This is a genomic window from Streptomyces sp. NPDC005423 (assembly GCF_040606415.1).
Classification (GTDB): Bacteria; Actinomycetota; Actinomycetes; order Streptomycetales; family Streptomycetaceae; genus Streptomyces.
This window is the reverse complement of the sequence record NZ_JBEXET010000013.1, coordinates 112,766-168,107: the sequence shown is the minus strand read 5'-3', so window position 1 is coordinate 168,107 and position 55,342 is coordinate 112,766. Positions and strand designations below refer to the sequence as shown.

At 72.3% G+C, this 55,342-nt stretch carries 50 protein-coding genes and 2 pseudogenes (1 of these 52 only partly in view); 24 read left to right on the top strand and 28 right to left on the bottom strand.

Annotated elements, in window-relative coordinates; translation table 11 throughout:
• Positions 1-93 (bottom strand): annotated as a pseudogene (locus ABZT12_RS16975) (hypothetical protein); the annotation flags it as partial.
• A 125-nt stretch (positions 94-218) separates the two neighbouring features.
• On the opposite strand from ABZT12_RS16975, the gene ABZT12_RS16970 reads away from it, so the two are divergent.
• Positions 219-911 carry a glycoside hydrolase family 75 protein gene (locus tag ABZT12_RS16970; RefSeq protein ID WP_356384115.1) on the top strand — a complete coding sequence of 231 codons (693 nt, stop codon included), beginning with the start codon at positions 219-221 and terminating at the stop codon, positions 909-911.
• A gap of 232 nt (positions 912-1,143) precedes the next feature.
• Positions 1,144-1,995 (top strand): phytanoyl-CoA dioxygenase family protein, encoded by an 852-nt coding sequence (locus tag ABZT12_RS16965; RefSeq protein WP_356384112.1) that lies wholly within the window; start codon positions 1,144-1,146, stop codon positions 1,993-1,995.
• On the opposite strand, the gene ABZT12_RS16960 is transcribed toward ABZT12_RS16965, so the two are convergent.
• On the bottom strand, positions 1,980-3,686 hold the full coding sequence (locus ABZT12_RS16960; protein WP_356384109.1) for a glycoside hydrolase family 6 protein: 1,707 nt from the start codon (positions 3,684-3,686) through the stop codon (positions 1,980-1,982). The two genes, ABZT12_RS16965 and ABZT12_RS16960, sit on opposite strands and share 16 nt — an antisense overlap.
• Before the next feature lie 21 nt (positions 3,687-3,707).
• The gene (locus tag ABZT12_RS16955) at positions 3,708-5,186 is read right to left on the bottom strand and encodes a cellulase family glycosylhydrolase (protein ID WP_356384106.1); all 1,479 of its coding nucleotides are present in this window, start codon (positions 5,184-5,186) and stop codon (positions 3,708-3,710) included.
• 267 nt (positions 5,187-5,453) lie between these two features.
• Between ABZT12_RS16955 and ABZT12_RS16950 the strand changes: the two genes are divergently transcribed.
• Together ABZT12_RS16950 and ABZT12_RS16945 are read left to right on the top strand one after the other, a co-directional pair.
• On the top strand, positions 5,454-8,372 hold the full coding sequence (locus ABZT12_RS16950; protein WP_356384103.1) for a glycoside hydrolase family 48 protein: 2,919 nt from the start codon (positions 5,454-5,456) through the stop codon (positions 8,370-8,372).
• A gap of 213 nt (positions 8,373-8,585) precedes the next feature.
• Positions 8,586-11,252: a cellulose binding domain-containing protein gene (locus tag ABZT12_RS16945; RefSeq protein ID WP_356384100.1), complete on the top strand. Its 2,667-nt coding sequence runs from the start codon at positions 8,586-8,588 to the stop codon at positions 11,250-11,252.
• Positions 11,253-11,316: 64 nt separating this feature from the next.
• Here the strand turns inward: ABZT12_RS16945 and ABZT12_RS16940 are convergent, their stop codons facing one another.
• Positions 11,317-12,066 (bottom strand): class I SAM-dependent methyltransferase, encoded by a 750-nt coding sequence (locus ABZT12_RS16940; RefSeq protein ID WP_356384097.1) that lies wholly within the window; start codon positions 12,064-12,066, stop codon positions 11,317-11,319.
• Between the two features lie 283 nt (positions 12,067-12,349).
• The gene (locus ABZT12_RS16935; protein ID WP_356384094.1) at positions 12,350-12,652 is read right to left on the bottom strand and encodes a 4a-hydroxytetrahydrobiopterin dehydratase; all 303 of its coding nucleotides are present in this window, start codon (positions 12,650-12,652) and stop codon (positions 12,350-12,352) included.
• Between the two features lie 83 nt (positions 12,653-12,735).
• Between ABZT12_RS16935 and ABZT12_RS16930 the strand changes: the two genes are divergently transcribed.
• The 4 genes from ABZT12_RS16930 to narJ all read left to right on the top strand — a co-directional run bounded on the left by ABZT12_RS16930 (position 12,736) and on the right by narJ (position 16,046).
• On the top strand, positions 12,736-13,569 hold the full coding sequence (locus tag ABZT12_RS16930; RefSeq protein ID WP_356384091.1) for a helix-turn-helix transcriptional regulator: 834 nt from the start codon (positions 12,736-12,738) through the stop codon (positions 13,567-13,569).
• An 82-nt stretch (positions 13,570-13,651) separates the two neighbouring features.
• The gene (locus tag ABZT12_RS16925; RefSeq protein ID WP_356384088.1) at positions 13,652-14,512 is read left to right on the top strand and encodes a helix-turn-helix transcriptional regulator; all 861 of its coding nucleotides are present in this window, start codon (positions 13,652-13,654) and stop codon (positions 14,510-14,512) included.
• Positions 14,513-14,619: 107 nt separating this feature from the next.
• A complete protein-coding gene (locus ABZT12_RS16920) occupies positions 14,620-15,435 on the top strand; it encodes an SAM-dependent methyltransferase (protein WP_356384085.1) in 816 nt (271 codons plus the stop codon).
• A gap of 116 nt (positions 15,436-15,551) precedes the next feature.
• Positions 15,552-16,046, top strand: a complete 495-nt coding sequence (gene narJ / locus ABZT12_RS16915; RefSeq protein WP_356384082.1) for a nitrate reductase molybdenum cofactor assembly chaperone — start codon at positions 15,552-15,554, stop codon at positions 16,044-16,046.
• Between the two features lie 236 nt (positions 16,047-16,282).
• Here narJ and ABZT12_RS16910 read toward each other — a convergent pair whose 3' ends face one another.
• The 4 genes and pseudogenes from ABZT12_RS16910 to ABZT12_RS16895 all read right to left on the bottom strand — a co-directional run bounded on the left by ABZT12_RS16910 (position 16,283) and on the right by ABZT12_RS16895 (position 20,086).
• A complete protein-coding gene (locus ABZT12_RS16910) occupies positions 16,283-16,708 on the bottom strand; it encodes an OsmC family protein (protein ID WP_356384079.1) in 426 nt (141 codons plus the stop codon).
• Between the two features lie 64 nt (positions 16,709-16,772).
• A pseudogene (locus ABZT12_RS16905) lies at positions 16,773-17,272 on the bottom strand (hypothetical protein); the annotation flags it as partial.
• 215 nt (positions 17,273-17,487) lie between these two features.
• Positions 17,488-19,563 carry a phage holin family protein gene (locus tag ABZT12_RS16900; RefSeq protein WP_356384076.1) on the bottom strand — a complete coding sequence of 692 codons (2,076 nt, stop codon included), beginning with the start codon at positions 19,561-19,563 and terminating at the stop codon, positions 17,488-17,490.
• A gap of 85 nt (positions 19,564-19,648) precedes the next feature.
• Positions 19,649-20,086 (bottom strand): hypothetical protein, encoded by a 438-nt coding sequence (locus ABZT12_RS16895; RefSeq protein WP_356384073.1) that lies wholly within the window; start codon positions 20,084-20,086, stop codon positions 19,649-19,651.
• 83 nt (positions 20,087-20,169) lie between these two features.
• On the opposite strand from ABZT12_RS16895, the gene ABZT12_RS16890 reads away from it, so the two are divergent.
• Together ABZT12_RS16890 and ABZT12_RS16885 are read left to right on the top strand one after the other, a co-directional pair.
• Positions 20,170-20,943, top strand: a complete 774-nt coding sequence (locus ABZT12_RS16890; protein ID WP_356384070.1) for an MBL fold metallo-hydrolase — start codon at positions 20,170-20,172, stop codon at positions 20,941-20,943.
• Positions 20,940-21,584: a VTT domain-containing protein gene (locus tag ABZT12_RS16885; RefSeq protein WP_356384067.1), complete on the top strand. Its 645-nt coding sequence runs from the start codon at positions 20,940-20,942 to the stop codon at positions 21,582-21,584. Before ABZT12_RS16890 ends, ABZT12_RS16885 begins: the two co-directional genes overlap by 4 nt.
• 216 nt (positions 21,585-21,800) lie before the next feature.
• Here the strand turns inward: ABZT12_RS16885 and ABZT12_RS16880 are convergent, their stop codons facing one another.
• From ABZT12_RS16880 to ABZT12_RS16850, 7 genes are all read right to left on the bottom strand, one after another.
• Complete coding sequence (locus tag ABZT12_RS16880; RefSeq protein ID WP_356384065.1) at positions 21,801-23,048, bottom strand: aminotransferase class I/II-fold pyridoxal phosphate-dependent enzyme; 1,248 nt, start codon at positions 23,046-23,048, stop codon at positions 21,801-21,803.
• A gap of 279 nt (positions 23,049-23,327) precedes the next feature.
• Positions 23,328-23,732 carry a hypothetical protein gene (locus ABZT12_RS16875; RefSeq protein ID WP_356384062.1) on the bottom strand — a complete coding sequence of 135 codons (405 nt, stop codon included), beginning with the start codon at positions 23,730-23,732 and terminating at the stop codon, positions 23,328-23,330.
• Complete coding sequence (locus ABZT12_RS16870; RefSeq protein WP_356384059.1) at positions 23,729-24,298, bottom strand: hypothetical protein; 570 nt, start codon at positions 24,296-24,298, stop codon at positions 23,729-23,731. The genes ABZT12_RS16875 and ABZT12_RS16870 overlap by 4 nt, the downstream gene beginning before the upstream one ends.
• 751 nt (positions 24,299-25,049) lie before the next feature.
• Positions 25,050-25,853, bottom strand: a complete 804-nt coding sequence (locus ABZT12_RS16865; protein ID WP_356384153.1) for a SigB/SigF/SigG family RNA polymerase sigma factor — start codon at positions 25,851-25,853, stop codon at positions 25,050-25,052.
• A 124-nt stretch (positions 25,854-25,977) separates the two neighbouring features.
• Positions 25,978-26,199, bottom strand: coding sequence for a DUF6158 family protein (locus ABZT12_RS16860; RefSeq protein ID WP_356384056.1), 222 nt, complete (start codon positions 26,197-26,199; stop codon positions 25,978-25,980).
• Positions 26,200-26,284: 85 nt separating this feature from the next.
• Positions 26,285-27,904, bottom strand: coding sequence for an ATP-binding cassette domain-containing protein (locus ABZT12_RS16855; protein WP_356384053.1), 1,620 nt, complete (start codon positions 27,902-27,904; stop codon positions 26,285-26,287).
• Between the two features lie 41 nt (positions 27,905-27,945).
• Positions 27,946-28,629: a histidine phosphatase family protein gene (locus tag ABZT12_RS16850; protein ID WP_356384050.1), complete on the bottom strand. Its 684-nt coding sequence runs from the start codon at positions 28,627-28,629 to the stop codon at positions 27,946-27,948.
• A gap of 259 nt (positions 28,630-28,888) precedes the next feature.
• Between ABZT12_RS16850 and ABZT12_RS16845 the strand changes: the two genes are divergently transcribed.
• Positions 28,889-29,710, top strand: coding sequence for a methyltransferase domain-containing protein (locus ABZT12_RS16845; protein WP_356384047.1), 822 nt, complete (start codon positions 28,889-28,891; stop codon positions 29,708-29,710).
• 105 nt (positions 29,711-29,815) lie between these two features.
• Positions 29,816-30,163 carry a VOC family protein gene (locus ABZT12_RS16840; RefSeq protein WP_356384044.1) on the top strand — a complete coding sequence of 116 codons (348 nt, stop codon included), beginning with the start codon at positions 29,816-29,818 and terminating at the stop codon, positions 30,161-30,163.
• A gap of 30 nt (positions 30,164-30,193) precedes the next feature.
• Here the strand turns inward: ABZT12_RS16840 and ABZT12_RS16835 are convergent, their stop codons facing one another.
• Positions 30,194-31,396, bottom strand: coding sequence for a M48 family metallopeptidase (locus ABZT12_RS16835; protein ID WP_356384041.1), 1,203 nt, complete (start codon positions 31,394-31,396; stop codon positions 30,194-30,196).
• Positions 31,397-31,749: 353 nt separating this feature from the next.
• Here ABZT12_RS16835 and ABZT12_RS16830 point away from each other — a divergent pair, with 353 nt between their 5' ends.
• Entirely contained in the window at positions 31,750-32,097 is a 348-nt protein-coding gene (locus ABZT12_RS16830; protein ID WP_356384038.1) for a DUF6204 family protein, read from the top strand.
• Here the strand turns inward: ABZT12_RS16830 and ABZT12_RS16825 are convergent.
• The 7 genes from ABZT12_RS16825 to ABZT12_RS16795 form a co-directional block, all read right to left on the bottom strand.
• Positions 32,069-32,620 carry a GNAT family protein gene (locus ABZT12_RS16825; RefSeq protein WP_356384035.1) on the bottom strand — a complete coding sequence of 184 codons (552 nt, stop codon included), beginning with the start codon at positions 32,618-32,620 and terminating at the stop codon, positions 32,069-32,071. The genes ABZT12_RS16830 and ABZT12_RS16825 overlap by 29 nt on opposite strands.
• A 205-nt stretch (positions 32,621-32,825) precedes the next feature.
• Complete coding sequence (locus ABZT12_RS16820; RefSeq protein WP_356384032.1) at positions 32,826-33,758, bottom strand: LD-carboxypeptidase; 933 nt, start codon at positions 33,756-33,758, stop codon at positions 32,826-32,828.
• A complete protein-coding gene (locus ABZT12_RS16815) occupies positions 33,755-35,734 on the bottom strand; it encodes a prolyl oligopeptidase family serine peptidase (protein WP_356384150.1) in 1,980 nt (659 codons plus the stop codon). Before ABZT12_RS16815 ends, ABZT12_RS16820 begins: the two co-directional genes overlap by 4 nt.
• A gap of 17 nt (positions 35,735-35,751) precedes the next feature.
• Positions 35,752-37,056 (bottom strand): M20/M25/M40 family metallo-hydrolase, encoded by a 1,305-nt coding sequence (locus ABZT12_RS16810; RefSeq protein WP_356384029.1) that lies wholly within the window; start codon positions 37,054-37,056, stop codon positions 35,752-35,754.
• Positions 37,049-37,882 (bottom strand): M55 family metallopeptidase, encoded by an 834-nt coding sequence (locus tag ABZT12_RS16805; protein WP_356384026.1) that lies wholly within the window; start codon positions 37,880-37,882, stop codon positions 37,049-37,051. Before ABZT12_RS16805 ends, ABZT12_RS16810 begins: the two co-directional genes overlap by 8 nt.
• A 70-nt stretch (positions 37,883-37,952) precedes the next feature.
• Positions 37,953-39,146 carry an AI-2E family transporter gene (locus tag ABZT12_RS16800; protein WP_356384024.1) on the bottom strand — a complete coding sequence of 398 codons (1,194 nt, stop codon included), beginning with the start codon at positions 39,144-39,146 and terminating at the stop codon, positions 37,953-37,955.
• 786 nt (positions 39,147-39,932) lie between these two features.
• Positions 39,933-40,088 carry a DUF6131 family protein gene (locus tag ABZT12_RS16795; RefSeq protein ID WP_356384021.1) on the bottom strand — a complete coding sequence of 52 codons (156 nt, stop codon included), beginning with the start codon at positions 40,086-40,088 and terminating at the stop codon, positions 39,933-39,935.
• Between the two features lie 380 nt (positions 40,089-40,468).
• Here ABZT12_RS16795 and ABZT12_RS16790 point away from each other — a divergent pair, with 380 nt between their 5' ends.
• The 3 genes from ABZT12_RS16790 (at position 40,469) to ABZT12_RS16780 (ending at position 43,230) form a co-directional block, all read left to right on the top strand.
• Entirely contained in the window at positions 40,469-41,725 is a 1,257-nt protein-coding gene (locus tag ABZT12_RS16790) for a SpoIIE family protein phosphatase (RefSeq protein ID WP_356384018.1), read from the top strand.
• Positions 41,722-42,087 (top strand): STAS domain-containing protein, encoded by a 366-nt coding sequence (locus tag ABZT12_RS16785; protein WP_356384015.1) that lies wholly within the window; start codon positions 41,722-41,724, stop codon positions 42,085-42,087. The genes ABZT12_RS16790 and ABZT12_RS16785 overlap by 4 nt, the downstream gene beginning before the upstream one ends.
• Before the next feature lie 282 nt (positions 42,088-42,369).
• Positions 42,370-43,230 carry an RNA polymerase sigma factor SigF gene (locus ABZT12_RS16780; protein WP_356384148.1) on the top strand — a complete coding sequence of 287 codons (861 nt, stop codon included), beginning with the start codon at positions 42,370-42,372 and terminating at the stop codon, positions 43,228-43,230.
• Between the two features lie 25 nt (positions 43,231-43,255).
• Here ABZT12_RS16780 and ABZT12_RS16775 read toward each other — a convergent pair whose 3' ends face one another.
• Positions 43,256-43,672 (bottom strand): ATP-binding protein, encoded by a 417-nt coding sequence (locus ABZT12_RS16775; RefSeq protein WP_356384145.1) that lies wholly within the window; start codon positions 43,670-43,672, stop codon positions 43,256-43,258.
• A gap of 261 nt (positions 43,673-43,933) precedes the next feature.
• On the opposite strand from ABZT12_RS16775, the gene ABZT12_RS16770 reads away from it, so the two are divergent.
• From ABZT12_RS16770 to ABZT12_RS16745, 6 genes are all read left to right on the top strand, one after another.
• Positions 43,934-44,785, top strand: coding sequence for an STAS domain-containing protein (locus ABZT12_RS16770; protein WP_356384012.1), 852 nt, complete (start codon positions 43,934-43,936; stop codon positions 44,783-44,785).
• A complete protein-coding gene (locus ABZT12_RS16765) occupies positions 44,782-45,153 on the top strand; it encodes an STAS domain-containing protein (RefSeq protein ID WP_356384009.1) in 372 nt (123 codons plus the stop codon). Before ABZT12_RS16770 ends, ABZT12_RS16765 begins: the two co-directional genes overlap by 4 nt.
• Positions 45,150-45,572, top strand: coding sequence for an ATP-binding protein (locus ABZT12_RS16760; protein WP_356384007.1), 423 nt, complete (start codon positions 45,150-45,152; stop codon positions 45,570-45,572). Before ABZT12_RS16765 ends, ABZT12_RS16760 begins: the two co-directional genes overlap by 4 nt.
• A gap of 11 nt (positions 45,573-45,583) precedes the next feature.
• Positions 45,584-46,627, top strand: a complete 1,044-nt coding sequence (locus tag ABZT12_RS16755) for an ATP-binding SpoIIE family protein phosphatase (protein ID WP_356384142.1) — start codon at positions 45,584-45,586, stop codon at positions 46,625-46,627.
• 81 nt (positions 46,628-46,708) lie between these two features.
• Positions 46,709-48,085 (top strand): ATP-binding protein, encoded by a 1,377-nt coding sequence (locus ABZT12_RS16750; RefSeq protein ID WP_356384139.1) that lies wholly within the window; start codon positions 46,709-46,711, stop codon positions 48,083-48,085.
• Complete coding sequence (locus ABZT12_RS16745) at positions 48,075-49,679, top strand: fused response regulator/phosphatase (RefSeq protein WP_356384004.1); 1,605 nt, start codon at positions 48,075-48,077, stop codon at positions 49,677-49,679. The genes ABZT12_RS16750 and ABZT12_RS16745 overlap by 11 nt, the downstream gene beginning before the upstream one ends.
• Here ABZT12_RS16745 and ABZT12_RS16740 read toward each other — a convergent pair.
• From ABZT12_RS16740 to ABZT12_RS16730, 3 genes are all read right to left on the bottom strand, one after another.
• On the bottom strand, positions 49,672-50,418 hold the full coding sequence (locus ABZT12_RS16740) for a class I SAM-dependent methyltransferase (RefSeq protein WP_356384001.1): 747 nt from the start codon (positions 50,416-50,418) through the stop codon (positions 49,672-49,674). The two genes, ABZT12_RS16745 and ABZT12_RS16740, sit on opposite strands and share 8 nt — an antisense overlap.
• Positions 50,419-50,619: 201 nt before the next feature.
• Positions 50,620-53,121, bottom strand: a complete 2,502-nt coding sequence (locus ABZT12_RS16735; protein WP_356383998.1) for a SpoIIE family protein phosphatase — start codon at positions 53,119-53,121, stop codon at positions 50,620-50,622.
• Positions 53,122-53,414: 293 nt separating this feature from the next.
• On the bottom strand, positions 53,415-53,873 hold the full coding sequence (locus tag ABZT12_RS16730) for an SRPBCC family protein (protein ID WP_356383995.1): 459 nt from the start codon (positions 53,871-53,873) through the stop codon (positions 53,415-53,417).
• A 161-nt stretch (positions 53,874-54,034) separates the two neighbouring features.
• Between ABZT12_RS16730 and ABZT12_RS16725 the strand changes: the two genes are divergently transcribed.
• A complete protein-coding gene (locus ABZT12_RS16725) occupies positions 54,035-55,072 on the top strand; it encodes an Rv2578c family radical SAM protein (protein WP_356383992.1) in 1,038 nt (345 codons plus the stop codon).
• A gap of 139 nt (positions 55,073-55,211) precedes the next feature.
• Positions 55,212-55,342 carry the 5' end (the start) of an alpha/beta hydrolase gene (locus tag ABZT12_RS16720; protein WP_356383989.1) on the top strand. It continues 1,444 nt past the right edge of the window, so the window shows 131 of its 1,575 coding nt (coding positions 1-131); its start codon is at positions 55,212-55,214; the stop codon falls past the right edge of the window.

Genomic DNA, 55,342 nt, shown 5'->3' with positions numbered 1-55,342 from the left:
CGTGCGGTGTTCGACCAGAGCGAAGGCGAACATGCCGTGGAAGTGCCGTACGCAGGCGGTCCCCCACTGCTGGTAGGCCTTCAGTACGACTTCGGCGGCCCACCGGGCGGGCGTTCGGCCCGACTTGGTTCATACCAGGGTCTTGACGCGAGCATGCGGAAAGGGCACCTTGTTGCGCACTCGGTAAGGAAACTTTCCTAACAGAAGGGTCCCCCACAGTGCGTATCCGAACACTGACCCTCGCCGCGGCCTCGGGCGCCGCCCTGCTCGCCGCCGGACTGCTCCCCGCCGGCGCCTCCGCGGCCACCCCCGGGCCCGCGCGGGAGGGATCGGTCAGCGCGGCCGACCTGCTCGCCAAGGTGACCTCCTGCTCGCAGATCTCGAACGGCAAGTACCGCACCGACGACGAGACGTCGGCGACCGTACCCGTGTGCGGCAAGAACGGCGCGGTCTTCTGGAAGGCCGACCTGGACATCGACTGCGACGGCCAGCGCACCGCGAACTGCAACGAGAACGCCGACCCCTGGTACCAGGACGACACCGCGTTCCACCAGTCCAACGGCGACCCGCTGAAGGCCGACTCGCTCCCCTACATCGTGGTGCCCAGCTCCAGCAGCATCTGGAAGTACTCCGGCTACGGCATCAAGGGCGGCGGAGTGGTCGCCGTGATCTACAACAACAAGGTCGAGTACGCGGTCGTCGGCGACACCGGCCCCACCAACATCATCGGCGAGGCCTCCTACGCCACCGCCAAGGCCCTCGGCATCGACCCCGACCCGGCGACCGGGGGCGCCGACTCCGGCGTGACGTACATCCTCTTCAAGAACTCGCAGGTCTCCCCCATCGAGAGCCACAGCGCGGCGGTCACGCTCGGCGGCCAGTTGGCCAAGCAGTTCCTGCAGAACAACTGAACCCGGCGGAGGTGAGACGGGCAGGGCCCGCCGGCGCGATCGGCCGCGCCGACGGGCCCTGCCCGCCGCTCGGATGCCCCGCGCCAACGGGCGCTGCGCGTGGTGCAGTCTGGCTGTCCGAACCGGGCCTGTGTGTCGGTGTGACCTCGCCCACCGCGAACCGGCCGGTATGCCGGGCGCGGGCGGCGAAAACCGGATGCGTCGGCGGGCGCCGGGCGCGCAGCATGGCCGTATGGACGACGTGATGGTGGAGCGCTTCCTCGCGGACGGCTTCGTGAAGGTCGAAGGGGCCTTTCCGCCGCGGGTCGCCGAGGACTGCGCACGGCTGCTGTGGCGGGAGACGGGGTACGACCCGGACGACCCCGGCAGCTGGCGGGAGCCCGTGGTGTGGGTGGGCGACATGGCACAGGCGCCGTTCGCCGCCTCGGTCAACTCCCCTGCCCTGCATAAGGCGTTCGACCTGCTGGTGGGCGCCGGCCGGTGGCAGCCCCGGTACTCGCTGGGCAGCTTCCCGCTGCGCTTCCCGCACCCGGTGGAACCGGACGACGCGGGCTGGCACATCGAGGGCAGCTACGTTCCGGAGAACCCTGAGAACCCTGAGAACACTGAGAGCGCCGAGGGCACGGTGAGCGAGTGGCCGTACGCGAATCTGCGCTCCCGGGGCCGGGCGCTGCTGATGCTGATGCTGTACACGGAGGTCACCGCGGAGAACGCGCCGACGCGCGTGCGGGTCGGCTCCCATCTCGACGTGCCCCGGGTCCTGGAGCCCTTCGGCGAGCGGGGTGCCTCCGCTCTCACGCTCGGCCCGCTGGTCGCCGAGGCGTCCGCGGGCCGACCGGTCGGGTACGCCACCGGGCGGCCCGGTGACGTCTATCTCTGCCATCCGTTCCTGGTGCATGCCGCGCAGCCTCATCACGGTGACCGCCCCCGCTTCATGGCGCAGCCGCCGCTGTTCCCGGCGGTGCCCTACGAGTTGGAGCGGTCCGACGGGGAGTACTCGGCGGTGGAGTTCGCGATCCGCCGGGGCCTGTCGCGGGAGGACTGGCCCCGGCGTACCGCTTCGGCGCTCTACAGCGGCGGGTAGGCGTTCGCCATCAGTTGCTGGAACTGGGCCGAGAACCAGTGCCCGGAGAGCGGGGCGTTGGGCAGGGCGCCCGACAGGTTGTTGCCGTTCCGGGCGTTGCCCGTGTACGTCGGGTCGCACATGCGGTCGAAGCCCTTGCCTTCATCGTTGGCGATGGCCGTGCTGGAACCGTCGGACTCACCCGGCGGCTTCATCCACACGTAGGCGTCGATGCCGGTCGCGGGGGCGGCCTGCGGGCGCTCGCCCAGACCGGCTCCGGACTGGTTGCACCAGTTGCCGACCTGGATACGGCGGTCGTAGCGTCCGCCGTCGACGTAGGTGTCCACGCTGGTGGTGGCTCCCGGACCGGTGGGCCGGGCCGAGCCGCCCCAGCCGTTGCGGGAGGTGTCGATCAGCATGCCGATACCGGAGTTGAAGCCCACGGACACCAACTCGTTGCGGAACGCCTGGGCGTACGACTGCTCGTCCACGTAGCGGTTCCAGTCGACCCACTTGGACTGGCGCACGGAGACGCCGTTCACGCTGTCGTTGATGGTGTAGTTGTTCTCCTTCAGGGCGCTGTAGTTGGCCGTGTTGGTGATGAAGCCGGCCACGTCGGCGACGGTCGCGCCCTCGGCGTTGGCGGCCTGGTAGAACAGGTTGGCGGAGGGGACGAAGTTGTCGTCCCAGCCGAGCCAGCCGTGGTGGCCGGCGTCGATGTAGTTGTAGACGTTGGGGATGGCGCCGAGCTTGTTCAGCGCGTAGCCGACGCCTTTCACGTAGTTGCCGTTGGCGAGCATGGTGTCGCACTGAGCGGTGGCGGTGGCCTTGCTGCCCGTGTTGGTCACGAGGTTGGGCAGGGAGTCGATCTCGATCGTGGTGACGATCCGGAGCGAGCTGTACTTGCTGTCCGCGAGGATCGCCGCGATCGGGTCGATGAATTCGGTCTCGTAGCGGCCGATCTCCGTCGGGCCGAGTTCGCCGTTGGAGGCGAGGGCCGCGCAGTCGCGTCCGGGCAGGTCGTAGACGACGAGTTGGACGACTTCCTGGCCGGTGCCCTTCTGGGCGAGCGCCGCGTCGAGGTGGGCGCGCAGGCCCATTCCGCCGTTGACGCCGTTGATGGCGGCGATGCGGTCGAGCCAGACTCCGGTGGGCTGGTTGGAGACGCGGCTGCCGCCGGTCTCGGCCGCGGCCTTGGCGGACCATTCGGGGTTCACGTACACCTTGGCGCCGGCGTAGGGGTTGTCGACGCGGGTGCCGGTGCCGCCCCCGCCGCCTCCGCTGCTGCCGTCGTCGACGTTGCAGGTCACGCCGTCGAGGGTGAAGGTGGTGGGCAGCGCGTTGGTGCCGCTGTAGGAGGCGTTGAAGCCGAAGCTGACCGAACCTCCGGTCGCCAGGCTCCCGTTGTAGGTCTCGTTGGCGGCGGTCACGGCGGTGCCGCTCTGGCTGATCTTCGCGTTCCAGCCGCTGGTGACCTTCTGGTTGCCGGCGTACGACCACTTGGCGGCCCAACTGGACTTCGCCGTGCTGTTGTTGGTGATGGTGACGGCGGCGGTGAAGCCGGTGTCCCACTGGTTCTGCACCTTGTAGTCGACGGTGCAGGGGATCGCGGCGATGCCGGGATCCGAGGAGGGGGTGACGGCGGCCGCCGTTCCCGAGGCCCCGGCGACGAGCACCAAGGCAGCCAACAGCGCTGTTCTGGTACGGCTCATGAGTGCGGGTTTCCTTGTCTGTTACGAGAGTTGACCGTTCAGGGCGCGCAGGTGGTCACGCAGCCCGATGCCGTACGCGGTGGGCGTGCCGGCATAGTCGGAGATCAGTGACGGACCCGAGGAGCAGTCCCAGGTGTTCCAGGTCCAGCCGAGATACGACAGCCCTCGGTCGTCGAACCACTTCATGGCCTGGTCGACGAAGGCGTGTGAGCAGGTGTTCTCGCCGATCTCCCCCGCCACCAGCGGCACTTGGGCCGCCACCGGGGCAAGTGTGGTGTTCCAGCAGCTCTCGCTCGCGCAGGTGTTGAAGTTGTACACGTGGTACGCGGCGACGAGATTGCCGGTCGGGTCGGTGGGCTTGTACGTCAGCCACTGACTCAGGTCGTTGGAGTACGCGAGGCCGCCGGCCAGGATGACGTTCCTGGCGCCGGTCGCCCGTACGGCGTCGACCAGATCCTGCATACCGGCGACTTCGTACCCGATGCCCGGGCAGGTGCCGCCGTCACGCCAGCACGTCCACGCCTGGGTGGCCGTGGAGGTGGCGCGGTCCGGATAGGGCTCGTTGAACAGGTCGAACGCGACGGCCTGGTCGGCCTTGAAGGTGCCGGCGACCGATGACCAGAACGACGGTGTGTACTGCGCGTCCGGCATCGGCTTCTGGCAGGTGGCGTGCACGTCGGAGCAGCCCGCCGAGTTGCCGGTGTACTGGCCGTATGTCCAGTGCAGGTCGAGGACGGGTGTCATGCCGTGTGCCTCGACTTTCGCCACCAAATCCTTGACGGCGGCGATGTAGTTGGCGCCCGCGTACTCCGGTTTGATGTTGGCGAGCCCGAGCCAGCACTCCTCGTTGAGCGGGATGCGGACCGTGTTCGCCTTCCAGTCGGCGATCGCCGCGACGGCCGCGTCGTCCACCGGGCCGTCCCAGATGCCGTAGCCCTGTACGCACATGAACTCGCCGCCGGAGCGGTTGACGCCCAGCAGGCGCCGGTTGGTGCCGGCGGCGTCCACCAGTCTGTTGCCCGAGACGTGCAGTGCGGGTGCGCTGCCACTCGTCGGCGGATCGGTCGGCGGCGGGGTGGTGCCCGGATCGACGTTGCAGGTCGTGCCGTTGAGCTTGAACACGGCCGGTACGGCGTTGCTCCCCGACCAGGAGGCGAGGAACCCGGCGCTGACGCTCGCGCCGGTGGCGAGGGAGCCGTTCCAGCTCTCGTTGGCGGCGGTGACGGTCGTCCCGGACTGGCTCCACTTGGCGTTCCAGCCCTGGGTGACCTTCTGGCCGCCGGCGAAGTCGAAGCTGAGGCTCCAACTACTGAGCGCGGCCATGTTGTTGGTGACTTTCACACTGCCCTGGAAGCCGGCGTCCCACTGTCCGGTGACGGCGTACTCCACCGTGCACGCGGGTGTGGCTCCGGACGCCGTGACCACCGGCACGACCACGGACCCTATGAGGGCGACCGCGCCGGTGACGGCTAAAAGTACTGAACGCGGGGGGTGTCGCATGAGCGACTCCTTGCAGCTCGGGCACGTCGTGACGGACGCGCCGACTGATGGAATCGCTCCCACTGGTGCCATGAAGCTAGCGCCAAGTGACGGCCAAGGACAGGGGCGCTGCTTGACTTTCGCTCAACGTGTTCGTCGAATCTTTTCGACTGTGTAAGCACCTTGACCGCTTCGACCCCCGTCCCCACTATGGGAGCGCTCCCACTGGTTCAAGGCTTGTTGCTGCTCCGCCCCCCACTTCTCCGAGCCGCAAGGAGGAACCAGCACATGCACCCCAGAAGGAGACAGAGAGCGACACGGCGGCTGTGGACCGCCGTGGTGGCGGCCCTCGCGCTGCCGCTGTCGATGCTGGCGACCGGCACGACTCCCGCCCACGCGGCGGCACTTCAGTGCAGCGTCGACTACAAGGCCAACGACTGGGGCTCCGGTTTCACCGCCGACCTCACCCTCACCAACCGAGGCACGGACGCGATCAACGGCTGGACCCTGACGTACGCCTACGCCGGCAACCAGCAGCTCACGAACGGCTGGAACGGGACCTGGTCCCAGTCCGGCAAGGCCGTCACGGTGAAGAACGCGTCGTACAACGGGACGGTCGCCGCGGGCGCCGCCGTCTCCACCGGCGCGCAGTTCAGCTACAGCGGCACGAACACCGCCCCCACCTCCTTCGCGGTCAACGGCACGGTGTGCGCGGGCGCGCACCAGCCGCCGATCACGGTGCTGACCAGCCCCACCGCGGGCGCGGTCTACACCCAGGGCGCCGCGGTCCCGCTCGCGGCCACCGCGGCGGCGGCCGACAGCGCGACCGTCAGCAAGGTGGAGTTCTACGACGACACCACCCTGCTCGGCACCGACACGAGCGCGCCCTACACCTTCTCGGCCTCCGGTTTGACCGTGGGCAGTCATTCCCTGGTGGCGAAGGCGTACGACAGTCTCGGCGCGTCCGGGGAGTCGGCGCCCGTCGGCATCACCGTGGCCTCGGGGCCCTCGGTGGTGGCGTCGGCGTCCCAACTCGGCGTCCAGCAGGGCAAGACGGGCACCTACACCCTCAAGCTGTCGGCGCAGCCGGCGGCCAGTGTCACGGTGACGACGGCCCGTGCGAGCGGCAACTCGGGCCTGGCCGTCACCGGCGGGGCCTCGCTCACCTTCACGCCCTCGAACTGGAACACCGCGCAGACGGTGACCGTCACCGCCGACGCGTCCGGCACCGGCACGGCCTCCTTCGACTCGACGGCGACCGGCCTGGCCAAGGCGACGGTCACCGTGACGGAGCTGGCGGCGGCCAACGCCTACGACGCGCGCTTCCTGGACCTCTACGGGAGGATCACCAGCCCGGCGAACGGCTACTTCTCCCCCCAGGGCATCCCCTACCACTCGGTGGAGACCCTGATCGTCGAGGCACCGGACTACGGGCACGAGACGACGTCGGAGGCGTACAGCTATCTGCTGTGGCTCCAGGCGATGTACGGCAAGGTGACGGGCGACTGGTCCAAGTTCAACGGCGCCTGGGATCTCATGGAGAAGTACATGATCCCCACCCACGCCGACCAGCCGACCAACTCCTTCTACAACGCCTCGAAGCCGGCGACGTACGCGCCCGAGCTGGACACCCCCAACGAGTATCCGGCGAAGCTGGACACCTCGGTGCCGGTGGGTTCGGATCCGATAGCCGGTGAACTGAAGACCGCATACGGTACGGACGACGTCTACGGTATGCACTGGCTGGAGGATGTCGACAACACCTACGGCTACGGCGACACGCCCGGCGGTGGGTGCGAGGCGGGTCCGACGGCCTCCGGACCGTCGTACATCAACACCTTCCAGCGCGGCGCGCAGGAGTCGGTGTGGGAGACGGTTCCGCAGCCCACCTGTGACGCCTTCAAGTACGGTTCCACGAACGGGTACTTGGACCTGTTCACCGGTGACTCCTCGTACGCCAGGCAGTGGAAGTACACCGACGCGCCGGACGCCGACGCGCGGGCCGTACAGGCGGCGTACTGGGCGGATGTGTGGGCCAAGGAGCAGGGCAAGGGCTCCGACGTCTCCACGACCGTCGGCAAGGCGGCGAAGATGGGCGACTATCTGCGCTACGCCATGTACGACAAGTACTTCAAGAAGATCGGCAACTGTGTCGGACCGTCCACGTGCCCGGCCGGGACCGGCAAGGACGCCTCGGACTACCTGCTGTCCTGGTACTACGCGTGGGGCGGGGCCACCGACACCAGCGCCGGCTGGGCGTGGCGCATCGGCTCCAGCCATGTGCACGGCGGCTACCAGAACCCGTTGGCGGCCTACGCGTTGAGTTCGTACGCCGATCTGAAGCCCAAGTCGGCGACGGGTGCCACCGACTGGGGCACCTCGCTCACCCGGCAGCTGGAGTTCTACCGCTGGCTGCAGTCGAGCGAGGGCGCCATCGCCGGTGGTGCGACGAACAGTTGGGCCGGCCGCTACGCGACCCCGCCCGCCGGGACGTCGACGTTCTACGGCATGTACTACGACCAGCAGCCCGTCTACCACGACCCGCCCTCCAACCAGTGGTTCGGCTTCCAGGCGTGGTCGATGGAGCGGGTCGCGGAGTACTACCAGCAGACGGGGAACGCGAGCGCCAAGGCGGTCCTCGACAAGTGGGTGGCCTGGGCGCTGTCCAAGACCACCGTCAACCCGGACGGCACCTATCTGATCCCCTCCACACTCCAGTGGTCGGGCCAGCCCGACACCTGGAACGCGTCAAGTCCGGGCGCCAACGCGGGACTTCACGTCACTGTCGCCGACTACACCAACGACGTGGGCGTGGCCGCCGCGTATGCCAAGACCCTGACGTACTACGGCGCCAAGTCGGGGAACACGGCGGCGAAGACGGCGGCGAAGGCGCTGCTGGACGGCATGTGGTCCAACTACCAGGACAGCATGGGCATCGCCGTCCCGGAGACCCGCGCCGACTACAACCGCTTCGACGACAGCGTGTACGTGCCGAGCGGCTGGAGCGGCAAGATGCCGAACGGTGACGCGGTCAACTCCGCTTCGACGTTCGCCTCGTTGAGGTCCTTCTACAAGAACGACCCGGCCTGGTCGAAGATCGCGAGCTATCTCGCGGGCGGGGCCGCGCCGGTCTTCACGTACCACCGGTTCTGGGCCCAGGCGGACATCGCCCTGGCCATGGGTTCGTACGCGGAGCTTCTCGAATAGCCCCCGCCAGGCGCTTCGCGGGAAGGGCGGTGTCCGCACCGCCGGCCTGTCGTGACCGGCCGGACGGTTCGCCGCCCTTCACCGCGAGCGCTTGAGGCGCCGCGTACGTGGCCCCGTCACCTGACGGCGGGGCCCACCGGCCGGGCGGTCCCCACCCGCACGGGGGGCCGCCCGGCCGTCGTGCCTTTCCACCCCGCAAGGAGAGGACCCACCGTGCGAAGAACGCGCATCCTCACGGCCGTACTCGCCCTCGCCGCAGGCCTGTTGTCGGGCAGTCCGGCCGCCCTCGCCGCGAGCACCGCGAAGGCGGCGGTCGCGGCCTCCACGTACACCTGGAAGAACGCCCGGATCGACGGCGGCGGCTTCGTCCCCGGCATCGTCTTCAACCGGACGGAGAAGAACCTCGCCTACGCCCGTACCGACATCGGCGGCGCCTACCGCTGGCAGCCGTCGACGAAGACCTGGACCCCGTTGCTGGACTCGGTCGGCTTCGACGACTGGGGGCACACGGGCGTGGTGAGCCTCGCCTCCGACCCGGTCAACCCCGACAAGGTGTACGCGGCCGTCGGAACGTATACGAACAGCTGGGATCCCACGAACGGGGCGGTGCTGCGCTCCGCCGACCGGGGAGCCGACTGGCAGAAGACCGACCTGCCGTTCAAGCTCGGCGGGAACATGCCCGGGCGGGGCATGGGCGAACGGCTGGCGGTCGACCCCAACAAGGACAGCGTGCTGTACCTGGGCGCGCCCAGCGGCAAGGGTCTGTGGCGGTCGACGGACTCGGGGGTCACCTGGTCGCAGGTGACGAACTTCCCCGACGTCGGCACCTATGTGCAGGATCCGACCGACACCAGCGGGTACGCCAGCGACAACCAGGGGATCGTCTGGGTCACCTTCGACGAGTCGACCGGCACATCCGGGGTCGCGACGAAGACGATCTACGTCGGGGTCGCGGACCAGGCCAACGCGGTGTACCGCTCCACGGACGCGGGCGCGACCTGGACCCGGCTCGCCGGACAGCCCACCGGATACCTCGCGCACAAGGGTGTACTGGATGCCAAGAACGGCTTCCTGTATATCGCCTACAGCGACAAGGGCGGTCCCTACGACGGCGGGAAGGGCCGGCTGTGGCGGTATGCGACGGCCACCGGCACCTGGACGGACATCAGTCCGGCCGCGGAGGCCGACACCTACTACGGGTTCAGCGGTCTGACGGTCGACCGGCAGCATCCGGGCACGGTGATGGCCACGGCGTACAGCTCCTGGTGGCCGGACACGCAGATCTTCCGCTCCACGGACAGCGGCGGCACCTGGACGAAGGCGTGGGACTACACCTCGTATCCCAACCGCTCGGACCGTTACACCATCGACGTGTCGTCGGTGCCGTGGCTGACGTTCGGCGCGAATCCGTCACCGCCCGAACAGGCTCCCAAACTGGGCTGGATGACCGAGTCGCTGGAGATCGACCCGTTCGACTCGAACCGGATGATGTACGGCACGGGGGCGACGCTGTACGGCTCGGAGAACCTGACGAACTGGGACAGCGGCGGCCAGTTCACCGTGCGGCCCATGGTGCAGGGGCTGGAGGAGACGTCCGTCAACGACCTCGCCGCTCCCCCGTCCGGCGGGGCGCAGCTGTTCAGCGCCCTGGGTGACATCGGCGGCTTCCGGCACACGGACCTGGCCAAGGTGCCGTCGATGATGTACACCTCGCCCACCTTCACGTCGTCCACGAGTCTGGATTTCGCCGAGTCGAACCCGAACACGGTGGTGCGGGTCGGTGCCGCGGACTCGGGGCCGCACATCGCGTTCTCGACGGACAACGGGGCCAACTGGTTCGCGGGGACGGATCCTTCGGGCGTGAGCGGCGGCGGAACGGTCGCGGCGGCGGCCGACGGAAGCCGGTTCGTGTGGAGTCCGGCGGGGGCCGGCGTCCAGTACACGACGGGGTTCGGCTCGTCGTGGTCGGCGTCGAGCGGTATCCCGGCGGGTGCGGTCGTCGAGTCGGACCGGGTCGATCCGAAGACCTTCTACGGGTTCAAGTCCGGTCGTTTCTACGTCAGTTCGGACGGCGGCGCGACCTTCGCCGCCTCGTCGGCGACCGGCCTGCCCGGCGGTGACAGTGTGCGGTTCAAGGCGCTGCCCGGGACGAAGGGCGACGTGTGGCTGGCGGGCGGCGCGAGCGACGGAGCCTACGGGCTGTGGCACTCCACGGACGGCGGGGCGACCTTCGCGAAACTGTCCACCGTCGACCAGGCCGACACCATCGGCTTCGGCAAGGCGGCACCCGGCGCCTCCTACCAGACGCTCTACACGAGCGCGAAGATCGGTGGCGTACGCGGCATCTTCCGTTCGACGGACGCGGGCGCGACCTGGACGCGCATCAACGACAGTGCCCACCAGTGGGGTTGGACCGGCGCGGCGATCACCGGTGACCCCAGGGTCTACGGCTGGGTGTACGTGTCGACGAACGGGCGCGGGATCATCTACGGCGACACCTCCGACGCAGGCGGCGGAAGCGGCGGGGGCGGGGGCGGGGGCTCCGATCCGACGCCCACCGGTGCCTGCACGGTCTCGTACACGGTCACCAACCAGTGGTCGGGCGGCTTCCAGACCGAGGTGCGGCTCACCAACACCGGCTCAACGGCCTGGAACGGTTGGGTACTTGGCTGGTCGTTCCCGGACGGCCAGCACATCGGCCAGTTGTGGAACGCCGACTACACCCAGTCCGGCGCGGCGGTCACCGCGCGGAACGCGAGCTGGAACGGCACAGTGGCGGCGGGCTCGTCGGTCGACTTCGGTTTCACGGGCACCTGGTCGGGGTCCAACACGAAGCCGACGTCGTTCACCGTGGGGGGCGAGAGCTGCGCGGCCGGGTGAGGACCGAGGGTGCGCGGCGTGCGCGGCGCGCACCCCCGCACCCTCTCGTGACCGGTTCCGGGCTTCAGCCGACGGGTGCCTTCCTGAAGGCGCGCAGGGTGAACTCCGGGTCCGGGCGCGGCCGTTCCTGATCCGGGAGGGCGGCGAGGCGGCCGGCGAAATACTCGGTGAGCGGTTCACCCGGCGGCAGCTGGGTGAACCAGCCGCGGCGCAGGTCGGCGACGGTACTGCGCGGGCTGCGGCCCTGTCCCCGTCCCGGGAAGCCGGACCGGCCCGCCGGGCGGAGTCCCTGGCCGGCGGCGATCGCCTCGACGGTGCCGGCGTCGTCGACGGCCGGGCGGCGCGGACGGGAGGCGAGCACGGCGTCGATGTCGCTGCCCACGTCGTGCGCGGCGGACTTGTCGACCGTGGTGACGTACACACCGCCGGGCCGCAGTACGCGTGCGCACTCGGCGACGACCCGGCGGACGTCGTCGGGGCCGCCGAGGAGGTGCAGCAGCCAGACACTGGTCACCGCGTCGAAGATGCCGTCGGGGAAAGGTAGTTGGCGGCTGTCCGCGACCAGTACCGCGCCGGGCAGCCGGCCGGCGGCCTTCCTGGCCATGCCGGGCGCGAGATCAGTGCCGGTGACCCGGGTCGCGGGCCGGGCGGCGGCGAGCCGCCGAGTGACGATGCCCGTACCGCACGCCATGTCGAGGAGGCGGCGGGCGTCGTTCGGGACCAGTCCGAGCAGGGCGCGCGCGGCAGCGGCGGCGCGGGCCTCGCCGCCCCGCTTCTCGTCGTAGACGTGGGCTTCCTTGTCGTAGTCGAGCACGTCTGTCGTGTACCCATCATTGGGCGACTGTTCCCGATCGGCGGGCGACTGTCTGCGAAAGGCCGTCGTCACTATGTCGTCGCCGGGAGGTTGTCGTCGGTGGGCTGTCGGCAGCCGACCGTCGACAGAAGGCCGTCGACAGAAGGCCGATGGCTGTCTTCAGACGGATCGAGGACAGACGGATCGTCGACGGAAGGTTGTCGGCGGCCGGACCGGCTGTCGGCTGTCGGCTGTCGGCTGTCGGCTGTCGGCTGTCGGCTGTCGGCTGTCGGCTGAGCCGAATTCAGCTCGCTCCGTGTCCCGCCGCGAGGTCCTCGACTCTGTGCGCGAGGGCGAAGTCGAGGTCGGTGACGGCGCCGCCGGCGCTGTGGGTGTGCACCGAGAGCGAGACGGTGTCGTAGCCGAGGGTCAGGTCGGAGTGGTGGTCGAGTTCCTCCTGGACCTGGGCGATGTGGACGACCATCGCGGTGGCCGCGGGGTGGGAGGCGAGCCGGTAGGAGCGGGTGAGGCGGTCACCGGTCAGGGACCAGCCGGGCAGTCCGGCGAGCCGGTCCTCGATCTCCTGTTGCGTCAGTACGGCGGGCATGGGAGCGCTCCCTTCGGGTGGCGAGGGCACGGACGGCTTCCACGGCTCGTTCATGTGCGTGCTCCTCGACTACGGTCGTCCTCATGACCATTGTCGCGTCCGGTCCCGGCGCCGCGGCCGGCTCCTCCTCCGGTGCGGGGGTCGGGCCGCTGTTGCGTGCCTGGCGGGAGCGGCGCCGGGTCAGCCAGCTGGAGCTGGCGCTGCGGGCCGGTTCCTCGGCCCGGCATGTCAGCTTCGTCGAGACGGGCCGTGCGCGGCCCAGCGAGGAGATGGTGCTGCGGCTGGCCGAGCACCTGGAGGTGCCGGTACGGGAGCGCAACGCCTTGTTGCTGGCGGCCGGTTACGCGCCGCGCTTCCCGAGGACGCCGTTGGAGGCACCGGCGTTGGCGGCGCTGCGGGACGGGCTGGAGCGGCTGATCGGGGGGTACGAGCCGTATCCGGCGCTGGTGGTCGACGGGATGTATGACGTGGTGGCCGCGAACCGGGGCGTCACCATGCTGTTGGAGGGGGTCTCGGAGTCCCTTCTGCGGCCGCCGCTGAACGCCATGCGGCTGACGCTTCATCCGGAGGGTCTGGCGCCGCGGATCCGCAATCTGCGGGAGTGGCGGGGGCATCTGCTCGCTCAGATGGAGCGGCAGCTCGCCCTGCGCCGGTCCGGCCCGCTGCGCGCGTTGCACGAGGAGGTCGCGGCGTATCCCGTGCCCGCCGGGTGTGACGACGGGGGCGAAGTGCCGTCCGCGGTGCCGTACTTCGCGCTGCCGATGCGGATCGAGTACGGGGGCCGGGTGCTGTCGTTCGTGTCGTCGATCGCGACGTTCAACACGCCGATGGATGTGACGGTGGACGAGCTGGCCGTCGAGACGTTCCTGCCTGCCGACCCGGCTACCGTCACGTACCTGCACGGGCTGCTGGGTTGACGGTGATCGCCGGTGATGCGGTGAGTCCGCCGACGGAACATGGCACACTTCCCCCAGACTTCGGCGCGTGGGGAGGCGTGGCGTGAGTGAGCGACGGCCCGCGCCCACGGTGGGTCAGGTGGTACTCGGCAGACGGCTCCAGGAGCTGCGCGAGGCGGCGGGGGTGAAGCGCGAGGAGGCCGCCCGTGTGCTGCGGGTCGCTCCGACGACCGTACGGCGGATGGAGATGGCCGAGGTCGCGCTGAAGATCCCGTACGTGCAGGTGCTGTTGGAGACGTACGGCGTCGGTGAGGAGGAGACGGCGGCGTTCGTCGCGCTCACCGAGGAGGCGAACGAGCCGGGGTGGTGGCAGCGGTTCCACGATGTGCTGCCGGACTGGTTCAGTCTCTATGTGAGCCTGGAGGGCGCGGCGCGGCTGATCCGTGCCTACGAACCGCACTTCGTGCCGGGGCTGTTGCAGACGGCGGCGTACGCCCGTGCCGTGCTGGAGGCGGGCACGATCGGGCAGACGGGGCCGGACGCGATCGACCGGCATGTGTCGCTGCGGCTGGCCAGGCAGGAGTTGCTGGAGCGGGCCAACTCGCCGCATCTGTGGGTGATTCTGGACGAGACGGTGCTGGCGCGGCCGGTGGGCTGCGGCCGGGTGATGCGTGAACAGGTCGACAGGCTGCTGGAGTTCGCTGAGCGGGACCGGATCACGTTGCAGATCTCCGAGTTCCAGAACGGGCCGCACCCGGGGACGTACGCGCCGTTCTCGCTCTTCCGTTTCGCCGAACCGGAGCTGCCGGACCTGGTGTTCACCGAGTATCTGACCGGGGCCCTGTATCTGGACTCCCGTTCCGAGGTCTCCACTCATCTGGAGGTCCTCGACCACATGACGGCGCACGCCGCGTCGGCCGAGCGTACGAAGAAGGTGCTGCGGGAGTACCGCGCCACCTTCTGAGCACGGGGCCGACGGGAAGACCGCACCTCGACGAACACGAACTCACGTACGCACCTGAGCACGTGAGCACGGCACATCCGATCCGCACTCCGAGGAGACGACACCGTATGACCGGATTAGACGCCGAGGCCGCCCGTGTCGACACCAGCAGGCCGCATCCGGCCCGGGTGTACGACTGGTGGCTGGGCGGCAAGGACAACTATCCGGTGGACGAGGAACTGGCGCGCAGGATCCTCGCGGTGGACGCCACCGCGGTGCGCGGGGCGCGGGCCAACCGCCGGTTCATGCAGCGGGCGGTGCGGACCGCGGCCGAGGCCGGGATCGGTCAGTTCCTGGACATCGGCACGGGCATTCCGACCGAGCCGAACCTGCACCAGGTGGCGCAGTCGGTGGTCCCGCAGGCGCGGGTGGTGTACGCGGACAACGACCCGATCGTCCTTCGGCACGCGGAGGCGCTGCTGCACGGCTCGGTCGAGGGCAGGACCGAGTACGTGCACGCCGATGTCCGTGACCCGGACACGATCCTGGCGCTCGCGGCGGAGACCCTGGACTTCGGGCGGCCGATCGCGCTGTCGCTGGTCGCGCTCACCCACTACCTGGGTGACGATCCCGATGGCGACGACGTGTACGGCCTGATCGAGCGGTACGTGGGGGCGCTGGTGCCGGGCAGCCATGTGGTGCTCTCCCAGGTCACGCCGGATCTCAACCCGGAGGCCGTCGCGAAGGCGGCCGAGCACTTCCGGCGCGGCGGCACCCCGTTCCATCCGCGCACGCTGGCCGAGTTCTCGCGGTTCTTCGAGGGTCTGGAGCTGCTCGGTCCCGGTGTCATCCCGGTCTGTGGCTGGCGGCCGGAGCCGGTGGACGTGGTGGCGCAGGCGGAGGGGATCGTGCCCGTGTACGGGGCGGTCGCCGTCAAGCCCTGACCCGTACGGGTGCGGTGGGCGGGTGCGCTTTCCCGCCCCGCCCTACGTTCGAAGCCTCGGGCGGGCAAGGGCACGCGGGTGACCGCGGACCACGCGCATGAGGTGAAGGAGATCCGATGCCCTCGGACGCTGTGCTGTACCAGGCGGCCGCGCTCTGTCTCACCTATCCCGACGAGGAGTTCCGTGCCCGGCTGCCGTTGCTGCGTGAAGCCGCCCCGCAGTTGCGGGAGTTCACCGATCATGCGGCGGTGACTCCGGCGCGGGTGCTGGCCGCGCACTACACGCGGGTCTTCGGGCTGAAGCACCGGCACAGTCTGTATCTGAGCTGGTGGCACGACGGGGAGAGCGGGCCGCGTGGGATGTCGCCGGCCGGGCTGAGGGAGTTGTACCGGGCGCACGGGCTGGAGTTCGCCGGTGAGGAGCTGCCCGATTTCCTGCCCGCGGTGCTGGAGTTCGCGGCGCGCACCGGTGAGGTCGGGCTGCTGACGGAGTACCGCGACGGTCTGGACCGGCTCCGGGCCCGGCTGACGGCCGTCGGCACCCCGTACGCGTGTGTGCTGACCGCTGTGTGTGCGGCGCTGCCGGCCGCGCGGCCCGGTGTGCGCCCCTGACCGTCGTTCGGGGTGAGCGGGGTGCTCGGGGTGCTCTGGGTGCTCGGGTGCCGATTTCGGGTTGCCGGGGTGCTTGTCGCACTCGCTGGTGGTCCCGGGATCTCGGGATCGGGGCCGATGCCGACCGCACGTCCCATCGCCGTCCCCTTCCGCCGGGGCGGTGGCGCTCTCCGGCTCAGGGCTTCCGGGGGGTCGTGGTCGATGGGACGTCCGGTCGGCGGGTGGTGCCGTGCGGGTCAGGCGAGTTTCGCGGCCAGGGTGATCGTGGTGCCGGCGAGGGCCTGGCTGACCGGGCAGTTCTTCTTGGCGTCCTCGGCGGCGGCGGTGAAGCCGTCGGCGTCCAGGCCGGGGACGGTGCCCTCGACGGTGAGGTGGATGCCGGTGATGCCCTCGCCGGGCTGGAAGGTGACGTCGGCGTTGGTGGTCAGCCTGGTGGGCGGGGTGCCCGCGCCGGCGAGGGCGTGCGACAGCGCCATGGAGAAGCAGCTGGAGTGGGCGGCGGCGATCAGCTCCTCGGGGCTGGTCTTGCCGTTGGCGTCCTGGGCCCGCGACGCCCAGGTCACCGGCTGCTCGCCGATGCCGGAGGAGTCGAAGGTGACGGTGCCTCCGCCTTCGAGCAGGTTGCCTTCCCAGACGGTGTGTGCGGTGCGCGTGGTGGCCACGAGGTGTCCTTTCGATGCGGTCCGCGGGACGGGATTCCCGGGTGCCATCCGATCACATTCCGGCTCAGCTCACCCGGAAGACCGGCCCGCGGGGGGTGAACGGCAGGCGGGCCCCCTGGGGGATCAGACAGGCGTGTTCGCGCCGTATCCGCAGGGTGTCGCACCAGCCGTCGGTGAAGACGAGGACGGGTGCGGCGGGCGGGAAGTCGTCGGCGCGGTGCGGCAGGTCGATGCCGGGCTGGAGGACCGTACCGCCGCGGCCGTGCACCCGGACCCGGCCGGCGATGTCGGTGATGGGGAGGTGGCCGGCGTCGTGCGGGGCGGCGTCGCAGAACACGACGCGGGCGGCGGGTACGTCTCGGGCCTCGGCGTAGGAGGCGATGGCGCCCAGGGCCTTGGCGAGGAGGGTGCGGTCCATGGGCCGGAGGTGTCGAGGACGACGCCGAAGGTGCAGCGGGCTGTCTCCTCGGGCGGGAAGCCGCGTCCCGCGCGGGGGATGTCGGGGGTGGACGACTGGCGGCGCGAGGGGCGGGCGTAGGAGCGCAGGGGTTCGGGGCGGGGGACGATTCCCTTACCGGGGAGGACTTTCCGATGCCGGGGGGCACCTCGGACGAAGACCGGCCGGACGGTCGCGAGCCCGAGCAGCAGCTCGGGCAGGCGGGCGGGGGTGACGGTGACGGCGGCCTGCAAGACGGCGGTTCCTGGGGGCGGTTGGGCGGGGCGCGGGCGCCCGCGCCGCCCTCAGTGTGTGCCTGGGGCTCACCGGGCGCAGCCGAATTTCAGGCGGCGTGCTCCTGGCGGCTTGTGGGGAGGGGGATTTGGGGGCCGTGGGACTCGCGCAGCCAGCGGCGCAGGACGCGGTGGAGGTGTTCGGCGCCGGCGAGTTCCTGGCCGGCGCCGACGGGTGCGGAGAGGGCGGCCGGGAAGAGCAGGAAGGGGCGGGTCTGGCAGCCGCCGAGGCCGCCGTGCGAGCCGATCTGCTCCTCGAAGGCGAGGACTTCGCCCTCGGTGGGGTCGTACCAGGAGTTGACCATGATGTCGGCGGTGTGCGGGAAGGAGTGGGTGCGGCGGACGGCGTCCGCGGCGCCGGCTCCGAAGTCCGCCAACGGGCCCTGTTCGTCGGTGAGTTGGTCGACGGAGAGGGAGGCGCCGTGGGCGCCGAGGACGAGTCCGCCGTGTTCCTCGCTGCGGACGAGGACGAAGCCGACGCCGGGGTGGTTGGCGAGGGTGGTCAGGAGGGCGGGGTGGCGGGCGTCGATCTCCTCCTTGCTCATACGGTGCGGTACGTCGGGGAAGGAGACGAGGCCGAGGTTGCCGGAGGCGAGCACGATCGGTTCGGAGTGGCGGGCCGGGCGGTGCTGTTCGGCGCCCTCCTCGACGGGCCGGCGCAGTGCGGCGCGGACGGCGGCGCGGGCCTCGGTGCCGCTGTGGGTGCGGCGGGCCCGGCGGGGTACGGGCAGTCCGCAGCCGGCCCGTACCAGGTCGGCGAGGGTGAGGCCGTAGCGGCCGTGGAAGGTTTCGCCGGGGCTCTGTCCGTGGTCGGAGAGGACCACGATGCGGTAGGGGCGGGGGGCGTGTTCGGCGACGTTCTCGATCAGGGCGAGTGAGCGGTCCAGGCGCTGGAGGACTTTCGCGGCGTCGCGGCCGCGCGGTCCGGAGTGGTGGGCGACCTCGTCGTAGGCGACGAGGTCGGCGTAGACGGCGGTGCGGCCGGCGAGGAGGTCGCCCATGACGGCGGCGACGACGACGTCGCGTTCCACGACGGTGGCGAAGGCGCGGACCAGGGGGTAGAGGCCGCCGCGTTTGACGCGGGGGCGCTGTCGGGTGAGGCGGGCGTGGGTGGACTGGGAGAGTTCGCGGCCGACCTCGGCGACGAAGGACATGGCGGTGCGGACGGCGTTGGCGGGGTCGGAGAAGTAGGCGAAGTAGCCGGCGCGGGAGCGGGTTTCGCGGTTGCGGCGGCGGGTGGCGATGGACAGGACGAGGGCCTGTTCGTCGGCGCCGCCGCCGAAGAGGTTGCCGCGGCTGGCGCCGTCCATGGTGAGCAGTCCGCCGTCGCCGGTGTGCCGGACGGCGCGGCGCTGGAGTTCGGCGGCGCTGGTGGGGCGGTTGCAGACCATCACCTCGCCGGTGTCCTTCTCGTACCAGCGGAAGGCGGGGACGTCGTGGTTGGAGCCGTGCAGGATGCCGAGCTGGCTGGCGCCGGTCTGGCTGGACCAGTCGGTGCGCCAGGGGGTGAGCAGGTGGGTGGGGCGGTCGCCGGCGAGCCAGCGGGCGAGGGTGGGCATCAGTCCGTTGGCTACGGCGTCGACGAGGACGTCGTGGCCGACGCCGTCGAGCTGGAGGAGGACGGTGCCGGGGGTGGTGGGTCCGGGGGGCCGGGTGCCGCGGCGGCGGGCGGCGAGGCGGTGCAGGCGGCGGCGGTAGGCGTCGTCGTCGCGGACGGCGAGGGCGCCGCCGGTGGCGGAGGCGACGGCGGACATCACGGCGGCGACCGCGACGGCTGTCTCCGGGGCCACTTCGCCGCGGCCGGAGGGGTTGAGGCGGAGCGCTATCAGCAGCAGGGAGCCGTTGAGGACGAAGACGAGGAGGCCGAGGACGAGCGCGGGCACCAGCAGCAGGAGCCGGACGAGGAGCGGCCAGACGAGGGCCGACAGCAGGCCGAAGGCGCCGGCGCCGAGCGCGGCGGTGACGGCGATACGGGTGGCGCTGTCACCGTCGGCGGACTGGAGCTGGAAGTCAGGGAGCAGGCCGGCGAGGACCAGCATGGTAGCGGTGGAGACGGCCCAGACGGCGACGCTCCGCCCGATCTGACCGGCGACCCGGCGCCAACGCCTTCCACCCACGCCCCGCACACCTCACGTCCCGGCCCGTCGACCTGGCGGACCGTGGCCCACCTTGCCATACCGGGTTCGGGCGCCTCCGGGGTACCCGGGGAGGTCAGCGGCCGTCGTAGCCGGCCGTCGGCATGGAGAGTCTGCGGTGGACGCTGGCCTTCATCTGGGCGTCGTAGGAGGGTTCCGCGTGGCCCACGGTCTCGATCCGTACCCCGCGGCGGGCGCACTCGGCGGCGAACTCCTCGACGGAGGAGAGGGCGCTCTCCAGGACGCGGCGGCTGGGGGCGACGAAGAGGTCGAGGCCGGGGCGGACGCCCTCCCACAGGGCGCAGTGGTCGGCGCGCACTCCGCGGACGAGGAGTTCGCGGGCGATGACGTAGCCGTGTTCGGCGGCCCAGCGCGCGCACATGGCGTGCTGGCTGCGGGAGTCGACGAGGAAGGGGTCGTCGTCGAGTTCTTCCAGCGGGGTGAGGCTGGCGATGGCGGTGACCCGTACGGGGAGCCGCGCGGGCATGACGGAGGGTCCGCGTACCTGTCCCATGGGCCCCCCTCACCTCCGGGTTTCGCCGCCGACCCTACTCCTGCCCGTAGGCTTCGGGGAGTCGCGCGAAGGAGGCAAAGAAGGTGCCGGTGGAGATCACCTGGTGGGGTCACGCCACCTGCACGGTCGAGGACTCCGGCGTACGCGTGCTCACGGATCCCCTGTTCGCGCGCCGGCTCGCGCATCTCAGGCGCCGCCGGGGCGCCGTACCGCCCGCGGTGGCGCGCCGCGCGGACCTGGCGCTCGTCTCGCATCTGCACGCGGACCATCTCCATCCGCCGTCGCTGGCCGCGCTCGCGCCAGGCACGCGCCTGCTCGTGCCCCGGGGTGCGCGGCGCGCGGTGCCCGCGCTGCGCCGGCTGCGGCAGTTGCGGATCGAGGAGGTGGCGCCGGGCGACGAGACGGTGGTGGACGGTCTGCGGGTACGGGCGGTGCCGGCCCGGCACGACGGGCGCCGGCTGCCGGTCGGGCCGCACCGCTCTCCCGCGCTGGGTTTCGTGATCGAGGGCGAGGCGCGCACGTACTTCGCCGGGGACACCGGGCTGTTCGAGGAGATGGCGGCCGAGGTGGGGCCGGTCGACGTGGCGCTGCTGCCGGTGGGCGGCTGGGGACCGTACCTCGGGGAGGGGCATCTGGACGCGGGGCGGGCGGCCGAGGCGCTGGCCCGGCTGGATCCGCGCAGCGCGGTGCCGGTGCACTACGGCACGTACTGGCCGATCGGGATGGACGCGGTGCGCCCGCACGAATTCCACGCCCCGGGTGACGAGTTCGTGCGCCGGGCGGCGGTGCTGGCGCCGAAGGTGGCGGTGCACCGGCTCGGACACGGGGAGAGCGTGCGCCCGGAGGCCGGACGGTGAGCTGGCTGGCCACCGCGCTCTCCGCCCATACGGCGACATCGGCGCCGGAGTCGGCGGGGCAGGCGATCGGCTATCCCACGCTGTTCCTGCTGGTGCTGCTGGGGGCGCTGGTGCCGGTGGTGCCGACGGGGGCGTTGGTGAGTTCGGCGGCGGTGGTCGCCTTCCACCGGCCGGAACCGTACGGGCTGGCGCTGGTCCTGGTGACGTCGTCGCTGGCCGCGTTCCTCGGGGACATGGCGCTGTACTGGCTGGGGCGGCGCGGGATGAGGTCGAGGAACGGGTCGCGGTGGCTGGCCGCGATACGCGCGCGGGCCCCGGAGGACCGGCTGACGCAGGCGCAGGAGAAGCTGGCCGGTCACGGGGTGACGGTGCTGGTGCTGTCCCGACTGGTGCCGGCGGGCCGCATCCCGGTGATGCTGGCGTGTCTGATGGCGGAGTGGCCGGTGCGGCGGTTCGCGCGGGGGAATCTGCCGGCCTGTCTGGCGTGGGCGGTGACGTACCAGTTGATCGGCGTGCTCGGCGGGTCGCTCTTCCCGGAACCGTGGGAGGGCGTGGTGGCGGCGGTCGCGCTGACCGTGGTGCTCGGTGCGGCGCCCGCTCTGTGGCGGCGGGTGCGGGGGGCTGTGCGGGTGGAGGGGTAGGGCGGCGGTCCGGCTCGTTGCTCGTTGCTCGTTGCTCGTCGGGGACGCGGGGCGGGGGTGGCTTCGTGAGCCGGGCTGAGGTGAACCGGGTTGGGGCGGGGCGGCTTCGTCGGCCGGGCTGAGCCGGGGTGGGGGTGGGGGTGGGGTCGGCTTCGGTGGTGGCTGGCTCGGGAGGGTGGCCCGGCGGCGGGGGTTCAGGGCGGGCGGGCCGCGGCGTCATCGAGGAGGCTCGCACCGCTCGGCCTCGTCGCGGAGCGCGTCGAAGACCGACCTCAAAGAGGCCAACGCCCTTTGCACTTGCGGTAGTTGAAGCGGTGTGGGGGAGGTGAGGCACTCCGCGCGTTCGCGGTCCGTCGGGCCGAGCAGGGCCCCGGTGGAGAGCCGGACGCGCAGCGCGCCGAGGTCGTCGCCGAAGCGGTGGCCGCCCGGCGCCGGCATACCGAGCCGGGCGGTGAGGAACTCCTCCAGATCCTGGGCGTCACCGACACCCAGCGCGGTGAGCGCGGGGCGCAACGGCCCCAGGTCGACGTAGAGATGACGGCCGGCCAGCGGGGGCCGGGCGAGGGCGCCCGCACCGACGACGACGCCGTGCGCGGCGGCGGCCACACGCGCGTGCAGGCGTACGGCGGTGTCCCGGCGTGCGGTCACGGCCTCGGGTTCGCCGAGCGCGTATCCGGCGGCGGCGGCGACCGGGCCGGCGATACGGGCGTCGAGTGCGGTCAGTACGTCGAGGACCCGCGCGCGCAGCCGGCCGCCCGCGGCGTCGGCGGGGAAGCGGGCGACGGCGGCCGGCCAGCCGACCGGGAGCAGCGCGCCGGCCAGGTCGGTGACGACGGTGACCCGGTCGGGCAGCATCTCGGCGGGGCTGAGCAGCATGGTCTCGCGGGGTGCGTGCACGGTGTCGCGCCAGGTCTCGTCGCACACCAGGTGCAGGCCCTCCCCCGCGGCGGCCTCCACGGTCTCGTGCATGACCTCGGGCGGTGGCACGGTGGCGGTCGGGTCGTCGGCTACGGAGACCACGAGCAGCCGGGGGTCACCGCCCTCGGCCCGCACCCGGCGCACGGTCTCCAGCAGGACGTAGGGGTCGGGGACGCCTCCGCACTCGGCCGGGGTGGCCATGTGGAAGACGGGTCTGCCCAGCAGGCGGGCGTAAGGCGCCCACCAGGCGGCGCAGGGCCGGGGCACCAGCACGTCCCCGCCGAGGGCGGCGGTCAGCGCGACCAGCAGCGAGGGCGCGCCGGGGGCGGCGGCGACGCGGGCGGGGGCGGCGGGCAGGGCGCGCCGCCGCCAGTAGCCGCACGCTGCGTCGAGGAGGTCGGGGGCGCCGCCGACGGGCTGGCCCTCGCCCCGGGGGGCGGCGGCGGCGAGCACGGCGGCCAGTTCGGGCAGGACGGGGAGCCGGTCGTCGGGCAGCGGAGGGCCGTAACGGACCGGGCCGTGGCCCTCCGGGTCCGTCCGGCGCATGGTGCCTCCGCGTGATGCGCGTGGGGTGTGTCCCCGGGACGCGTGGTGTGCGTGGGGTGTGCCCTGGTGTGCATGGCGTGTGCCCCGGGACGCGTGGTGTGCGTGGGGTGTGCCCCGGGGCGCGTGGTGCCTCTGCTGTCCTGTCCGGTGGACGGTGGGCCTGCCGCCCGGTCCCGTGTGCGGGTGCGCCGCCCACCGGCTGACGGTGACGGTGACAGTGACGGTGCGAGGAGTGTCGTACGGGTTCGGGAGCCGGCCCCGCCCTCCGCGCGGACGACGCTACTTCCGGAACACGCCCCAGGCGTCGCGCCGCAGGCGGTACACCGCGCCGCCGACCGCGCCCGCGACCAGCACACCCCCGGTCGCCAGCAGCGGGACGGACGGGTTGAAGGCGCCTCCCTCTCCGGCGCGTACCCCGTGCCGGGCGCCTGCGGCGTCGCCACAGGCTTCGTCACGGGCACGGGCGTCATCTCGGGCACGGGAGTCGTCACGGGCGTCGTCGCGGCGCTCCTGACAGGGCTGCCCGTGTCCGTCGCCCCGGACGACGGTGAAGGTCGCGCTCCAGGGCCTGCCCCGGCCGCCGGGTGGCGCGGGGCACCTGCCGTCGACGGTCCAGGCGGAATCCCGGCCGAACCCGTCGGGGCCGCCGCCGGGCTTCCAGCCACCGAACCCGTCATCGCTCACCCTCCCGCCGTCGCCGCGTTCCCCGTCCGGCCTCCCGCTTTCGCCCCGCTCACCATCCGGCCCTCTGCCGTCGCCCCGCTCCCCATCCGACCTTCCGCCATCCCCCCGCTCCCCATCCAGCCTTCCGCCGTCACCTCGTTCCCCATCCGGCCTTCCGCTTTCACCCCGAACCCCGTCGGGCCCTCTGCCGTCACCCCGCTCCCCGTCCGACCTTCCGCCGTCGCCCCGCTCACCATCCGACCCTCTGCCGTCACCTCGTTCCCCATCCAGCCTCCCGCTTTCACCCCGAACCCCGTCGGGCCCTCTGCCGTCGCCCCGCTCCCCGTCCGACCTTCCGCCATCGCCCCGCTCCCCATCCAGCCTCCCGGCGTCACCTCGTTCCCCATCCGGCCTCCCGCTTTCGCCCCGAACCCCATCCAGCCCTCTGCCGTCACCCCGCTCCCCGTCCGACCTTCCGCCGTCACCCCGCTCACCATCCGACCCTCTGCCGTCACCCCGTTCCCCATCCGGCCTCCCGCTTTCGCCCCGAACCCCATCCAGCCCTCTGCCGTCACCCCGATCTCCATCTGACCTTCCGCCATCGCCCCGTTCCCCGTCCGGCCTCCCGCTTTCACCCCGAACCCCGTCCGACCTTCCGCCGTCACCCCGCTCCCCCGGCCTCTCCCCGGCGCCGCCCCCCGCCCCGTCCGCCCTTTCCCCGTCGCCCCGACCCCCGTCCGGCTTCCAACCGTCTTCGAATCCTCCGCCGTCCGCCCTGCCTCCGTCCGGCCTTCCTCCCTCCGGCCTTTCGCCGTCCGGCCTCCCACCGTCCGGCCTCCCTTCCTCCGGCCTTCCGCCGTCCGTTCGCCCGTGGTCGTGCCGCTCGTCCCCGATGACCCGCGCCGTGCCCCGGTAGAGGGTGCCTGTTCCCCTGGTGTCGCCGCCGGGCACCCGCCTCAGTCGGACGGTGCCCTCGTCGAAGCCCCGGGAGGTGGCGTCGATGGTGTCGGGTGCGGGGCCGCCGGTCGGGGCGCAGGTGACGGTGACCGTCACGGTCTCGCCGGGCCGGGCCGTGCCCGGGCTGACGTCGGCGGCGGGGTCCGCGAACGCTGCCGGGGCACCGCTCCCGAGGGTGGCGCCGGCGACCGCGACGACGGACAGGGCACGAAGGGTGCGGCGCATGAGGGCAACTCCTTGTAACGACGACGGAGCGGGGGTGGTGGGAGCGCGGGTTCCGCGCCCCACCGCCATCACAGCCCGCTCCGCCACCCCGCGCGCGCCGCCGGACCCATTGGCGTGACCGTCCAGGGCCGAGCGGGTGATCCCGGCTCCACGGGGTCACGCCACGTCGCGCAGCGCCTCTTCCCGGAGCCGGTCGCAGCAGCGGCGCAGCAGCCGGGACACGTGCATCTGGGAGATGCCGAACTCCTCGGCGATCCCGGCCTGGGTCATGTCTTCGAAGAACCGCAGCCGGAGGATGGTCCGCTCGCGCTCCGGCAGGGCGGCGAGCCCGGGTTTCACGGACTCGCGGTCCACGACGGCGTCCAGGGCCGGGTCGGGCCTGCCGAGGACGTCGCCGAGCGAGTGGCCGCCCTCGTGTCCGGGCAGCTCCGCGTCCAGGGACAGGGCCCGGAAGCTTTCCAGCGCCTCGGTGCCGGCCCGGACGTCGTCCTCGCTGAGACCGGTGTACGCGGCGATCTCGGCCAGGGTGGGGCGGTGCCCGTGGCCGGTCTGGGTGAGGTCCCGGGAGGCTGACCGCACCAGGTTGCGCAGGTTCTGCACCCGGCGTGGTACGTGCAGCGTCCACATGTGGTCCCGGAAGTGCCGTTTGACCTCGCCGGTGATCGTGGGGACGGCGTAGCTCTCGAAGGCGTACCCGCGGGCGGGGTCGTACCCGTCGACGGCCTTGACCAGGCCGAGGGCGGCCACCTGGCGCAGGTCCTCGTAGCTCTCGCCCCGGCTGCGGAAGCGGGCGGCGAGCCGGTCTGCCATGGGCAGCCACGCCTCGATGATCCGTGCGCGGACGGCGTCGCGTTCCGGGCCGGGTGGGAGACCGGCAAGGGTGCGGAAGGCGTCCGCGGTGTCGGGTGCGTCGTGTGGTGGGCGCCGTCGCGTGCTGGTGCGCCGGGTACCTGTGGGCATGGCCATGGTGCGTGCGTCCCAACTCCCCGAATTTCGCTACGAGTTGGAGGTCAGCGTCGAGAGATGCGCGGTCGCGGTCCGGTGCCGGGGCGATGCCCGGTCCACTCGGGTGGTCGGTGCGCGGTCAGGTCCGCTCCCGCGCTCCCTGCCGGGTGCGGGCGGCCGCCACCGGGCGGCGCGGGTTGCGGCGCAGGTACTCGCCCTCCAGCTGGGCCATGCGGTCGTTGTGGGCGCGCAGGGCGTCGTTGGAGCCGTAGAGGAGGGTGTCGTGGCGCGTGCGGTGGATCGTCGCCAGTTCCTTCATGAGCTGCTGGTCGTCGAAGGTCGCAGGGTCGACTCCGGTCATGTGGCACCCCGCAGGTCGCGTGCGTTTTCCGGTTCTTCCGCCTCCACTGTACGAACATTCCGCCCATCGGGCTCTCCGTGGCGGGCTACCTCGCGCGCTCCACGCGGCGCTCGTCCCATACGGGCTCGGTGGTCTCCCGGACCCGGCCGTCGCTGCCGAAGACCAGGTAGCGGTCGAAGGAGCGGGCGAACCAGCGGTCGTGGGTGACCGACAGGACCGTGCCGTCGAACGCCTCCAGGCCTTCCTGGAGGGCTTCGGCGGACTCCAGGTCGAGGTTGTCGGTGGGTTCGTCGAGGAGCAGGGCGGTGACGCCCTGGAGTTCGAGGAGGAGGATCTGGAAGCGGGCCTGCTGGCCGCCGGAGAGCCGGTCGAAGCTCTGCTCGGCCTGCGCGGTCAGCTCGTAGCGGCGCAGCCGGGACATGGAGGCGCCCCGGTCCTGGGCGTGTTCGGTCCACAGGATGTCGAGGAGGGGCCGGCCGCGCAGTTCGGGGTGGGCGTGGGTCTGGGCGAAGTGGCCGGGCACGACGCGTGCGCCGAGCTTCCACTCGCCGGTGTGGGCGACGTCGCCGCCGGCGAGGAGCCGCAGGAAGTGCGACTTGCCGGAGCCGTTGGAGCCGAGGACGGCGACCCGTTCGCCGTAGAAGACCTCCAGGTCGAAGGGTTTCATCAGGCCGGTGAGTTCAAGTCCCTTGCAGGTGACGGCTCTTACGCCGGTGCGGCCGCCCTTGAGGCGCATCGTGATGTCCTGCTCGCGCGGCGGCTCGGGCGGCGGTCCCGCCTCCTCGAACTTGCGCAGCCGGGTCTGGGCGGCGGCGTAGCGGGAGGCCAACTCGTGGCTGATGGAGGCGGCCTGACGGAGGCTCAGGACAAGTTTTTTCAGCTGGGCGTGTTTCTCGTCCCAGCGTCGGCGCAACTCCTCGAAGCGGGCGAAGCGTTCGCGGCGTGCCTGGTGGTAGGTGGCGAAGCCGGCGCCGTGCACCCAGGCGTCGGCGCCGGCCGGTCCGGGTTCGACGGAGACGATCTTCTCGGCGGCGCGGGCGAGGAGTTCACGGTCGTGGGAGACGAACAGGACGGTCTTGCGGGTCTCCTTCAGCCGCTCCTCCAGCCAGCGCTTGCCGGGCACGTCGAGGTAGTTGTCCGGCTCGTCGAGCAGCAGGACCTCGTCGGTGCCGCGCAGCAGCGCCTCCAGGACGAGCCGTTTCTGCTCACCGCCGGAGAGGGTGCTCACCTGGCGCCACTGGGCGGTGTCGTAGGGCATGCCGAGCGCGGCCGTGGTGCACATGTCCCACAGGGTCTCGGACTCGTAGCCGCGGGCCTCGGCCCAGTCGGAGAGGGCCTGGGCGTACTGGAGTTGGGCGGCCTCGTCGTCGACGGTCAGGATGCCGTGCTCGGCCCGGTCGACCTCGCGGGCGGCCTCGCGGATGCGGGGCGGGGAGACCGACACCAGGAGGTCGCGTACGGTCGTCTCGTCGCGTACGGAGCCCACGAACTGGCGCATGACGCCGAGGCCGCCGCTGACGGTGACGGAGCCGGCGTGGGGTTTCAGCTCGCCGGAGATCAGCCGCAGGAGGGTCGTCTTGCCGGCGCCGTTGGGTCCGACGAGGGCCACGACGGCCCCTTCGCCCACCCGGAACGACACATCGCCGAGCAGCGCCCTCCCGTCGGGGAGGTAGTACTCGAGATGTGCGGCTTCCAGATGTCCCATGACCCGCATTCTGTGGGGCGGCCTCGCGGCCGGGCAAACTCTTATCGCGCCCGGTCGGGCCGTCGGTCCGGGCCGAGCGGGCGTCCTGCGGGCCCGGCGTCGCCGGCCGCGCCCGCAGGCTCCACGACGGCGCCCGCCCAGGACAGGGCCTGCCAGCCGTCGGCGGGGGTGCCTTCCAGGATCACCACGCCGGTGTTGTCGAGGGGGCGGGCGGCGGCGAAGGGCACGTTGACGTTGTCGGCGCGGGCGGCGGTCCACATGCGGATCGCCGCGCCGTGGCTGATCATGGCGACGGTGCCGGAGCCGGAGGCCGCGGCTTCGGCGATCACCGCGTCGTAGCGGGCCAGTGCCTCGGTGCCGTTCTCGCCGCCCGGCATGCGCAGCCGTGTGTCACCGGCCGCCCAGGCGAACACGGTCCGCATGTAGGCGGCGCCGGCGTCGGAGTCGCCGGGCAGGTTCTCCAGGTCGCCGGCGGACAGCTCCCGGAGGCCGTCGCGGACGAGCACGTCGAGGCCGCGGGCGGCGGCCAGCGGGGCGGCGGTCTGCTGGGTGCGGACGAGGGTGGAGGCGTAGAGCGCCTCGATGTGCTCGTCGGCGAGGGCTTCGGGCAGGGCGGCGGCCTGGCGCCGGCCGAGCTCGGTCAGCGGCGCTCCGGGGAGGGCGGTGTCGAGGAGGAAGTCCACGTTGGCGGTGGTCTGGCCGTGGCGGACGAGGAGCAGGCGCATGCGGGGGTTCCTTTGGTGACGCGCGGTCCGTCGACGCCGAAGCGGGACCGGGGACGGCCGTTCCAGCGTACCCGGCGGCCCTCCCGCCCCTCATGGCGACCAGTGGCTGACGGGTCGTCAGTCCGTATCGTAAAACGGCGGTCTCATTATTCGGCAGGCGCGCGTACGGTGAAGTGGTGCCGTCCGAGGGGGGTCGCAGGCCCTGCCTGGGCGAGCCGATGGGCCGAGGGTCCGACGTTGATCGCGAAGGGGTAGCGCCATGCCGAAGCAGCGGGAGACCGCCGTCTACACACACGGGCACCACGAGTCCGTGCTGCGCTCGCACACCTGGCGGACCGCCGCCAACTCCGCGGCGTACCTGCTCGGTTCGCTCAAGCCCCACATGAAGATCCTGGACATCGGCTGCGGGCCGGGCACCATCACCGCCGACCTGGCGGCGCTGGTGCCGGACGGCCATGTCACCGGTGTCGACCACGCGCCCGGCATCCTGGACCGGGCCCGTGCCACCGCCGCCGAACGCGGCCTGTCCAACGTCGACTTCGCGGTCGCCGACGTGCACGCGCTGGACTATCCGGACGACACGTTCTGCGTCGTCCACGCCCACCAGGTGCTCCAGCACGTGGGCGACCCGGTGCAGGCGCTGCGGGAGATGCGCCGGGTCACCAGGCCGGGCGGGTTCATCGCCGTCCGCGAGTCGGACTACGCGGCGATGACCTGGTACCCGCCGGTGGCCGGACTGGACGACTGGCTGGACCTGTACCAGCGGGTGGCGCGGGCCAACGGGGGCGAACCGGACGCCGGCCGGCGGCTGTTGTCGTGGGCGCGCCGGGCGGGGCTGACGGAGGTCACGGCGACGTCGAGCACCTGGACCTACGCGACGGCCGACGAGCGGGCCTGGTGGAGCGGTCTGTGGGCGGACCGCACCGTCGCGTCGGCGTACGCGGAGCGCGCCACGGCGGGCGAGCACGCGACGGAGGCGGAGCTGGCGGCCGTGGCGGACGCCTGGCGGGAGTGGGGTGCCCGGGAGGACGGCTGGTTCGCGGTCCTGCACGGGGAGATCCTCTGCCGCAAGGAGGCGTGAGGACCCCTCGCGCGACTACGCGGGCGGGTCTGCGGGGATGCGCGGCGGCCGGGCGATCCTCCGGAAGGATCACCTCCGCGGGGCCGCCCGCACTAGGCTCGTCCCATGGAGATTCTGGGAGCCACGCTGCGCGTCTGCGTCGATGACCTGGAGACCGCGATCCCCTTCTACGAACGGCTGGTGGGGGCCACCGCGCTCCGCTTCGAGCGGGGCGGGGTGTCCGTGGCCGCCGTCGGCTTCTTCCTGCTGATGAGCGGGCCCGAGGCCGAGCTGGAGGTGCTGCGCAAGGTCGCGGCGACGATCGCCGTCAAGGACGTGGACGAGGCCCGCACCGTCCTCTCCGGTCTCGGCGCCCGCGTTCTCGCGGGCCCGCTGGCCACGCCGGCCGGCCGCAACCTGATCGCCCGGCATCCGGACGGCTCGGTGTACGAGTACGTGGACCGGCGCTCCTGAGCCGGCGCGCTCCGTCGGCGTCGGCTCAGGTCACCTGACGCGGACGACCGTACCGGCCAACCGCCGTGCGGCGGGCCGCAGTTCGCGCTCCACGGCGCGTGCGGTGCGCGCGTCGCACACCACGCGGGACGCGCTCGGCCCGCGCCGGCCCAGCAGCGCCATCCGCAGATGGGTGGGCGGGTGCGTGGTGTCGAGGTGCTGCCAGGTCAACTCACTGACCCGGCGCAGCCGTTGGTGCTCGCGCGGCGGTACGGCGGCGGCGTACTCGGCGAGGCAGGACCACAGGCGTTCGTCCCCGGGCGCCTCCTCGTCCGTGGCCAGCCGGCCCAGTTCCTCCTCCACGTTCTGCGCGTGCAGCAGCATCTCCGCGAGGCCGAGCGCCGCCTCGGTGGAGGCGACCCGGGCCGCCAGGTCGTCGGCGAGGTACTCGCGGCGCGGAAAGCCGTGCAGGGAGAGCCGGTTGAGCAGTCCGAGCGCCCACTGGACCACGCGGTGCGGCAGCACGAGTGGCAGTCCGGCGGCGCGGTGCCGGCGCCGCTCGGGGCGCAGCAGGTGCGCCCAGGTCCGCAGGGTGTGCAGGGCGGTGCCGACGGTGAGGCCGTGCCGGGTGTCGCCGTTGGCGAAGTGTCCCAGCTCGTGTCCGAAGAGGGCCACCCGTTGCTGGGGTGTGAGCACGTACCAGAGGCCCAGGCCCAGGTGGAGCACGCGCCGGCGTACCCCGTAGGAGGTGACGGCCGCGTTGAAGAACGGGTCGAGGACGATCTCGTCGACGCCGCGGGTGCCGAGTTCGCCGGCGACGGCGTCGAGCAGCCGGAACAGGCGGGGCGCGTCCGGGCGGCGCAGCCGGGGCATGGTCGTGGTGAGCCGGGGGTGGCGGGGGCGCAGCAGGGGTGAGAGGAGGGCGAGTGCCGCGCCGGTGGCGGCCGCGCGGGGGTGCGGCCAGTTCCGGGCGAGGAGTGCGAGGCCGGCCGCGAGGACGGCGGGCGAGAGGCCGTGCACCAGCAGTGCCAGTCCGTAGGAGGCGAGGCGGGTGGGGCTGAGGCGGGCCCGGCGGGCCTCGGTGCCGGTCCGTACCAGTTCCTCGAAGACGGCCGTCCCGGTCTCCGTCCCGGTGGCGGGCGCCAGTTCGGCCCAGGTGGTGTCGGGTCCGTCGGTGTGGTGCGGGAACAGCCCGGGTGCGACATTCCAGTCGCAGGCGTCGCACCAGGCCGGGTAGCCCTCGTCGTCGGGCATCGCGGCCCCGCACCGCGGACAGTTCAAGCCGTGTTCGGCCACCGTGTCCCCCCTCCTGTACCGCTCGCCTTCGACAACGAACCGGGGTGCGTGTCCGGTTCACCCGGGGCGGTACCGACCGCGGTACGTTCCACGGCGTACGGGGTCCCGTGCTGACGTCGTGACGGGTCGTCGTCACGATCACCATGGAACCCGGCGGGCGGTGAGGTGACCAGGGGCGCTGCCGGTCAGGATTGCGCAAAGGCGGGAGCGGGGCCCCGCGCGGAGGGGGCGGGAAAATCCGCGTGCCGGTGGCGGCTGACCGCCGTAGAGTCGGGCGGTCGGCGGGCAGGGACGAGGAGTGGGGACGGCGGATGAGCGAGCGGCACACCTATCGGGTGATCGTCCGGGGGACGTGGGACGGGCTGACGGACGGGGCCCGTGAGCGGCTGCTGGCGGAGGCGGCCGGGCACGGGATGCTGAGCATGCGGTTCACGGAGGACGGCTCGCTGAGTTACGAGCCGTCGCCCCTGAAGCACTTCTCGTGGCGGTACGTGGTCGTCTCGGAGGCGGTGGACGGGGAGGAGATGGCCGCGGCGATCGCGGAGGACCGCGCCGAGACCGCGCTGGCCTCCCTCGGCTACGGCTTCCGGGACCTGCGATCGACGGTCACCGACCTGGACACGATGAAGGTCAACCGGAAGTCCGCGTCTCGGCGGTGATCGCCCACCGCTGGTGGTCGCGCCACGCCCCGTCGACGTAGATCATCGCCGGGGAGAAGCCCTCCATGCGGAAGCCGCAGGCGCGGGCGAGGGCGATCGAGGCGGCGTTGCCGGGCTGGACGTTGATCTCCAGCCGGTGCAGCTGCATCGGCCCGAAGGCGTGCCCCACCACGAGGTCCAGGCCTTCGCGCATCAGTCCGCGACCGGCCGCGTGGGCGAAGGCGCCGTAGCCGAGGGCGCCGCACAGGAAGCCGCCCTCGACGATGTTGTTGATGTTGATGAACCCGGCGATGCCCCCGCCGTCCCGCTCGCAGACGAGGAATCCGGCCTTGGTCCGGTCCTCGATGAGCCGTGCGGCGTACGCCGTGTACGCGTCGGCGCCGGTCGGCGGGAAGAGCCAGGGATGGTGCAGGTCCTTGCTCTCCCGGGCCCGCGCGGTGAACTCGGCGCCGTCCTGCTGGGTGAAGTGGCGTATGGCCACGCGGGGGCCCTCGGCGAGGTGGCGGGATGCGGTGTCAGGCATCCCGCCAGCGTACGCGGGCGGGGGGTGGCCGGTCCGGTGCCTGGTTCATCTCCGACCCCTCGGAGGACAGCCCGCTCCCGGAGCGCCGGACTGCCGCACACCACCGCAGAGGGAGCGGCGGCCTGCCGGCGACGTCGGCCCGTCTCCGTGCGCCGTCGCGTGACCTGACGGGCACTCGGGCGGCAGCGGCGCGATCGTCAGCGGCTCAGCGCAGCGCGGGTTCGTCGAGGGTCAACGTGCCCGCGTCGGCGTCGAGTGCGGCCGCCACCCCGAGCGGCACCGTCAGCGCGCCCGCGCGGTGCCCGAACCCGAACTCCTCGACGACGGGCACCCCGAGCCCGCCGAGCCGGTCGGCGAGCACCGCGCGCACCCGCTCGTAGGGACCGCAGTCGTCCCATGATCCGAGGGCGATCCCCGCCACTCCGTCGAGCCATCCGGAGCGCAGGAGTTGGGTGAGCATCCGGTCGAGGCGGTACGGCTGTTCGCCGACGTCCTCCAGCATCAGCAGCCCGCCCCGGGCACCGGGCAGTGTGTGCGGGGTGCCGAGGCCGGAGGCGAGCAGGCAGAGGCAGCCGCCGAGGGTGACGCCCCGGGCCCGTCCGGGTACCAGCGGGGCGCTCCGGGGCGGGTCGGCCGTGACGGTCCGTACGGACTCCGGCTCGAACAGGGTTGCCCGCAGGTGTTGTTGGGTGCGGGTGTTCTTGAGGAGGTCGACTCCCGCCGCGGCCGGCCCGTAGAGGGTGACCAGCCCCAGGCGGGCGGCGAACGCCTCGTGCAGGGTGGTGACGTCGCTGAAGCCGACGAAGACCTTGGGCCCGGCGGCGCGCATCGCCTCCCAGTCGAGCAGGTCGGTCATGCGCTGTGCGCCGTAGCCGCCGCGGGCGCAGAGCACGGCGTCCACGGACGGGTCGCACCAGGCGCTCTGGAGATCGGCGGCGCGGGCCTCGTCGCTGCCCGCCAGGTAGCCCAACTCCCGGTGCCGGTCCAGCACATGGGGTGCCGGGACGGCGTCGAGGTGCCAGTCGCGCAGCAGGTCGAGGCCGGCCTGGAGCCGCTCCTCGACGACGGGACCGCTGGGCGCGACGACGGCCACCCGGGCGCCGGGGGCGAGCCGGGAGGGCCGCAGGAGTTCCTTCACCGGGTGAGCTCCAATCGCGGGACGCCGGGCGGGTTGAGGCCGAACACCTGGGCGTACAGGGAGAGTTCGGCTTCCAGGGCGCGGATCGTGGTGTCGGCGCGGCGGAAGCCGTGCCCCTCGCCGGCGAAGGTGAGGTAGGCGTGCGGCACGCCTCGGCCCCGCATCCGCTCCAGGAACCGCTCGCACTGGACGGGCGGGCAGATCACGTCGTCCAGGCCCTGGAGGAGGAGGAAGGGCGCGGTGACGCGGTCGGCGTGTTCGGTGGGCGAGCGCTCGGCGTACCGGGCGGGCACGTCGGCGAGGGGTCCGACCAGGGTCTCCGGGTACCGCGACTCGAAGTCGTGGGTCTCGCCCGTGCCCCAGCCGGCCAGATCGAGGATGGGGTAGAGGATCGTGCCGCAGGCGTAGACGTCGGTGGCGGTGAGGGACGCGGCGGTGGTCCAGCCGCCCGCGCTGCCGCCCCGGACGGCGAGCCGGCCGCGGTCCGCGGTGCCCTCGTCGGCGAGGGTGAGCGCGACGGCCGCGCAGTCCTCGACGTCGACGACGCCCCACTGCTCGCGCAGCCGGTCGCGGTAGGCGCGGCCGTGTCCGGTCGAGCCGCCGTAGTTGACCTCGGCGACGCCGATGCCGCGCGAGGTGAAGTAGGCGATCTCCAGGTCGAGTACGAGGGGCGCCCGGCTGGTGGGGCCGCCGTGCGCCCAGATGACGTAGGGCGGCAGTTCACCGCTGGGTCCCACGCAGCCGGGGTGGTGCGGCGGGTAGACGTGGGCGTGGATGTCCCGGCCGGCCGGACCGGTGAAGGTGCGGAGCTGCGGCTCGGGGTAGTAGGCGGGGTCGACGGGGTCCTGGTGGGCGGCGCCGATCACCCGGGCGCGGCCGGTGCGGGTGTCGAGTTCGACGACCTCGTGGGCGCTGCGCGGGCCGGCGCCGACGGCGGCGATCCGGTCGCCGTGCACCGCGAGCGTGGGGGTGAACTCGGTCCACGGGCCGGCCGCGTCGACGACCTCGCCGGTCTCGGGGTCGAGTATGCCGAGGGCGGTGGTGCCCCGGCCGTGCACGACGGCGATGAGGCCGTTCTCCAGGGGGGCGAACCAGCGGTGTCCGAGCTTCCACAGCGCCCCGCCGAACTCCTCCTCGCGGGGGCAGAGCGGCTCGTGGTCCCGGTAGAGGTTCCACCAGCCGGTGCGGTCGGCGGCGTACAGCAGGGAACCGTCGAAGGCCCAGTCGACCTGGGCGATCGACTCCTCGGGTCCGCCGGCGACGGTCCGGGCGGCGCGGAAGGTGCCGTCGTCGGCCACCTCGGCGAGGACGAGTTCCGTGCCGTCCCACGGCATCCGGGGGTGGTCCCAGGCGAGCCACGCCGCCTGCCGGCCGTCGGGCGAGAGGCGGGGTCCGGTCACGAACCGGTGTGCCTCGTCGGTGAGTTCGCGTACGGCGCCCCGGTCGTCCGCGGCGGAGCCGTCCAGCGGTACGGCGGCCAGGACCCGGCGCACGTCGGAGGGTCCCTCGCCGGTGAACTCCTCCAGTACGCACCAGACTTCACCCCGGTCGAGGAGCAACTGCGGCTCCGCCCAGCGCAGTCCGCCGCCCACCGGGGAGAGGGGGGTGAGCGGGTACGGCTCGGTGCCGGGCAGGTAGCGGTAGAGACGCTGGTCGGCGAAGTTCACGAAGACGGTCAGCGTGGTCGGAGCGCCCGCGGCGCCGGCTGGTCGGTCGTCCTGGACCGCTCCGGTCCACGGCCGGCCGCCGTACTCGATGACGCGGCTGCGTACGTTCCACGGCGGGGGCAGCACCGACTCCTCGGTGCCGTCGGCGCGCCGCCGCACCAGAGTGCGCCGGCCGCCCTCGGCGGGCCGGGGCGCGGTCCACCACACCTCGTCGCCGACGAAGCCGACGTACTCGGGGTGTCCGTCGTGCGCGGCGGCGAGGGCCGCGTCGACCGGTGAGGGCCAGGAACCGTGGGCCAGGAACCGCATGCCGTCCCCCATGTCGTCTAGGCCGTCCGCAGGAAACGGTCCAGGACGCGCACGCCGAAGTGCAACGCCTCGACCGGGACCCGTTCGTCGACCCCGTGGAAGAGGGCCTGGTAGTCGAAGCCCTCGGGAAGCTTCAGGGGCCCGAAGCCGTAGCCGGTGATGCCGAGGCGGGAGAACTGTTTGGCGTCCGTGCCGCCGGACATGCAGTACGGCACCACATGCCCTTCGGGTGCGAACTCCTCGACGGCGGCCCGCATGTGGGCGTAGAGCGGCGAGTCGACGGGTGCCTGGAGGGCCGTCTCGCGGTGGTGGAACTCCCACTCCACGTCGGGTCCGGTGAGCCGGTCGAGGGTGGCCCGGAACTCGTCCTCGCCGCCGGGCAGGAAGCGTCCGTCGACGTACGCGACGGCCTCGCCGGGAATGACGTTGACCTTGTAACCGGCTTGCAGCATGGTCGGGTTGGCGCTGTTGCGGACGGTGGGCTCGACCAGTGCGGCCGCCGGGCCGAGCTTGCGCAGCAGTCCGTCGACGTCGTCGAGGTCGGGCTCGATGCCGTACAGGGCGGCGAGTTCGGTGAGGGCGGCGCGGACGGTGGGGGTGAGCCGTGGCGGCCATGCGTGGTCGCCGATGCGGGTGATCGCGGCGGCGAGGTGGGTGACCGCGTTCTGGTGGTTGACCTTGGAGCCGTGACCGGCCCGGCCGCGCGCGGTCAACTTCAGCCAGCCGGTGCCGCGTTCACCGGCGGCGATGGGGTAGAGCTGCCGGCCGGAGCCGTCGTGGAAGGTGAACGCCCCGGACTCGCCGACGCCTTCGGTGCAGCCCTCGAAGAGGGCCGCGTGCCGGTCGGCGAGGAAGCCGGCGCCGTCCACGGCGCTGTCCTCCTCGTCGGCGGTGAAGGCGATCACCACATCGCGCCGGGGCCGTACGCCCGCGCGGGCCCAGGAGCGCACGACGGCGAGGATCATCGCGTCCATGTTCTTCATGTCGACCGCGCCGCGGCCCCACACGACCCCGTCGCGGATCTCGCCGGAGAAGGGGTGCACGCTCCACTCCTCGGCCCGGGCCGGCACCACGTCGAGGTGACCGTGGACGAGGAGCGCGCCGGCCGACGGGTCGGTGCCGTGGACGCGGGCGACGACGTTGGTACGGCCCTCGGTGCGCTCCAGGAGCTCGGGTTCCAGGCCCGCTCCGGCCAGCCGTTCGGCCGCGTACTCGGCGGCGGGGCGCTCCCGGCAGTCGCCGCCGCCCCGGTTGGTCGTGTCGAGCCGGATGAGGTCGGAGGTGAAGGTCACGACCTCGTCCAGGGCCTGTTCGTCAGCCATACTGCTCCTCCACCGCGGCCGACACGATCGTCGTGACCGCCTTGAACGTGCGGATCCCCTCGTACATCGTGGCGCTGGTGTACGCCACCCTCCGCTCGCCGGTGCGCTCCACGCCCGGCACGACGGTGGCGGCCATCGACAGGTGCTCGGCGTCGAACTCCAGCCGCACGGTGAACGGCCCCTCGCTGAGCGGTTGGTGACGGACCGCCAGGGCGGCGGCCTCCTTCGCCGCGGCCCGGATGTCGGCGGCGGTCCTGGCCGGCGTACGGCACACCGCCGCGTACCGCGACACATGGTCCTTGACCGCGACCTTCAGCGCCCCGGGCGCGTACCCGAGGGCGTCCTCGCAGGCCACGTCGTCGCCGGTGACCAGGACGACGGGTACGCCGTACTCGGCGACGACCCGCGCGTTCAGCAGCCCCTCGCTGGCGCGGACGTCGTTCACCCACACCCCCGTGATCGAGTTCGCGAGATAGGTGTGGGCCAGGACGCCCTCCATGCCGGCGCCCGCGTGGTAGCCGACGAAGGCGATCCCGTCCACGTCGCCGTGCTGGACGCCCTCCACCATCGAGAGCGCCTTGTGCCGGCCGGTGAGCAGCTCGGCGCGCTCGTCGAGCCGCTCCAGCAGGAGGTTGCGCATGGTCCAGTGGGCCTCGTTGACGAGTACCTCGTCGGCGCCGCCGTCGTAGAAGCCGAGCACGGCGGCGTTCACGTCGGAGGTGAACATCGCCCGGCACCGCTCCCACTGCGGTGTCCCCGGCAGCACGTCGGCGGGCCAGGTGACGCCGGTGGCGCCTTCCATGTCGGCGCTGATGAGGATCTTCATGGTGCGTCACGTTACGCACCGGCGGCGGAACCCGCCACGAAGAGGTGCGGAGCCGCAGGCGGGGCGGGCGTCAACTCCCTTGCTTCTTGGGGAAGACGTACTCGTCGAGGAGGAGGCCGACGGCGACGGCCGCCGGGATGGCGACGAGGGCGCCGATGATGCCTAGGAGCGCCCCGCCGACCAGCACCGCGAGGATGGTGACCAGCGGATGGACGTCGACGGCGAACTTCATGGCCCGCGGCACGATGAGGTAGTCCTCGGCGACCCGGAAGAAGATGTAGAAGAGCGCGGTCGCGATCGCGATGGGGAGTGAGACGGAGAGGGCGACGAGGCTGACGACGATGCCGGCCAGCGTGGAGCCGACGATCGGGATCAGGTCCATCAGGGCCGTGAAGATGCCCAGTGCGGCGGCGTAGGGCACACCCGTCGCCACGCACCAGCCGAAGGTCGCCGCTCCGGCGATCGCCGAGGTGATGAGGTTGCCGAGCATGAACTTGCCGATCCGGCTCATGATCTCCTCCGCCACGCCCTCGACGCGCTCACGGCGGCTGGCGGCCACGAAGCGGTAGCAGAACTGCTTGATGACCGGCAGCGCCGCCATGCAGTAGAGGGTCACCGTGATCACGATCGCGGTGGAGGTGAGGGTGGACAGGACCAGCTGGCCGGCGCCGAGGACACCGCCGGCCACCCCGGTCGCCGCGCCCCCCGAACCGATCTGCTGCTTGGCCTTCTCGACCACGTGGTAGCGGTCCTCCAGGCGGCCGATCGCCGACTGGTGGTCGTGGAGCTGCTGGAGCCAGCCGGGCACCGCGTCGATCAGCGCGGTGATCTCCTTCGCCACCGGCGGGATGACGAGCGCCAGGAAACCGCCGAGCAGCAGGACGAACCCGGTCAGCACGATCGCCACGGCCCAGCCGCGCCGCAGGCCTCGGCGGGTGAACCAGCCGACGACCGGCTCCAGACCGATCGCGATGAACGCGGAGAGCAGCAGCAGGGTCAGCATCGAACTGACCCGCAGGACGGTCTGGACCGCGAGCCACGCGACGGTCGCCCCCAGCCCCAGCGAGAACCCCACCCGCGTCCAGGACCGTCTGCGCCCCTCACCGGGAGCCCGGCGCGGCGGTTCCTGGGGCGGTGACTCCTGGGGTGGGGCGCCCGGTGTCCGTACGCCGTCCGCCGGGCCGGGACCGGCGCCGTGCGCGCCCGTCCCTTCCCCGGGTCCGTACTCCCCCAGAGCGGACTCCGGCTCGGCCTTCTCAGACATCACGACACCTCTCACACCGACACCGACACCAACACGTCCGTCATCACGGTCCGTTCGAGGAGAGGCCGCCGACGCGAGGGGGGACAGGCGGCCGGCCGCGGACTCACCCCGGGCGGGGAGGGGCGTGCCGCGGCCGGGCTCCGGTCGCGCCCCCGTCAGGGTGTCGTCGGTTCTCCGTCAGCTGCGGGTACCCGGTGTCTGGGGCATGACACCGGGCGCGGCGGTCCTGGTGTGCGGCGGGCTGCCCGGCTCATTGCCCGGGGGAGGCGGCCCCGGCTCATCGTGCGCGGAGGCCGGCGCGGTTTCCGTGGTCGGGAGGAGGGCGCGGTTCTCGTACACGGGAGGCCGGCGCGGCTCTCGTGGTCGGGAGGCGGCGCGGTTCTCGTGGTCGGGAGGCGGCGCGGTTCTCGTACGCGCACGGCCGCTGCGGTTCTCGTACGCGAGCGGCGGGTCCGGTCCTCGTACGCCGGAAGGCCGCCCCGGTCCTCGTACGCGAAAGGCCGCTGCGGTCCTCGTACGGAGACCGCCCGGCTCCTGCGTACGCGGGAGGCCGCCCTCGTCCACGTACGCGGAAGGCCGCCGCAAGCCCGGCGCTCGTGCGTGCCGTCGGTCGGGCTTCGGGGCGAGTGGTCGTGCGGCCTCCGGCCGGTCAGCGGGGCGTGGCGGGACGGGGGCAGCGGCTCGCTGTCCCCGCCGTCGTCGCCGGGTAGCCGCGCGGCTCGCGGGCCGCTCTCCGAGCGCGTCGCCGGGCGCGCTCGGAGAGCCGTCCGGGTGCCGGTCCCGCCGTCACCAGTAGTGCCGTCGGCCTCCTACCGCGTGACCCACCGCGCCCAGGATCATCAGCACGACGCCGATGGCGAGCAGGACGATTCCGATGGTCCACAGAATGCCGATTCCGGTGACAAGACCGACGATGAGGAGCACAAGGCCGAGGATGATCATGGCGTCTCCGATGATGGGGCGGCGGCCCCCTCATCTCAGAGTTCACCCATTCCTCCGACAGCACAACAGAAACGGACATCTCCGTCCCGGGTTCCCCGTTTCGGGAGCCCGCGTCCGGGACAGCGGACGGAACGGGGCCGACTGTCCGGCTCCGGGAGAGTCCGGCTCCGGGAAAGTGAGGACGAACCGCATGGACGTGCGCGGCAGGAACCCTGTGCCGGTCACCGGCCGGCCCGCCGGGCCGTGGGGCGCTCCGTGAGCGCGGTGACGAGGCGGCCGGACACGGCGCGGGAGCCCCGGGCGTGGGGGCCGCCGGCTCCGTTCGCCGCGCCGGCGCTGACCGCCGCCGTGCTCACCGCCCCTGCCGGGAGCGCACGGTGATGTGCGGCACGGACGGCGAGGAGACCAGGGCTTCCGGGGCGGATCCGGGGCAGGACCGGGCGGCGTTCTCGGCCCTGCTGGAGGACAGCGCGGAGGACCTGTACGAGCACGCGCCGTGCGGCTATCTCTCGACGCTCCTCGACGGCCGGATCGCCAAGATCAACGCCACCCTGCTGAACTGGCTCGGCCGCGACCGCGAGGAGCTGGTGGGGCGGCGGACGTTCGCGGACCTCCTCACCGTGGGCGGCCGTCTCTACCACGAGACCCATTTCGCGCCTCTGCTGCGCATGCAGGGCGAGATAAGCGGTATCGCGCTGGAACTCCAGGCCGCCGACGGCAGCCGGCTGCCGGTCCTGGTGACCTCCGTCGTCCGCAAGGGCGAGGACGGCGAACCCCTGCTGATCCGCACCACCGTCTTCGACGCCCGCGACCGCCGCGCCTACGAGACGGAACTGCTGCGCGCCCGCCAGGAGTCCGAACGCGAACGGGAGCGGCTGCAACGGCTGAACACCACGCTGCAGAACACGCTGCTGCCTCCCGTTCTGGCCAACGTGCCCGGACTGGACGTCGCCGCGCACTACCACATCGCCTCCGTCGACGAGGTCGGCGGCGACTTCTACGACCTGTTCCCGCTCACCGCGGGCACCTGGGGTTTCTTCCTGGGCGACGTGTGCGGCAAGGGCGCGGCGGCGGCGGCCGTCACCTCGCTGGCCCGCTACACCCTGCGTGCCGCCGCCGTCTACCAGCCCGACCCGGCGGCCGTGCTCGCCAACCTCAACACCGTCCTCAACCACGAGTACCACGGCTCCGACCCGCGGTTCTGCACCGTCATCTTCGGTCTGCTCACCCCGGACGGGGACGAGGGCGGCTTCCGGGTCACCCTGGCCAGCGGCGGTCATCCGCCGGCGCTGCTGCTGCGGGCCGACGGCCGCGCCGACTATCTCCCCACCCCCGGCGGCCAGCTCATCGGCATCCTGCGCGACGCCGACATCGCCACCACCGGCCTCCGCCTCGGGCCCGGCGACACCCTGCTCCTGCACACCGACGGTCTCACCGAGGCCCACTCGGCGGGCCCCGGCGACCGGTACGGCGACGAAGCCCTGCTGGAGTTCGCCCGGGCGCTGGCCCCCACCTCCGCGCGCTCCGCCGTGACGGCGGTCCAGGACCTGCTCGACACCTTCGGCACCGGGGTGGACGACGACACCGCCGTCCTCGCCCTCAGCGTGCCCCGACCCACCCGTGAAGAGCAGACGTGAACCACAACGAACTGACCCTCCGCACCCGCACCACCCCTGGCGGTCCGGTCATCGAGCTGGCCGGGGACCTGGACCACGACAGCGCGCCGCGGGTCCGCGCGGTGCTGCCCGGTCTCGTCATCGCTCCGGGCGGGCAGCTCGTCGTCGATCTCGCCGGGCTGACCTTCTGCGACTCCAGCGGCATCACCGTTCTCATCGCCGCCCGCAACCGGGCGCTGGAGGCCGAGGCGTCCATCGTGCTCTCCGCGGTCCCCGACCGGGTGAGCCGGATCTTCCGGATCGTCGGTCTGGAGCAGATCTTCCCCACCCATCCGACCGCCGAGGCGGCCGTGGCGGCCTGGACACCGCCCGCCAAGCCCTGATCCGGGCGGTGTCCAGGCCGGGGTGCAGGCCGACGGACGGGACCGGTCCGGGCGTAGGGGACGTGCTGCGGAGGTGCAGGAGCAGGGGACCCGCTCGGGACGCGGGGGACCTGCTCAGGACGCGGGGGACCTGCTCCCGGCAGAGCGGACAGGCTCGGGACGCAGGGGAACCCGCTCCGGGCACAGTGGACTTGCTCGGGTGAGGGGGGACATGCTTCCGGTGAACGGGGGCAGGAGGAACTAGTCCTGTTCCCCAGTGAAAGCGACACCGTGACTTCTTCCGTGCAAGCCCGCGCCACCACCACCGCCGCCGCCACGGAAACACCCCTCTCCACGGATGACCTGCCGTGGATCGAGGACACCGCCAAGGTCGCCCCCAAGGACGCCCGCGTACTGTCCCGGCACTTCCTGGACCGCCTCTCCACCCTGGAGGAGGGCACCCCGGAGTACCAGTACGCCCGCAACACCCTCATCGAGATGAACCTCTCGCTGGTCCACTTCGCCGCCCGCCGCTTCCGCAACCGCGGCAACGGCGACATGGACGACATCATCCAGGTCGGCACGATCGGCCTCATCAAGGCGATCGACCGCTTCGACCTGACGCGCGAGGTCGAGTTCACCTCTTTCGCGATCCCCTACATCACCGGCGAGATCAAGCGCTTCTTCCGCGACACCACGTGGGCCGTCCACGTCCCCCGGCGCCTCCAGGAGCGTCGCGTGACCCTCGCGCACGGCAAGGAGGCCCTCACCAACACGCTCGGCCGCGCCCCCACCACCCAGGAACTCGCCCAGCACCTCGACCTCACCGAGGAGGAGACCGTCGAGGGGCTCGTCGCGGCCAACGGCTACACCGCCGGCTCCCTCGACACCCCCGCCTCCGACGACGAGACCGACACCACGCCCACCTACACCGACCTGATGGGCGACACCGACCCCGCCCTGGAACTCTTCGAGGACCTGCACACCCTGGCCCCCCTGCTCCAGCGCCTCGACCACCGCCAGCGGGCGATCGTCGAGATGCGGTTCGGGCAGGAGATGACCCAGGCGCAGATCGGCCAGGCACTCAACGTCTCCCAGATGCACGTCTCCCGCCTGCTCTCCCGCATCCTCACCCAACTCCGTGAGGGCCTCCTGCCCAAGTGAGGTGAACGGGGTGGATCCCCGCGCCTCAACGCGCGTTCGCCGGACCGTCCGAGAGGGCGATCCGGGCGGTGACGCGCTTACCCGAGGGCTCCAGCAGGACCCGGAACCCCCGCGTCACCGCCATCACGATCTCCAGACCGTGCTGCCCGACCCGTCCCGGGTCCACCGAGCGGGCGGCGGGCCGCTCCCGCGCACTGTCCCGCACGGTCACCTCCACCTCCACCGCCCCGTCCGCGACGGCGAGTTCCATCCACAGCGGCCCCGGAGCGTACTTGCGGGCATTGGTCACCAGCTCGCTGACGACCAGCTGGGTCAGTTCCATCGCACGCGCGGAGACACTCACGTGATGCTCCGCCCGCAGCCGGCCGAGGAAGTCCACCGCGACATGACGCGCCTCGGCGATGCACGCGTCGCCGTCGCCCAGCCGGACGGCAGTGGCCAGGGTCTGAGCGCCGGGTCCCGGTGCGCCGTCACTGTCGGCAGGCTCCACGCTCGTTCACCTTCGTTCCCCTCGTCGGCTGGCGTTTACCCCGCGCCGCGCGGCTCATGTACCGCTCACGCAATCGGTCCGACCATCCGAACACGGCTCCCCCTCACACGGAGCCGCCATCCGCTCAGTGCCGAAAAGCTGAACCCATACAGGTGCCGTAGGCTGCGTCAACCGGCATGGGTACATATATGCGAATACCGAAGGAGCCATTGCATGGCGAGGCGAGACAACACCGCGGATCTGGTGGGACTGCTGTCGAGCAGTGACCGGGACCTTGCCGCTTCTTGGGTCAGCGAGGTGTCGGGGTCGCTGGGCGGCCGGGTGGTCACCGCCGAACTCGACCGTGAGCTGCGGGAGTTGTACGAAGCCCTGATGCAGGCCCTGGGGCAGGGCGCGCTCGACGTGCACTCGGAGCAGATGTCCGAAGTGCGCGCCCTGCTGACCGAGTTGTCGCGGAACCGGGCCCGTCAGGGGTTCTCGCCGACGGAGACCGCCATCAGCGTCTTCGCGTTGAAGCGGGTCCTGGAGCCGGTGCTGGAGAACGGCTCCGCCGACGAGATCCGCGCCTTCCTCCGCCTCGCCCGCATCCTGGACGGGCTCGGGCTGTTCACGATCGAGACCTACACGCGGACCCGCGAGGAGCTGATCACCGCCCAGGCGGAGCAGCTGCTGGAGCTGTCCACGCCGGTCGTGCGGCTGTGGGACGGGGTGATCGCCGTACCGCTGGTGGGCACCCTGGACTCGGCGCGGACCCAGGTGGTGATGGAGAAGCTGCTCCAGGCCCTGGTGGACACCGGGTCGGAGCAGGCGATCATCGACATCACGGGGGTGCCCGCGGTGGACACCCAGGTGGCCCAGCACCTGCTCAAGACCATCGTCGCCGCCCGGTTGATGGGCGCCGAGTGCACCGTCTCCGGCATCAGCCCGCAGATCGCCCAGACCATCGTGGCGCTGGGCATCGAGTTCGGCGACATCGTGACCAAGGCCAGTCTGGCCGACGCCCTCAAGCTGGCCCTGCACCGGTCCGGCGTGGATCTGGTCCCGTACGGCGGCGGCCCGCGATGAGCGAGCGCATTCCGGTCCTGCGGATCGGCGACATCCTGCTGGTGTCCGTCCAGTCCGATCTGGAGGACCAGACGGTACTCAACCTCCAGGAGGATCTGGCCGAGCAGATCGTGGCGAGGTCCGCGACCGGTGTCGTCATCGACATCAGCGCCCTGGAGATCGTCGACTCGTTCGTGGGACGGATGCTGGCGACGATGGCGGCCATCTCCCGCATGCTCGACGCCCGGACCGTGGTCGTGGGGATGCGCCCGGCCGTGGCGATCACCCTGGTCGAGCTCGGCCTCTCCCTCGGCGGCGTGAGCACCGCCCTCGACCTCCAGAAGGGGTTGGCGAAGCTGAGCCGGTCCCCCGGTTCGGCCCCGCGGTGACAGTGCCCTGGACCGCCGGAGAGGAACCCCAGGTCCATCCCGTCGACCGCAGCAGCGACCTCGTCCACGTACGCCAGGCCATCCGCGCCCTGGCCCAGCGGTGCGGGCTGTCCCTGGTCGACCAGACGAAGATCATCACCGCGGCCAGTGAACTCGCCCGCAACACCCTGACGTACGGCGGCGGAGGCGTGGTCCGGGCCGGTACGGCGAGCAGGGCGGGCCGACAGGGCGTCGCCGCCGTCTTCGCGGACCAGGGCCCGGGCATCCCCGACGTCGGGCAGGCCATGACGGACGGCTGGACCTCCGGCGGCGGCCTGGGCCTCGGCCTGAGCGGTGCCCGCCGGCTGGTGGACGACTTCGACCTGCGGACCGCGCCCGGCGAGGGCACGACGGTGACCATCGTCAAGTGGGCCCGGTGAACGGCGCCGCCATGGTCGACAGCGAGGACATGGAGTGGTTCCGGGAGAGCCCCTCCCTGCCGGTGACCGCCCGCGGCGCCGCCGCCGCGCTGGCCCGGCGCGTCGGCCTCAGCACCCACCGGGCGGCCGAGGTCGCCCTCGCCGTCACCGAGGCCGCCACGAACGTACAGCGGCATGCCGTGGACGGCGCGCTGCTGCTGCGCACGGTGCGCTCGGGGGACGTGGCCGGGGTGGAGTTCCTCACCGTGGACTCGGGTCCCGGTATGACGGACGTGCCGGCCGCCCTGACCGACGGGACGTCCAGCGCCGGCACCCTGGGCATCGGGCTGGGCGCGGTCTCCCGTCTCGCCGACCACTTCGACCTGCACTCCGTGCCCGGCCGCGGGACGGTCATGGCCGCGCGGTTCTGGCCCCGCACCGCGGCCGGCAGGGCCGTCGTCACCTCCCCGGAGGCGTCCCCCGCCGCCGGTGTGACCCGGGCCATCAGCGGCGAGAGCGTGTGCGGGGACGCGTGGGCCGTGCGTACGGTGGCCGGCGGCGACGCGCACCGGCCCGCACTGCTGGTCATGCTCTGCGACGGCCTGGGCCACGGACCGCTGGCGGCGCGCGCGAGCGGTGCGGCGGTCAAGGCGTTCCACGACACCCGCGACCTCACCCCGGAAGGCGTGCTCAACGCCGTGCACCCCGCCCTGCGGGGCACGCGCGGCGGAGCGGTCGCGGTGGCCCGGGTCGAGCCCGCCGCCGGGCGGCTGCTGTACTGCGGCATCGGCAACGTCAGCGGTTTCCTGATCGGCGGCGGGGGCGCGCGCCGCGCGCTGCTGTCGGCTCCCGGGATCGTCGGCGCCCACATGCGGCGGCTGCGCACCTTCGAGGAGCCGCTGCCCGACCACGGGGCCCTGGTCATGCACTCCGACGGACTGACCGAACGCTGGGACGCGGGGGCGCTGCCGGGTCTGCTCGGGCACTCCCCGCTCGTGATGGCCGGCCAGTTGCTCCGCGAGGCGGGTGTGCGGCGGGACGACGCGAGTGTCGTCGTCGTCAAGGGCGCCTGGTGAGCGGTGCGGAGAGGAGCGGGCATGGCCGGGAAGGGGTTTGAACACGGCCTGGGCGGCGGGGCGTTCGGCGACGGCCGGGTGATGTCCTTCGCTCTCTCCTCCGCGCAGGACGTGTTCGGTCTGCGGCGCCGTGCCCAACAGGCCGCCGTCGTGCTGGGGTTGGACCGGCAGGACCAGGTGCGGCTGGCGACCGCGCTGAGCGAGCTGGGACGCGACCGGCTGGGCTGCCAGGGGCTGGAGGTCTCCTTCGGCCTGGACAGCGCGGACCGGCCGGCCGCCCTCGTCGTCGAGTTCACCTGGAGCGGCGGACCGCCGCCGGCCCGGGACACCCTCGACCTGGTGGCCAAGCTCGTGGGGGTGGAGTACGCGGCCGGGGCCGCGGCCGGCCGCGTCGTCATCACCCAGCCGCTCGCCGCGGACGCGGTGCGGCCCGCCGAGCGGCGGGACCGGCTGGCGAAGGTGCTCGGCGACGGCGTCCGCACCACGGAGGCGGACGATCTGCGTTCTCAGACAAGGGACTTGATCGCCACCCTGGAGGAGACCCGCGCCCAGCGGGAGGAACTGCGGCGGCTGAACGAGGAGTTGGAGGAGACCAACCGGGGCGTCCTCGCCCTGTACTCCGAACTGACGCAGGAACTGGAGACCACCAACAGCGGTGTGCTCGCCCTCCACTCCGAACTGGAGGCCAAACGGCACCAGTTGCAGGAGGCGAGTGAGGCGAAGACCCGGTTCTGGACCAACATCAGCCACGAACTGCGCACCCCCGTCAACTCGATGGTCGCGCTCTCCCGACTGCTGCTCGCCCCCAGTTCGCCCACCCTCAGCGGCGAGCAGCGGGAACAGGTCGAACTCATCTCGTCCGCGAGCCACTCGCTCCTGTCGCTGGTGAACGACCTCCTCGACGTGGCGAAGGCCGAGGCCGGCCATCTGGAGATCCACCCCGAGCCGGTGGACCTGCGCCTGCTCGTCACCCACCTCAGCGGGCTCCTCCTCAGCGGCCACGGCCGGGAGGGGGTCACCCTCCTCACCACTCCCCCGGAACAGCAGCCGGCGCTGGTGACCGACGAGACGCTCCTGGTCCGCATCCTGCGCAACATCCTGTCCAACGCTTTGAAATTCACCGACCAGGGCGAAGTACGCCTCGACATCACCACCGCACCCGAACCGTCCGGTCCCGCGGTCCTGTTCACCGTCACGGACACCGGGGTGGGCATCCCGGCCGACGAACTCGACCGGGTCTTCGAGGTGTTCTACCAGGTCCGCGGCGCCCACCAGCACGGACGACCCGGCACCGGCCTGGGGCTGCCCTACGCCCGTACCCTCACCGAACTGCTCGGCGGTTCCCTCACCCTCACCAGCACCGTCGGGGTCGGCACCCAGGTGCGGGTCCGGCTGCCGGATCTCGGCCACGACCGCACGCAGGAACCCCCAGCCGAAGGGACAGGCCGTGACACATAGCAACGAGGACCCGCTGCCCGCGACCGTCCTGGTCATCGACGACAACGAGACGAACCTCTACGTCCTGACCAGCTGGCTGCGTCGCGCGGGACACAGCGTCATCGGCGTCGCCTCCGGCGAGGAGGGTCTCGCCCGGCTGAAGGACGTCACAGAGCCGCTCCCCGACCTCGCGATCATCGACGTACTGCTGCCCGGCATGAGCGGCTTCGAGGTGAGCGAACGTCTCAAGCGGGATCCGCGGACCGCCCATGTGCCGATCATCCAGATCTCGGCCGCCGCCATCAGCCCCGACGATCACGCCGAGGGGCTGCGGCGGGGCGCCGACGCCTACCTCGACCAGCCCATCGACCCCGGTGAACTCCTCGCCACCGTCACCGCCACCCTGCGCTACGCCCGCGCCCGGCAGCGCGCCGAGCGGCTCGCCGAACGGCTGATCGCGCTGAACGGCGCGACCCTGGACGTGTACAGCGCGGTCGGCTTCCACTCCTTCGCGTCGGCCGCCACCGGCGGCGCGGCCGGTGTCCTGGCGAGTCCGGCGAGCGCGGTGTTCCTCTCCCCGCACACGCAGGCGGTGCACAGCATGATCGACGAGCCGGGCAGCGCCGTACGCATCCAGCCGGCGCCTCCCGGTCTGCCGGACCAGCTCGCGGCCCGCTGTCTGCACCAGGAGACCGGCGTCGCGATCACCCGCCTGCCGCTCAGCCAGTGGCGTGCCCTGCTGCCCACCGACCACCTCGACGCGGAGGTGGCCCTCGCGGTCGCCCGCACCAAGCGGGGCCGTCCGCCCGTCTGCCTGGCCGTGCCCGCCTCCGCCCTGCACGGCGCCGACGACGAACAGCTGCTCCAGCAACTCGCCAACACCAGCGCCCTCGCACTCGAAGCGCTGCGCACCTACAACGAGGAACACGCCCTCGGCCTCGCCCTGCAACGCTCGTTCCTGCCCAAGGAGTTGCCGGTCGTACCCGGCATCGAGCTGGCCTTCCGCTACCTCCCCGCCTCCGAACACGCGGAGATCGGCGGCGACTTCTACGAAGCGGTACAGACGGTCAACGGTCTGCTGCTCGCCATCGGGGACGTCGTCGGACACTCCCTGACCGCCGCGACCGTCATGGGCGAGGTGCGCCACGCACTGCGCGCCTACGCCATCGAGGGCCACCCCCCGCACCAGATCCTGCAACACCTGGAAACCCTGCTGCGCCAGTCCCAGCCGGGCATCACCGTCACCCTCTGCCTGGTCCTCGTCGCCCCGGACGGCCGTCGGCTGCACATCGCCAACGCCGGTCACATCCCCCCGCTGGTGATCGACCCCCGGGACGGCCCGCGGTTCCACCACCCGCACGGTCCGCTGCTGGGCCTGGGGCTCCCCCATCCGGAGCCCTCCGTCGTGCCGGTCCCGCCCGGCACCCGCCTGCTCCTGGTGACGGACGGTCTCGTCGAGGTCCGTACGACCCATCTCGACGCCAGCCTCGCGGAGTTCCGCGAAGCGGTGGCCGCGGGACCGGAGGATCTGGAGGCGCTGTGCGATCTGCTGCTCAGCCGGTTCGGACAGAACAAGGACGACGACATCGCGTTGATCACGGCCCTGTTCAGCTGAGCCGCCCGCCGCCCCCGCGCGACGGACCCGCGACCAGCCACCGGGACGGCAGCGCGACCCGCGTACCGTCGGCGGCGAACTCCGTGGTGAGCAGCGGCAGTTCACCGTGGGCGAGGACGGTGAGGCCGGCCGCGCGCAGATGGTCGACCATCTCGGCGTCGCCGACCGCGCCGGGCGCTATGCCATGGCGCAGGATGGGTTCCAGCTTCGACGGCGGCCCGCCCGGGTCCTGGGCCAGGCCGCGCAGGACCGGTCCGGCGGTCTCCGCCAGTTCGACGAGGAAGGCCAGGCCGCGTTCCCCGACGAGGGCGGCGAGTCCGTCCACCAGCGGCTGCCGGGAGTCGGGCTCGACCTGGTGCAGCACCCCTCGCATGTACACGTTGGCGTCGCCGAGTTCGGCGTGCAGGGTGTCGACCTCGGTCTTGTCGGCGGCGTCCAGCAGCCGGTAGGCGGCCTGTCCCGCCGGGTCCGACGCCCGCGCGTGGTCGAGGGCGGCGGCGGCCAGGTCGACGCCGATGACGTGCGGGAAGCGGTCGGCCAGGAAGCGGGTCTGGGTGCCGTTGCCACAGCCGAGGTCCAGCATCGGCAGCCCGGGATCGGTCAACTGCGGTTCGAAGAGGGCGAGATGGGGGCCGACCGTGAGCATCGGCTGCGCGTCCCACAGCACGGCTCCCGGCTCGTCGGACGCCTCGCGCCAGAAGCCCTCCCACGACTCCCGGTACCGACTCGTCACGCTCATGTCCCACTCCCCCGTCTGCGAAGCCGTACCGTCGTCAGTGACGGGCGAGTACGGTCTACCGCGCCCGGCGCGGGCCCACAAGCGCCCGGCGCATACCTTCTCCGCTCTTTCGCTCCGACTGCGCCCGAGTGCGCCCCCCGGGCCCGCGGAGGTCGGCGGGACGGCGGGGGGGCAGGGCGGCGGGGTGGCAGGGCGGCTGAATCAGCGACCGGGCAGGGTCAGTTCGAACCAGGCGGTCTTGCCCGCGTCGGTGCGGGTGGCGCCCCACTCCCGGGCGAGGGTGCTGACCACCCGCAGGCCGCGCCCGGACTCGTCGACGGAGCCCGCGTCCAGCAGGCTCGGCAGGGTGTGGTCGTCGTCGTCCACCTCGCACAGCAGCGTGTCGCCGCGGACCAGGCGCAGTGCGAGCCGGCGGCTGCGGGTGTGCCGTACGGCGTTGCCGACCAGCTCGCTCACCAGCAGGGCCGCGGGCTCGACGAGTTGGTCCAGGTTCCAGGCGCGCAGCCGGCCGCTGACGAGGGCGCGGGCCCGGCCGGCCTCGGCCGGGTCGGGAGCGAGCGGCCACTCGGCGACGTCACCGGGTTCGATGCCGCCCAGGCGGGCCATGAGCAGGGCCACGTCGTCCTTGCGTCCGCCGCGGGTGTTCAGGGCCCGGACGATGGTGTCGCAGGCGTCGTCCATGGACGCGGCCGGGTGCGCGGCGGACTCGCAGAGCGTGGCGAGGCCCACGCCGATGTCCTCGCCGCGCATCTCGACCAGCCCGTCGGTGCACATCACAAGCCGGTCGCCGGGCTCCACCCGGACCCGTACCGCCTCGAAGGGCACCCCGCCCACCCCGATGGGCGCGCCCGTGGGCAGGTCGAGCAACTCGCCCCGCCCGCAACCGGCGTGGACGAGCACCGGCGGGACGTGGCCCGCGTTGGCGACGAGCAGTTCGCTCACGATCGGGTCGTAGACCGCGTAGAGGCAGGTCGCGAGGTAGGAGTCACCGAGCCGCTGCGACAAGTCGTCGAGATTGCGCAGGAGTTGGGCGGGTGGGAGGTCCAGGGCCGCCATGGTCCGGACGGCCGTGCGCAACTGGCCCATCTTGGCGGCCGAGTGGAGGCCGTGGCCCATGACGTCGCCGACCACGAACGCGGTCCGCGCGCCCGGCAGTTTGACCGAGTCGAACCAGTCGCCGCCGATCCGCCCCAGCAGCGTGCCGGGCAGGTAGCGGGTGGCGATGTCGCAGCCGGCCATGCGCGCCGGGATGCGCGGGAGCATGCTGTCCTGGAGGGTCTCGGCGACGCTCTCCTGGTAGGTGTACATGCGGGCGTTGTCGAGCACCAGGCCGACGCGGGCGGCGAGTTCGGCGCCGGTGACCCGGTCCATGTCGTTGAACTCGACGCGCTCGGGGTGGCGCAGCAGGACCATGAAGCCGAGCACCACGTCGCGTGCCTTGAGCGGTACGACCAGCATGGAGCGGCCGGTGATGAGGGGCCGGATGTCGCGCTTCTCGAACTGCGAGGCGATCGCGTGTCCCGCCTCCTCGCTGATGCGGGGCACCAGGACGGGCTCGCCGGTGGTCATGCACTGGAAGAAGGGGGTGTGCGCCGGGAAGGGCATGGCCTCGCCGACCGGTACGACGTCGTCCCAGCGGCCGGGTTCGTCGGTGTGGTGGACGGCGACCCGGTGCCAGAGGGTGGTGGTGTCCGGCACGCCCTCGGGGAACCCCTCGCCGGCGACGACCTGTTCGCGCAGGTAGGTCCCGGCGACGTCGGTGAAGCGGGGGACGACGGCCCGGCTGACCTCCAGGATCGTGGTGGCGAGGTCGAGGGAGGTGCCGATGCGTGAGCTGACCTCGTTGAGGAACTTTAGGCGCTCGCGCACGGCGACGTATTCGAGGTCCTCGCGGTCCTCGTCCTCGCCGTCGGCCTCCCGGGGCGCGGGCAGCCCCTCGGCCTCGGCGCGTGCGGCGCGAGCGCGCCGTGCCTTGCGCTCGGCGCGCCGGGGCACGCCCCAGTCGGGGGTCACCGGTACCCGGTCGTTCTGGCTGAACTCCAGGACGGGGTAACCGAGTTCGAGGACCTGGGCGACGATGCGGGCGCTCTCGCCGACGCTCATGCTGGGCAGGATGTCGGGCAGCCGGCGGGCGAGTTCCTCGGCGCCGGGGAAGTCGGTGTGCAGGGCGAAGCCGGGCGCGATCCGCTCGAAGGCGCGCTCCTCGACGCCGCCGGGGTCCGGGCGCAGTCCCTCGGCGTCGGCGGCGAGCACCAGCAGCCGCTCCCGGCCGGGGCCGACCATGGGGTACGCCCACCACAGGACGTCCGCGCGGTCCCGTCCGGGGACGGTGAGCCGGGCGCGGCCCGAGGCCGGATAGGGCAGCCGTCCGCCGCGCGGGGACTCCAGGTCGGGTCCGAGACCGTCGTCGTCGCCGGGGGAGGTGGGCTCGCCGGTCTCGCCGTACCGGCCGTAGGGGGCCGGGTCGTCGTCCTCGGGCAGGGCGCCGGAGACGGGCAGCAGGTCGACCGCGGGGCGGCCGATCGCCTCTTCCCGGGTGGCGCCGAACAGCCGGCGGGCGCCACGGCTCCAGTGCGAGACGAGCCCTTCGTGGTCGATCAGGACGACGGCCAGCGGAACGCGGCCGGGCGGGAGGGGCTCGGCCGCTCCGCAGGGCGCGGTGCCGCGGCCCGGAGACGCTGCCTTCTCGGTGCCACGGTCCATGGCCCAGGCCCTCTCTCCCACGGCTGTGCAAGATCTACCGCCGTTCACCACCGTACGGGGGCGTTCGGACGCGATGTGCGGCAACGCGGGAATTGGCGCCGGCCGAACGCGCGGGCGCGCCGGGCGCGTTCGGCCTTTGGGGCGGGGCTCGGCCCTCGTGCCCCGGTGGGAGGTCGCGCGCTCCGTGCGCCCCCCGGTCCCGGCCGGTCGGTTCGGACGTGGTTCCGTCCGAACCGACACGGGGGTGCCAACCCGCCCGGTGCGGCCGGGACTTGGACCGGAAGGGTGTCCCGCTACTCGGCCTTCTCGGCCTTCTCGACCTCGGCGGCGAACCGGTCGAGGAACTGGTCGTAGATACGGCCGAGGCCCTTGGGCGCGAAGGTGCGCTCGAAGAAGCCGCCGACGCCGCCGGCGCCGTCCCAGACGGTGGTCACGACGACTCGGGAGCTGCCCTCGCCGGCCGGGGTGACGCGCCAGGTGGTGACCATGGAGGAGTTGCGGTCCTTCTCGACCAGCTCGCCGTCGGTCGGCTCGCTGACCTCCAGGAGGCAGTCACGGACCCGCTTGCTGGTGGCCTGGAGCTTCCAGTGGACGAGGGTGCCCTCGCCGTCGCCGCCCTCGCGCACCTCGTACTCGCTGAACTGCTCGGGCAGCACCTTTCCGCGCGTGCCGCTGTAGTCGGCGAGGGCGTCGAACACCTTCTCGGCGTCCGCGGCGACTACCCGCTCGGTGGTGGCCTCGACCTGCGCCATTTTCGTTCCTCCATGACATGGGTTCTCCGGGCGGGAGCCAGCCAACCACCCCCCGGCCCGGCCGCCCAAATCGGGGTCGCGCGAGCGCCCGGGAGAACGGAGTCGCACGATCAAGGGAACATGTGTTCTATTCTGTGGCGGAGCGACACCGAGGAGGCGTCATGCGCTGGGAGAACCTCACAGTGGAGTCCGCCGGGAGCCCGGCCGACGCCGCGCTGTTCGGCGCGGACCAGGTGACCACCCGTACCTTCGACACGCCCGAGTTCCGCGGGATCACCTTCCACGAGATACGCGCCCGTTCGATCATCAACCGGGTGCCCGGGGCCTCGCGCATGCCCTTCGAGTGGACGGTGAACCCGTACCGGGGCTGCTCACACGCCTGCGTCTACTGTTTCGCGCGCAAGTCGCACAGCTATCTGGACCTGGACACCGGCCTCGGCTTCGACTCGCAGATCGTGGTCAAGGTGAACGCCCCGGACCTGCTGCGCCACCAGCTCGGCTCGCCCCGCTGGCAGGGCGAGCACATCGCGATGGGCACGAACGTCGACTGCTACCAGCGGGCCGAGGGCCGTTACCGGCTGATGCCGGGCATCCTCGGCGCGCTGCGCGACCACGCCAACCCGTTCTCGATCCTCACCAAGGGCACGCTGATCCTGCGCGACCTGGATCTGCTGGTGCAGGCCGCCCGGATCACCGAGGTCGGCGTCTCGGTGTCGGTGGGCTTCACCGATCCCGTGCTGTGGCGCACGGTCGAACCGGGCACCCCCTCCCCGGAGCGGCGCCTGGACGTCGTACGGACCCTGGGCGAGCACGGCATCGGCTGCGGTGTCCTGATGGCGCCGGTGCTGCCCTTCCTGAGCGACCACCCGGCCCAACTCCGCGCCACCGTAAGGGCGATCGCGGCCTCCGGGGCGACCTCGGTGACGCCCCTGGTGCTGCATCTGCGGCCCGGCGCCCGCGAGTGGTTCACGGCCTGGCTCGGGCAGCACCATCCGCATCTGGTGCGCCGCTACGAGCGGTTGTACGCGGAGGGCGCCTACGCCCCGAAGTGGTACCAGCGCCGCATCACCCGCCAGGTCCACGAACTGGCGGCGGAGTACGGCATCGGTCCCGCGCGGGGAGGCGTGCCGCGCCGGATCCCAGAGCCGGGACCCGCCGCTCCGCCGTCGTCCGGACCGGTGCAGCTCTCCCTGATCTGAGGGGCGCGTTCGAGGGCATCCCGCGGCCCATTCGGGTCACGTACCGGCCGCACGGGTTAGTCCGCCCTCGCTTACCGGGACGATGCGGCGAGGACCGGGAGCCCCTCGGTCCCGCAGCCCCTCCGTCCCGGGAGGACCCATGAGAAAACGCGCGGCCGCCCTGTGCGGTGCCGCCCTCGCCGTGGCCGGTTCGTTCACGGCCCTCCCCGCCGACGCGAGCACCACGGGGCCGCCGGCCGCCGCACGGGCCGCGGAACCGGCCTGGAAGAA

Bases quoted from the DNA above. Each gene is read 5' to 3' on its own strand.
- ABZT12_RS16815 (WP_356384150.1), bottom strand. From the start codon at position 35,734: ATGCGGTTCCTGGCCCACGGTTCCTGGCCCTCACCGGTCGACGCGGCC.
- ABZT12_RS16855 (WP_356384053.1), bottom strand. From the start codon at position 27,904: ATGGGACATCTGGAAGCCGCACATCTCGAGTACTACCTCCCCGACGGG.
- ABZT12_RS16805 (WP_356384026.1), bottom strand. From the start codon at position 37,882: ATGAAGATCCTCATCAGCGCCGACATGGAAGGCGCCACCGGCGTCACC.
- ABZT12_RS16930 (WP_356384091.1), top strand. From the start codon at position 12,736: ATGACCATTGTCGCGTCCGGTCCCGGCGCCGCGGCCGGCTCCTCCTCC.
- ABZT12_RS16835 (WP_356384041.1), bottom strand. From the start codon at position 31,396: ATGCCCGACGACGAGGGCTACCCGGCCTGGTGCGACGCCTGCGACTGG.
- ABZT12_RS16950 (WP_356384103.1), top strand. From the start codon at position 5,454: ATGCACCCCAGAAGGAGACAGAGAGCGACACGGCGGCTGTGGACCGCC.
- ABZT12_RS16865 (WP_356384153.1), bottom strand. From the start codon at position 25,853: ATGCCCACAGGTACCCGGCGCACCAGCACGCGACGGCGCCCACCACAC.
- ABZT12_RS16825 (WP_356384035.1), bottom strand. From the start codon at position 32,620: ATGCCTGACACCGCATCCCGCCACCTCGCCGAGGGCCCCCGCGTGGCC.
- ABZT12_RS16870 (WP_356384059.1), bottom strand. From the start codon at position 24,298: ATGGAGATCGGGGTGACGGCAGAGGGCTGGATGGGGTTCGGGGCGAAA.
- ABZT12_RS16790 (WP_356384018.1), top strand. From the start codon at position 40,469: ATGTGCGGCACGGACGGCGAGGAGACCAGGGCTTCCGGGGCGGATCCG.
- ABZT12_RS16960 (WP_356384109.1), bottom strand. From the start codon at position 3,686: ATGAGCCGTACCAGAACAGCGCTGTTGGCTGCCTTGGTGCTCGTCGCC.
- ABZT12_RS16810 (WP_356384029.1), bottom strand. From the start codon at position 37,056: ATGGCTGACGAACAGGCCCTGGACGAGGTCGTGACCTTCACCTCCGAC.
- ABZT12_RS16880 (WP_356384065.1), bottom strand. From the start codon at position 23,048: ATGCGCCGGACGGACCCGGAGGGCCACGGCCCGGTCCGTTACGGCCCT.
- ABZT12_RS16935 (WP_356384094.1), bottom strand. From the start codon at position 12,652: ATGCCCGCCGTACTGACGCAACAGGAGATCGAGGACCGGCTCGCCGGA.
- ABZT12_RS16920 (WP_356384085.1), top strand. From the start codon at position 14,620: ATGACCGGATTAGACGCCGAGGCCGCCCGTGTCGACACCAGCAGGCCG.
- ABZT12_RS16800 (WP_356384024.1), bottom strand. From the start codon at position 39,146: ATGTCTGAGAAGGCCGAGCCGGAGTCCGCTCTGGGGGAGTACGGACCC.
- ABZT12_RS16895 (WP_356384073.1), bottom strand. From the start codon at position 20,086: ATGGGACAGGTACGCGGACCCTCCGTCATGCCCGCGCGGCTCCCCGTA.
- ABZT12_RS16765 (WP_356384009.1), top strand. From the start codon at position 44,782: ATGAGCGAGCGCATTCCGGTCCTGCGGATCGGCGACATCCTGCTGGTG.
- ABZT12_RS16965 (WP_356384112.1), top strand. From the start codon at position 1,144: ATGGACGACGTGATGGTGGAGCGCTTCCTCGCGGACGGCTTCGTGAAG.
- ABZT12_RS16755 (WP_356384142.1), top strand. From the start codon at position 45,584: ATGGTCGACAGCGAGGACATGGAGTGGTTCCGGGAGAGCCCCTCCCTG.
- ABZT12_RS16750 (WP_356384139.1), top strand. From the start codon at position 46,709: ATGTCCTTCGCTCTCTCCTCCGCGCAGGACGTGTTCGGTCTGCGGCGC.
- ABZT12_RS16955 (WP_356384106.1), bottom strand. From the start codon at position 5,186: ATGCGACACCCCCCGCGTTCAGTACTTTTAGCCGTCACCGGCGCGGTC.
- ABZT12_RS16770 (WP_356384012.1), top strand. From the start codon at position 43,934: ATGGCGAGGCGAGACAACACCGCGGATCTGGTGGGACTGCTGTCGAGC.
- ABZT12_RS16735 (WP_356383998.1), bottom strand. From the start codon at position 53,121: ATGGACCGTGGCACCGAGAAGGCAGCGTCTCCGGGCCGCGGCACCGCG.
- ABZT12_RS16725 (WP_356383992.1), top strand. From the start codon at position 54,035: ATGCGCTGGGAGAACCTCACAGTGGAGTCCGCCGGGAGCCCGGCCGAC.
- ABZT12_RS16860 (WP_356384056.1), bottom strand. From the start codon at position 26,199: ATGACCGGAGTCGACCCTGCGACCTTCGACGACCAGCAGCTCATGAAG.
- ABZT12_RS16850 (WP_356384050.1), bottom strand. From the start codon at position 28,629: ATGCGCCTGCTCCTCGTCCGCCACGGCCAGACCACCGCCAACGTGGAC.
- ABZT12_RS16830 (WP_356384038.1), top strand. From the start codon at position 31,750: ATGAGCGAGCGGCACACCTATCGGGTGATCGTCCGGGGGACGTGGGAC.
- ABZT12_RS16845 (WP_356384047.1), top strand. From the start codon at position 28,889: ATGCCGAAGCAGCGGGAGACCGCCGTCTACACACACGGGCACCACGAG.
- ABZT12_RS16795 (WP_356384021.1), bottom strand. From the start codon at position 40,088: ATGATCATCCTCGGCCTTGTGCTCCTCATCGTCGGTCTTGTCACCGGA.
- ABZT12_RS16740 (WP_356384001.1), bottom strand. From the start codon at position 50,418: ATGAGCGTGACGAGTCGGTACCGGGAGTCGTGGGAGGGCTTCTGGCGC.
- ABZT12_RS16840 (WP_356384044.1), top strand. From the start codon at position 29,816: ATGGAGATTCTGGGAGCCACGCTGCGCGTCTGCGTCGATGACCTGGAG.
- ABZT12_RS16730 (WP_356383995.1), bottom strand. From the start codon at position 53,873: ATGGCGCAGGTCGAGGCCACCACCGAGCGGGTAGTCGCCGCGGACGCC.
- narJ (WP_356384082.1), top strand. From the start codon at position 15,552: ATGCCCTCGGACGCTGTGCTGTACCAGGCGGCCGCGCTCTGTCTCACC.